This is a genomic window from Actinoallomurus liliacearum (genome assembly GCF_039542035.1).
GTDB classification, from domain to species: domain Bacteria; phylum Actinomycetota; class Actinomycetes; order Streptosporangiales; family Streptosporangiaceae; genus Actinoallomurus; species Actinoallomurus liliacearum.
Genome location: NZ_BAABHJ010000008.1, coordinates 1 through 57,147 on the forward strand (window position 1 = coordinate 1; position 57,147 = coordinate 57,147).

Consider the following 57,147-nt stretch of genomic DNA (forward strand, 5'->3'; position numbering starts at 1 on the left):
TGAAGAGAAAAACAATCCCGGCAAGAGTTATTCTTGCCAAAGGAATCCAAACCAACCATGATCAACCCCGAAGAGCCGACCACGATCAGCGAGGACCATAAAGGCACTGGCTTTTAGCACACTGTTGAGTTCTCAAGAAACGGACACACACCGTCCGAGACCCGACTTCCGCCGGACCCCGTCTGGGGCAACCCTTCTATCTTAGCGCCCCCGCTCCGTTTGTCAACCCCGATCCGTAGATCTTTATGGGACCGACACACACAGCCGGAACGCCCCCTCCAGACAGCAGCAACCCCGACCGGCAAACCGGCCGCAGCAGCACCATCCAGAAGTTCCCCACGGGCCGACCACCGCCTCAGCGATGTTCCGCATCCCGTCTCGGGGCGACCACACCATGCTACCCCGGCCCGAACAGCGTCCGGACCAGAACAACTCCGCGTGGATTTCCCCTTGGGCCGGCCGCCTTCCGGCGTCCCGCTCCCCTTGGGGCGAAGAGAACATTACGTCCGCCTAGAAACCCCGTCAAATCGCGCGGTCCGCCGGGAGAACTTCCGGGTAAGAGTCGCGCTGATCCCTCGCCATCGGCACGGGGCCCTCAACGTCGGCATTGACCTCAGATCGAGTTCGTCACCCGCCAAGCGGTGTCATGACCGAGGCGGTGTCCGTACCGGCCGCGTAGCGGGTTGAACGATCACCTGTCGTGGACGGTCTCGCGCCGTGGGCTCGTCACCCCGGCCGGTGCGGCGGTCGAGCCGCGGACGACCAGTTCTGGCGTCACCTCGACCACCGAACCGGCGATGCCGTCGGCGCCGGTGTCGACGAACAGTTGCCAGGCCCGCAGGCCGAGATCCTGTTTGTTGACCGTCACCGTGGTGAGCCGCGGGGAGACCAGGCGGCTGAGCGCGATGTCGTCGAAGCCGGTCAGCGAGATCTCCTCGGGCACCGAGACGCCGAGCTCGTCGAACCGCGCCAGCGCGCCGAGGGCGACGTAGTCACTGAACGCCATGATGGCCGTGGCGCCCGTCGCGAGGGCCGCGTCGGCGGCGGAATGCCCGTCGACACTGCTCGATCCGCACGGGATCTGAACGATCTCCAGGTCAGGTCCGCCGGCCGCCCGCAGGGCCCGTTGCCGGGCGCGTTCGGACCAGGCGCGTGCGGGGCCGCGCAAGTAGGCGACGCGGCGGTGGCCGAGTTCGCGCAGGTGACGGCAGATCGACGCGACGCCCGCCTCGAAGTCCACCGCCACCGCGGGGATCCGCGTGCCACGGCTGCGCCGGTTCACGCAGACCAGGCGAGGCACGGCGGCCGCCAGCTCGGTGAGCTCCCACTGGCTCATCCGCGGCGAGCACAGGACGATGCCGTCGGCCCACCGGGACAGCTCCAGCGCGGCGTCGCGTTCGGCCCCGGCCTTCTCGCCGGTGTCGGCGACGAGCGTGCGGAAGTCGGCGTGCTGGGCCGCGTTGGTGACGCCTTTGAGCACCTCCGCGAAGTACGGGTTGCTCAGATCAGGGACGACCACCCCGACCGCGGAGGTGGTGCCGCGGAGCAGTCCCTGTGCCGCCGGGTTCGGCCGATAGCCGAGCCGCGCGACGGCCGCGCGGACCCGTTGCTCCGGCTCCGCCGAGACGGGTTTGGAACCTGTGAGGACGCGGGACACCGTGGCGGGAGAAACGCCGGCCTCCCGTGCCACGTCGATGATCGTCGCCCGGGGCGGCCGTGCCCCCGTGCCGGTCTGCGCCGTGCCCATGGCGGCATTGCACCATACGTTCAGCCCGCCCGGCGCGGGGGCTCCGCCGTGAAAGACGGCGGAAGCGGGGTTGACGTCCCCGGACTCGCGTGCGACCTTCGGAAAAGGTTTTCCCTGGGTCCTTCCCCGACGTGCCGCCGACGCCCGGTCGGCGGCGCGACCCGCCCATCGCGGCCGGAGAAGGTCACCGACGCAGCAGGGAGGCGGGCATGCGTGGAGCACCGGCTCGATGGACGTCACTCGCGGCGGTGGCCGCGACCGCCGCGGCGATCGCCCGCGTCGCCCCGGCCGGCGCCGCCGCCATCACCGCCGACGCCGGACGCGCCGACGCCGGGCGGCGGGCCGCATCCGCCAGGCTCTCCCCCGTCGGCCTCCGCCAGGACCGGTGCGTCGACACGCCGTTGCGGCTCAGCGCGGACCGCCCGCTCCAGCCGGGGACCTCCGGCCGCATCGAGGTGCACCGCGCGGACGGCACCGTCGCCGACGCGATCGACCTGGCCGACCCGCGCTCGTACCACCGCACGATCGGGGACGCGGTGTCCGACACCGGGGTCCCGCACTCCTTCGCGTACCACCCGGTCCTCGTCGACGGGAACACCGCGACGATCACGCTGCATCACCGGCTCGACTACGGGCGGACGTACTACGTCACGGTCGACCCGGAGGCGTTCCCCGGCCTCCCCGGCATCCAGGACCCGGCGACCTGGCGGTTCCGCACCCGGGCCGCCCCGCCTCGTACGGGGGCCCGGCGGCTCACCGTCGCGGCGGACGGTCGGGGCGACTTCTGCACGGTCCAGGGAGCGATCGACTTCGTTCCGGAGGGCAACGAGCGGCCGGTGGCGATCGACGTCCGCCCCGGCACCTACCAGGAGATCGACTACGTCCGCGCCGACCGTCCGCACATCACGGTCCGGGGGGCCGGGCGGGGCCGGACCGTCGTCGAGTACGCCAACGACAACCGGCTGAACGGGGACACCGCGCTGGCCGGGTCCACCGATCCGGGCGACGTCTGCCCACGTCAGGCGCTGCCCGGCCACGACACGTACAACTGCTGGCGGGCGCTGTTCGGCGTCGAGGCCGCCGACTTCCGGCTGCAGGACATCACGCTGCGCAACACCACGCCGTACGGGGGTTCGCAAGCGGAGGCGTTCCGCGGCAACGCCGACCGGATCACTCTCCGGCGGGTCAGCCTGGAGAGCTTCCAGGACACCCTCCGCCTGCAGGGCCGCGGTTACGTCACCGACAGCCTGATCTCCGGCGACGTGGACTTCGTGTGGGGCACCGGCGCGGTGTTCGTCCGGCGCACCGAGCTGCGGTCCCTGCACGGCGGTTACGTCACCCAGGCGCGGAACGACGCGGCCCACCCCGGCTACGTGTTCGTCGACGATCGCCTCACCCGCGGGCCGGAGACGCCGGACGCGTCGGTGTACCTCGGACGGATCGACCCGACCGTGTACCCCGGCAGCCAGGTGGTCTTCGTCCGGACGGCGATGGACGCGCACATCCGGCCCGACGGCTGGCAGCTGAACAACGCCGACTGCGCGCAGGCGGCGCGGGTGCGGTTCTGGGAGTACGGCGGCACCGACCTGGCCGGGGCGCCCCTCGACACCGGCGCCCGGCTGCCGTGCTCGCGCTCGCTGACCGCCGCCGAGGCGGCCTGGTGGAGCGACCCCGCCCACGTCCTACGCGGGTGGCGGCCCCGATGACGCCGGCGGTCACGGCCGAGGCCGGGAGCCGCCGGCCCGCCCGATTCCAGATCCCGTACGCCCCCGGCGACGAGCGAAATCCAGGAGGAACGCACCCGTGATCCACCGCCGAACGCCCGCTCGGCTCCGCCGCCGCGTGCCGGTCCTGTTCTCCGGTCTCCTCCTGCTCACCCTGCTGCCCGTCGCCGCACCAGGCGCCCGGGCCGCCGTATCCGCCGAACCCGCCGAACCCGCCGTGGCCTGGCGGGTCGGCGCCGCGCCGTTCGGGCTCACCTTCCTCGACCACGGCCGGCCGGTCACCGCGGAGGCGGGCGGGGCGGTCGCCGGGCCGGGCGGCCGGCTGTCCTACCAGGTCGGCGGGTCCGCCACGAGCCAGGAGGGCGCGACCTATCACCGGCTGACCGACCTCGTATCCCGGCGCGACGTACCCGGCGGCACGGCCTACACGGTCGCGACCGACGAACCCGCGCGTACCGCGACCGTGACGGTCACGCGGACCGCGCAGGGCGTGCGGGTGCGCTGGTCGCTGCGCCCGTCGGGCGACGTCACCGCGGTGTTCGAGGCGCTGACGGCGGGCGGCGCGGAGCACTATCTCGGTGGCAGCTCCGCCGCGTACGTCGACCTGCGCGGGCACATCCGCGGCTGGAGCCCGGGCAAGGAGGGCAACGAGGCCGGCGACTACTGCCAGAACCAGGAGCAGTCCGCGAGCACCTTCTACCTCAGCTCCGGCGGGTACGGGCTGTGGGCCGACACCGACCACGTCGGCCGGTTCGCGTTCCCCGGCGCGACGCACGGAAGCGACGGCCCGACCTGCGCGAACACTCCCAAGCCGCCGAGCGGCGCGGCGCAGCCGTACCCCTGCCCGGTCGCGGCGACCGCGCGGCCGGACCGCGTGCAGATCTGCGTGAAGGACGCCGGACTGTCCTACGACGTGTACACCGGCTCGCCGGCGGCGGTGACCAGCGCGTACTACCGGACGGTGGGCCTGCCGAGCATGCCGCCGGCGAGCGAGTTCGCGCTCATGAAGTGGCGTGACGTCAACGCCGACCAGGCCCAGGTGCTGGACGACGTGGCGCAGCTGAAGAGGCTGGACATCCCGCTCGGCACCATCTGGATCGACAACCCGTGGGAGCGGCAGCCGGCCGGCAACACCCACCGGATCAACGGCAGCGCCTGCACCAACAGCGGCGAGTTCGACCCGACGTTCTTCCCGGACCCGCAGCGGATGATCGACGAGATCCACGCGCAGGGCGTCCGGTTCGGGCTGTGGGTGACCTCCCACGTCGTCAGCGCCCCGTCGTCCTCCCAGGGCGGCGGCTCGTGCGCGGGCATCAACGACGTCTGGGCGAAGAACGGCTGGCTCGTGCCGGGCACCAACTACATCGACTTCACGAACCCGGCCGCGCGCGAGCACTACGTGGACCAGCTCACCCGGATCTTCCGGATGGGCGTCGACCTGGCCAAGGAGGACCGCAGCGAGGAGTACCGGTTCGAGACGACGCCGTTCGCGGGCGGCCCGGGCGCGGGCCTGTACCTGCGCTACCCGGACCTGTACCAGTCCGCAGTCACCGAGGCGATGCGGCGGGCGCACGGGAACGACTTCGAAACCCTCGTACGGGCCGGGGTGCCCGGCACGGCGCAGCACACGCACGGCATGTGGGGCAGCGACGTGTTCGAGACGTTCGCCGGGCTGCGCACGTCGGTCCGGTACGGCACCAGCGAGTCGCTGACCGGCCACTTCGCCTGGGGCTCCGACACCGGCGGCATCGACCCCAAGGCGCCGGCGAACGCGACGAACAGCCCGACCCCGTCGCTGTTCACCCGCTGGGCGCAGTTCAGCGCGGTCAGTCCGGTCTTCGAGGTCGGCGGCGCCGGACTGAACGCGACGCCCTGGAAGTACGACCCCGACACGATCCGGCGCTTCCGCGACGCGGTGACCCTGCACTACGAGCTGTTCCCCTACCTGTACGGCCTGGCGCGGACCGCGTCGCGTACCGGCGTGCCGATCCTGCGGGCCGTCGGCTTCCAGTACCCCGGCGACGAGAACGCGTGGGCCCAGGACCAGGAGTTCATGGTCGGCCCGGACCTGCTGGCCGCGCCGGTCACCGCCGACCGGGCCGACGCCGACGGCGCGGCGGGCCGGCCGACGCCGGTCGACGTGTACCTGCCGGCCGGGCGCTGGGTGGACCTGTACAGCGGTCAGGTCGTCGACGGCGGACGCACGATCACGCGGGAGACGAGCCTGGACGAGTTCCCGCTGTACCTGCGGGCGGGCGCGTCGATCGGGTTCAACACCCGCGCCCTCGGCGGCTGGCGGACCGGCGAGCTGTCCCGGCCGGGCCTGAGCGGCTCGCTGTACGCGCCGGAGCCGGGCCACGCCGTAAGGCTGCGCGTGTCCGGCGCGACGGAGCAGCAGGCCGTCGTGCTGCTGCCCCAGGCGCCCCGTTCGGTCACCGTGGCCGGCCGTGCCCTGCCGCACGCGGCCGACACCGGGGCGCTGCGCACCGCGCGGGAGGGCTGGACCTTCACCTCCGGCCCGTTCGGCGGCGTCGTGCTGAAGCTGAGCCCCCACGGCCGCGCCGCGGACGTGACGATCCGTTGACGTCCGTGCCGTCACGGCCCGTCCCGCCGCGACGTCCCCGGACGACCGACCCCCTGGAGGAAGAATGAGCGGATCATGGCCTCGACGGCGATTCCTCGGAGCGAGTGGCGCCGTCCTCGGCGGCGGCCTGCTGGCGTCCGCCGTCGGCGCACCCGCGTTCGCCGACGCGGACCCCTGGCGGACCGCCGACCGGATCCGCCGCCGGGTGCGGGCGCCGCGCTTCCCGCACCACCGGTTCCGGATCACGGACTTCGGCGCGAAGAGCGACGGCACGACCGACTGCACGCGGGCGTTCGACGCGGCGATCAGCGCCTGCGCGCGGCGCGGCGGCGGCCGGGTCGTGGTCCCGCCCGGCCGCTACCTGACCGGGCCGATCAGGCTCCGCAGCCACGTCGACCTGCACGTCGACGCGGGCGCGACGATCCTGTTCGACACCGACCCGGCGCGGTACCTGCCCGCCGTCTACACGCGCTGGCAGGGTGTGGAGTGCTACAACTACGCGCCCCTCATCTACGCGTACGGCGCCCGGAACATCGCGGTCACCGGCACCGGCACGCTCGACGGGCAGGCGGGCAACACGGCGTGGTGGCCGTGGAAGGGCAGGCCGGAGTACGGCTGGAAGCCCGGCGACCCGCAGGAGGGCCCGGACTGGACGCTCCTGCAGCAGTGGGCCGACCAGGGCGTGCCCGTCCGCGACCGCGTCCTCGGCGCCGGGCACTACCTGCGCCCGAACTTCATCCAGCCGTACCACTGTGAGAACGTCCTCATCGAGGGCGTGACCATCGTGAACTCCCCGATGTGGGAGATCCATCCGGTGCTGTCACGGAACGTCCTCGTCCGCGACGTCACGGTGATCAGCCACGGGCCCAACAACGACGGCTGCGACCCCGAGTCCTCCACCGACGTCGTCATCACCGGCTGCACCTTCGACACCGGGGACGACTGCATCGCGATCAAGGCGGGACGCAACGCCGACGGCCGCCGCGTGAACACGCCCAGCCAGAACATCCTCGTCGAGGACTGTGAGTTCCGCGACGGCCACGGCGGCGTGACGATCGGCAGCGAGATGACCGGCGGCGTCGCCGGCGTCTACGCCCGGAACCTGCGGATGACCAGCCCGAACCTGAACAGCTGCCTGCGGCTGAAGAGCAACTCGATGCGGGGCGGCTACATCCACGACGTCCACCTGAAGGACGTCGAGGTCGGCCGGTTGTCCGTCGCCGCGATCCAGGTCGACTTCTACTACGACGAGGGTCCCGGCCACCCGTACAACCCAGACGTGAGCGGCATCCACGTCGAGAACCTGCACGTCGGCACCACGCAGTACGTGCTGGACATGCGCGGCTACCCGGACGCCCCGATCAAGGACGTCACGCTCGCGCACTGCCGGTTCGACACGGCGACGGCGGCGGACATCGTGGAGAACGTGGAAGGCCTCGTCCTCACCGACGTCACCGTGAACGGCTCCCCGGTCGGCGCGCGCGCCTGACCCGGCGCCGCGCCTACCCGCCGAGCCGGTCCCGGAGGTGGTCGCGGAGGACGACGGCCTGGTTGTGCTCGGTGTCGCGCGCGGAGTACAGCAGCGTCACGGGCCCCTTCTCGGCGGCCTCGAGCAACGGACGTTCGGCCTCGGGCCGTTCGTCGAGTTCCCGGCGGTACCGCTCGGCGAACTCGGCGAACCGCTCGGCCCGGTGCCCGAACCACTGCCGGAGGTCCGAGGAGGGCGCGACGTCGCGCAGCCAGCCGTCGATCTTCAGGTCGGCCTTCCGCACCCCACGCGGCCACATGCGGTCCACCAGGAAGACCGCGCCTTCCCCGTCCTCCGCCTCGTCATAGACGCGGCGGATCTCGATAGGCCCCATGCCAGGGCTCTACCCGTCCGGGGCGCACGGTGTCACGGGGACGACCGCGGGCGTCAGCGCCCCAGCCGACGCAGGAGCGTCGGACGCCGGCTCCTCAGCGCCCCATCCGGCGCAGGACGTCGGACGCCAGCTCCTTGACCTGACGGTCGCCCTGCTTCATCGCCGTGCGCAGGTGCCGCTCCGCGGCCGCCGTGTCGGTGTCGGCGAGGACCACGCCGGCGTAGCAGTGCCCGAGCGCCGCGACGTTCCGGTCCGGCGAGCCGGCGGCCGTCTCGAAGCAGGCGAACGCCTCGGGCACCCGGTTCGCGTCCATGTAGATGGTCCCGAGGTCGACCCCGGCCTTCGGGGCGAATTCCGGGTCTCCGGTGGCGTAGGCCGTCTCGAAGGCCTCCTGGGCACCCGGGACGTCCCCGCGCCGAGGAGGATCTCACCGAGGTGGAACGCGCCCCGGGGCGCCGCCGACGGGAGGCCGGACTCCATCGCCTCCCGGTAGAGCGGGATCGCGCCCTCGACGTCACCCGAGCGGTCGCGGATGAGCGCCAACTGGAGGGCCGCCTGGGGCACGACGTGCGCGACCCCGCACTCGAGCGCCACGGCCAGCACCTCGACCGCCTGCTCGTCGTCGCCGGCCGCGCTCAGCATCTCCGCCAGGGACAGCGCCGCCTGGCCCGCGCTCTTGCGCCGCGGCATGCCGATCGCCCGCTCGTACTCCACGGCCGCCTGCGCGTGCCTGCCCCGCGACTCGAGGATCACGCCGCGCAGGTAGGCGGCCTCCGCGAACACGTCGATGTCGGTGTTGCCGGCCAGGTCCTCGATCGCCGCCAGAGCCTTGCGGTGCTTGCCCCGCGAAAGCTCGATCCAGCCCAGTGCCAGCTGCCCCGCGGCCATGACCTTGGCGTTGGCGTCGGCGAACGCGGTCAGGGCCACGAGCCGGGCCGTGTGGTGGAAGCCGAGCGCGGCCAGCCCGCCGCTGAGGTCCAGCGCCAGGTCGAAGTCGAGCCCCAGCGCGTTCTGCTCGATCAGCGCCTCGACGCGAGCCGGCGAACGGATGAGTTCGGCCAGCTCCGCTTCCCGCTCGGCGTCCAGGATCGCCGCCACGAGAGCCTCATCCGGGTCCTCACCGGCCTGTTCCGAGGACATCGGCACCGCCCTTCCCATTGAACGCCGGAGACTGCAAGAAAGGTAGTTGATCAACCCCCCGGCCGCCCGGGTCCGTCACGACCCGTCCGTGGCGCCGGTGCTCACGCATGCGCCGGGGCCGCGAAGCGGACGGCCATGATGGGCAGGCCGGTGACGCCGAGCTCCCGTATCGGGCGGAGGCGGTTCAGCAGCGGGAACAGCGCGCCGTACAGGGGCCCGCGACCGCGCGGAGGACGCAGGTCGCGAAGCTCGGCGACGCCGTCGAGCGCCCGGATCCGGGCCTTCTCCGCCGCGTCCACGGCCCATGGCATCGGCGGCGCCTGGTAGCCCTGGGCCGTCGTCATCCGGCCCTCCAGGGTGCGGCGGCTGAACCACGGCGGCACTCCGTCGAAGATCATCGTGGCGCCCGGGAAGCGCTCCGCGCACCAGGCGAGGAGCCGGTGGACCTGATCGGGCTCGAAGTACATGAGCAGGCCCTGGGCCGACAGGAGCAGGCCGTTCGCGGGGTCCGCGTGCCGCGTCCACTCCTCTTCCAGCGCGGAACACGCCACCGTCCGCCGGCGGGGCGGGTCGTCGGGCAGCAGGCGCGCCCGCAGTTCGGCGGTCTCCGGCAGTTCGACGGTGAGCCAGCGGACCCGGCCGTTGTCGACCCGCCAGAACTGCGTCTCCAGGCCCTCGCCGAGCGCGACCACCTGACCGTCGGGATGCTCGTCGAGGAACCGCCGGACCTCCTGGTCGAAGCGGCGCGCGCGCAGGGCCTGCCACTGGCCCAGCCGTCCCGCGCCGAACCGGTCCGCGAACGGATAGTCGAGTGCGTCGACCAGCTCGACGGCCTTGGGATCGCGCAGGACCGCGTCCGGCCGCCCGGCCTCGGCCGCGCGCTGATAGAGGTTCCAGAGCAGCGTCTCCGGGACTCCGTCGAGCGCGACCTTCTCACGATCCGGCATCCCGCTCTCCTTCCGTACGGCGGGCCATCGGATGAGACGGTGCTGCGATCCCCGACGGTTCCGTGCGGCAGTCCGCGCATGAAAAAGAGGCCCGGAGAGTCGAACTCTCCGGGCCTCACTGGTAGCGGGGGCAGGATTTGAACCTGCGACCTCTGGGTTATGAGCCCAGCGAGCTACCGAGCTGCTCCACCCCGCGTCGGTGTGCTCATACGTTATGCGGACACGACGCCCCGCGCAAATCGATTCCGCGATCGGCCCGTCCCCCGGAGGAGGCGGCGAGGAGCCCTGGCCGGTCGGCACGGACCCGGCGGACCGCGTCGGGCGACGGAGCCGACGCCTCGACGACGGACTCGACGGTCACCATCACCGCGACCCGCGCGGCGGGTCCTGGTCTGCGGGCGGCCGACGTGATCACCTGCAAGATCACCACTCACAGCCCGCACTACTCCCACCATGCGCACGCGAAGAACCGCGACATCGTGAACGTCACCGCCGACATCAAGTGCACCAAGAAGGTCGCGGCCATCTCCATCCAGGTCGCGCTCTACAAGAACAACACCCTGTACACGAAGAGCGGCGTCAAGCGGAACGCCGGCAAGAATCACCTCAGCCAGAATGCCGCTCGCCGGTGCGTCAAGAAGCAGCACTACACCGGGGTCTCCGCCGGAACGGTCGTCTGCGCCCCGGCAGGTGGAATCGCGGGCCGTCGGCGTCGAGCCAGCCCCAGCCGTCCCACAGGCCGAAGTAGCAGTGCCCCGGCGTCGCGGTGTGCGCCGCGAGGATCTCGCAGAGGACCGGCAGCAGCCCGGCGGGGAACGACCCGGCCCACGGCCTCCTCGGGCCCGGCGATGTCCTTGAAGCGCGTACGGGAGTCGAGGGCCCGCCCGGAGCGTTCCGCGATCTCCCGCCAGCGCAGCGGCCGTCCGTCCGCGGCCTCCACGGGGTGCGGCAGCCGCGCGTACGCCGCGAACCCGTCGGGCAGCAGCGCGTGCACGCCGGAATCGAAGTCACCGGCCTCTGCCTCGATCCACGCGGCGGGCGCGACGTCGGTGAGGGGCCGCGGGCGAGAGACCATGGCTCAAGCCTCCGGCGCGGCCGGTGGATCGCGCAAGCGAATGAAACGAAAGAGGCCCAGAGGATGATCCTCTGGGCCTCTTCACCTGGTAGCGGGGGCAGGATTTGAACCTGCGACCTCTGGGTTATGAGCCCAGCGAGCTACCGAGCTGCTCCACCCCGCGGCGATGCCCCAACTCTATGGGGCACGTGGTGTGGTTGCAAATCGACGGCCTCACCGCGTCGGCCTCGGCGTCGGTGTGGGTGCTGCGGGCGGGGTGGTCGTGGGCGTCGGGCTCGGCGTCGCGGGTGTCGTCGGCGCCGGCCGCGCGTTGCTCTGTTTCTGCAGCCTGGCCAGCTCGTCCAGGGCCGCCTTCAGCCGTTTCTGCGCCTCGCCGTACCCGGCCCAGTCGTTGTTCTTCAGCGCGGTCTGGGCGTCGCCGTACGCGCGGTTCGCCGCGTCGATCGCGGCACGGATGTCCTCGTTGGCCTGCAGCGGCGGGCCGGCGCTCGCCGCCGCGCCGCCGCCGAGCACCTGGCCCAGCGCGTCCTGGAGGGTGGCGCCGAAGCCGATGTCGTCGCCGTACGAGACGAGGACCCGTTTCAACAGCGGGTAGGCGCCGCCTCCGGAGTTCGCCTGCAGGTAGATGGGTTCGACGTACAGGAATCCGCCGCCGAACGGCAGCGTCAGCAGGTTGCCGCTCACCGTCCTGGACCCGGGACCGCGCAGCAGGGTCAGCTGCTGGGACACGGTCGGGTTGTTCTCGAAGGTGTTCTGCACCTGCTCCGGCCCCGGGGTCACCTGGCTGCGCGGCACCTGGAGGATGCGGATCCGGCCGTAGGTGGGGCTCGTCGGCACGCTGTCGACGGCCATGAAGGCGGTCAGGTTGGTGACCTTGCCCTTCGGCGTGAACGTCGAGGTCAGCGAGAAGCCCGGGTCGTTCTGGCCGGGCATCTTGACGCTCAGGTAGTAGGGCGGCTCGACGGTGCCCTCGCCGGTCGGGTCATTGGGGATCTGCCAGAAGTCGCCGCCGCCGTAGAAGGCCTGCGGGTTCTGGACGTGGTAGCGGGCGAGGATCCGGCGCTGCACCTTGAACAGGTCCTCCGGGTACCGCAGGTGCGCCAGGAGGTCGTTCGGGATCGCCGACCGCGGGCGTACGGTGCCGGGGAACGCCTTCATCCACGTCTTGAGGACCGGGTCGCTTCCGTCCCAGGCGTAGAGGGTGACGGTGCCGTCATAGGCGTCGACCGTCGCCTTCACCGAGTTGCGCATGTAGTTGATGCGGTCTCCGGCCTGGGCCGCGACCGACACCCGGCTCTCGGTGTTGGTGTCCCGCGTGGCGTCGGCCAGGCTCGTACGCTCCGAGTACGGGTAGTTCGCCGCGGTGGTGTAGCCGTCGACGATCCACGTGATCCGCCCGCCGACGACCGCCGGGTAGGGATTGCCGTCGACCTTGAGCCAGGGCGCGACCTTCTGCACGCGCTCGCGCGGCGTGCGGTCGTACAGGATCCGGGATCTGGAGTTGATCGCCCCGGACAGCAGGAGGTTCTTCTCCTTGAACCGCAGGGCGTACAGGGTCCGGTCGAACAGCGAGCCGATCGGGACGCCACCCTTGCCGTCGTAGGCGGTGTTGGCCTGCCCGCTGGCGTTCTTGTCGTCCGGATAGTCGACCTCGCGTTGCGCCGTGCCGCCGACGATGGAGTAGCCGGGTGAGCGCTCGCCGAAGTAGACGCGCGGCTGGGCGATGTTCAGCGACCCGGTCGGGGGGATGTCCTTCTCGGTGAAGACCGGCGCGCCCTGGACGTCGACCTGGTTGCCCGGGGCGGCGACGAAGCCGTACCCGTGCGTGTAGACGAGATGGCTGTTGATCCAGTTGGTCTGGCCGGGCGGTGGGCCCTCGAGCTCCCGTACGGCGACGACGGTGTCCCGCAGGGCACCGGTGTCATCGGGGTACCGGTCGATGTCCAGCGGATTGGCGAACTTGTACCAGCCCTTGATCTGCTGGAGCTGCTGGTACGTCGGCGAGACGACGGCGGGGTCGAGCAGGCGCACGTTGGGGAGGGTGGAGGTCTCCTGCTTGGCCTGCTCCGGGGACAGCTTGGTGTTCGGCACGTAGTCGGTGACCTGGGCGCCCGCCACGCCGTACGCCTGGCGGGTGGCCGCGATGTTGCGGCCGATGTACCGGGACTCCTTGTCCACCTCGTTGGGTTTGACCTGGAAGGTCTGGATCAGCAGCGGGTAGACGCCGCCGATGAGGATCGCCGACAGCACGAGCAGGCCGAATGCCATCCCGGGCAGCATCGCGCCGCGCCGCACCAGCGTGGCGAAGAACATCAGCGCGCAGATCAGCGCGATCACCGCGAGGATGGTCTTGGCGGGCAGCACGGCGTTGACGTCGGTGTACGACGGGCCGGTGACGACCCCGCGCTGGGAGTCGACCAGGCCCCACCGGTCGAACCAGTACGCGACCGCCTTCAGGAGCACGAAGACGCCGAACAGCACGGACAGGTGCGCGCGCGCCGCCGACCCGACCCGCTCCCCCGGTCCCTGCAGCCGTAGTCCGCCGTACAGGTAGTGCACGATCAGCGCCGCGACGAAGGCCAGGATGACCGCCGCGAACAGGAAGCCGAGCACCAGCCGCAGCAGGGGGTAGGTGAAGACGAAGAACGAGATGTCCTTGTGGAACTGCGGGTCCTTGATGTGGAACGGCTGCCGGTTCACGAACGCGAGCCAGGTCCGCCACTGCCCGGCCGCCGAGGAGCCGGCCAGCAGGCCCGCCAGCGTCAGCACCCCGGCCACCAGAAGCCGGCGGTACGGGTCGACCGCGGCGCGGTAGCGGTCGAGCCCCTGCTGCTCGACCGACGCCGGCCGGTCCGGCGGGCGCAGGCGGTAGGCGAGGACGACGTTGGCGCCGAGGACGAGGATCATCAGCAGACCGGCGCACAGGAACAGCGTCACGCGCGTCGTGATCTGCTTGGTGTACACCGAGGAGAACCCGACGGAGCGGTACCACAGCACATCGGTCCATATCGCGGTGAACGCGAAGAAGACCGCGACCAGGATCGCCAGGATGACGATGACGCGCACCAGCAGCCGTGATCGGCCCACGCGGATCCGGCCGAAAGAGCCGGGGCTTCGGAAGGACACGGCCACTCCCCTTCGCCGGGTGTCTCTGAGGGCAACTTACCGACCCCTCCCCGGGTTCCCGCGACGGCCCGGACCACCTGTGGCCGAAAGGTGGCCGGCGACGATGAAAAGATGAGCCAATGACCCGATTGGAAGAGGTCGTCCGCGACCTCGAACGGCATGCGGCCGCCACCGGCTGGGACGCCCCGCCCCGGCTGTACGCCCTGGTGGCGGCCCCGGAGCTGAACCGCAACGAGCCGGAGCTCGCCCGGCAGCTCGGCATCCCGGACGAGCCCGACGGCATCGCCGCCCTCGAACAGCCGGACCTGCCGCTCGACCGGCCGATCGAGGACGTCCTGCACGGCATCGAATGGCCCGGCGAGGTCGCCGGCTGCGCGCTGATCCTCGAGCGGATCCTGCTGCCGGAGGGCGCCGAGGAGGAGGCGCCGGACGAGGACCCGGTGACCTGGGCCGCCCGGCACCCCGGCCGCGAGGACGTACGCCTCGTCGTGGGCGTGCTGCGCGACGGCTCCCATTACTCGGCCATGCGGCTGCGCGGTCACGACAGCGACGGCGCGGTGCTCACCGGCCCCGACCTCGTCCCCCACCTGACCGACGCGCTCGCCTCGACGCTCAGCTGACGGCGTCTCCGCCGGCTCGTTCGTTCGCGCCGACGGGGACGCTCCGCCGGCCCGGCAGGCGGAAACGCTCACCCGACCCGGGCCTGCGAGCTGCTCAGCCCGCCGGGCAGGCGGAGGTACTCAGGCGGCCGGGCAGGCGGGGACGCCGCCCTGGCCGGTCCGGATGGCGGTCAGGGCCTGCAGGGCGCCGTGCATGGTGTCCACCCGGACCAGCCGCAGGCCCTTGGGCTTGGAGGCGACGGCGTCGGCGCAGTTCTGCGTCGGGGTGAGGAAGATCGTGGCGCCCGCCTGCCGCGCGGCGACCATCTTCTGCTGGATCCCGCCGATCGGCCCGACCTGACCGTCCGGGGTGATCGTTCCGGTGCCCGCGATGAACCGGCCGCCGGTGATGTCCTCGGGCGTCAGCTTGTCGTAGATGCCGAGCGAGAACATCAGCCCGGCGCTGGGACCTCCTATGTCACCGACGCTGATCTTGACGGTGACGGGGAACTGGTACTTCTCCTTCAGGATCACGCCCACGATGGCCTTGCCGGCTCGGTCGCCCGTCTTGTCCGGCGAGACCACCGTCTTCACGGGAACCTGGGTGTCCTTGCCGTCCCGCTTGACGGTGAAGGTCACCGTGTCGCCGGGCTTGTGCGCGCCGACGGCCGCGGTGACGCCGGGCATGTCCTTGATCTGCTTGCCGTCGATCGCGGTGATCTGGTCGCCGGGCCGCAGCCGGCCGTCCGACGGGAGCCCCTTCTGCACGGAGTCGACCAGGACGGCGGTGGTCACCGGCTTGTGCAGCTCGTGCATCGCGGCGGCCGTGGCGGACTCCTGGGAGTTCGCCATCTCCTGGACGTTCTCCTGATCCACCTTCTTGCTGGAGACGTTCTTCGGGAAGATCGTCTCTTCGGGAACGACGGCGACGTCCGGGTCGAACCAGCCGCGCAGCGCGGTGAACAGGTCGATCCGGTTGCCCGGCCCCCCCTGGTAGGCGACCGTGACGAAGTTGAGGTGTCCCTCCGTGGGGTAGGTCTGCGCGCCGGTGATCTGGATCAGCGGCGCCTTGCCGAGCGCGCCCAGCGTGTCGGACGTCGGGCCGGGCCGGAGCGCGACGTACGGCACGGGCATGACTGCCGCGGCCAGGCCCAGTAGGAGGATCAGGAGGCTCGCGACGACCAGAGTGGCAGCACGGCGGGACATGCCCGGAAGCCTACGCGGTCGACCGAGGCCGCCGTCCCCGGGTCTTGCGGCGCGGCCGCTCCATGGCGTCACGGAACCGCTGGAAGTGTTCGATCTCCTCGAACGACCTCCGTACACGTGGCCTGCGTCCCCGCAGGGTCATCAGGGCCCCCGTCAGCAGGGCCACGGCCACCGGGATGGCCCACCACGCCAGAATGGACATGCGCGTCACCTCGGTACGAAGCGTTATACCCAGGGTAACCTGCATGCTCCGCCGCAGGTCAGTCTGTGCCCACCCATTCTTCGTCCCCGTCCGTGAAGCGCTGATGCTTCCAGATGGGAACCTCCGCCTTGAGGTCGTCGATCAACTTCCGGCAGGCCGCGAACGCCTCCGCGCGGTGCGGGCAGGCGGCGGCCACGACGACGGCCAGATCGCCGATCTCCAGATCGCCGACCCGGTGCGTCGCCGCGAGCGCGCGTACGGGGAACTCCGCGGCGACCTTCTCCAGGACCGTGCGCAGCGCCTCGACGGCGGTCGGATGCGCGGAGTACGACAGCCGCGCCACCGCGCGCCGATGATCCTCATCGCGCACGGTCCCGACGAACAGCGCCGTGCCGCCCGCACCGGGGTCGGTGACGGCGGCGAGCACCTCGTCCACGGAGAGCGCGGTGTCACGGATTTCGGCCAAGCGGATCACGTCCACGGGACGAACGGTACCCGCTGGCCGGAAGTCGCCCCTGGTCAGCATCGACGGGAGTTACGAGGCATAGGCGGGCCTGTCGGTCGCATCCGCGAGGTGTTCCGGCCATCGGCCATCGCACCCGCGAAGCCCGAAACCGCTCCCGCGCAACGGTCGTCTCGACCGCACCCCGCCGACGCGGCAACGGCCGGACCGAGGCCGCCGCGCGCCGCCGAGACCAGCTACGCCACTCGCGCCGGGCGCCGTTGAGACTAGCTGCGGCGCTTGCGCCGGGCGCGCCGCACGATCGCGGCGGTGCCGATGACGGCGACGGTCGCGCCCGCGGCGGTGGCCATCGTGGCCTCCTTCCGGGCCAGCCTGCGGCCGACCACGGCGTGCCGTCCGGAGACCTCCTCGAGCAGCGCGGCCAGCGCCTCGGCGTTGTCATGCGCCGGTTTCCAGCCGGCCTGGCGCAGCGTCGCGCAGTCCGCGACCCAGGGATAGACCACATAGTGCAGGTCGGTGGCCGGCGCCGGCGTCACGCCGATGCGGTGCAGCCGCTGCGCGGTGCCGAAGGTGATCGCGGCCGGGAGTTCGAAGCGCCGCCGCCCGGTGATCTGCTCGACCTCGTCCTGGTCCAGCCAGCCTTCGCTGCCGACCGCGATCCGGCCGGAGATCTCCCCGGTGATGGCGAGTTCGAGGGCGCTGACCAGGTCGTCGACGTGGCAGAACTGCCAGCGCGGCTCGCAGCCCTTGACCGTGAGCAGCCGCGGCGCCTCGAAGTGACGGGTCACCACCGTGTCGATCCCGGGGCCGACGAGGGCGGCGGGCCGCAGGACCGTGACGGTCATGCCGGGATGCGCCACCGGCGCCATCTTCGCGAGCTCCTCGATCTCCAGGAAGTCGCCGACGATGCCGTCGTCGGGCTCGGCCGCGAGCGGGGAGTCCTCCGGGATCGGCACCGGGTTGTCCGCCTGCGCGCCGTACACCATCGCGCTGGTCATGACGATCACCTTGCGGACCCGGACCGCCGCCGCCGCGGTGATGACGGTCTGCGCGCCGCGGACGTTGTACGCCCGCCGCTCCCGGTGATCGGTGTCCGGGGACAGGTCCATGTCGAGGTGGACGATCACGTCCACGTCGGAGATGCGGCTGGTGAGCTGCGGGTCGCGGACGTCGACCACGCGCCATGTGATCCCCGACACGTCCCCGCGGTGGTCGTCGAGGCCGACGACCTTCCTGATGTCCCCCGAGTCCGCCAGCCGGGCGACCAGGGCACGACCGATGCCGTCGGCCGCCCCCGTGACGGCGACGACCGGCCCCGTGCTACGCCGTGGGCGAACCTCTCGTGTACTCAAGTCGAGTGAGTCCTCCTAACGCACGCCCCCGGCCGTCGACCGGCTAACGTGAAGGTTGTGACCTATTCATCCTGCCTGAGGTCGAGCCTGTGAGCGACATCCCCTTCGGGTTCAACCGCCCGGACGAGCCCGGCGATGAGAACAAGCCCGGTAACCAGGGGCCTTTCGGCCCGGGCGGCATGCAGGATTTCGCCGCCATGCTCCATCAGTTCGCCGACATGCTGGCCGGCCAGTCCGCGAGCACCGGCCCGCTGAACTGGGACCTGGCCAAGGACGTCGCCCGGCACACCGTCGTCGAGCGCGGCGACCCCTCGGTGGTCGACGCCGAGCGGCGGGCGGTCGTCGAGGCGCTCCGGCTGGCCGACCTGTGGCTGGACGAGGCGACGACGCTCCCCGCGGGGATCCGTAACCCGCAGGCGTGGAGCCGGTCGGAGTGGATCGAGAACACCCTCCCCGTGTGGTCGAAGGTCTGCGACCCGATCGCGGCGCGGATGGTCGACTCCATGGGCGAGGCGATGCCCGAGGAGATGAAGGCCGTCGCCGGCCCCCTCGTCGGGATGATGCGGCAGATGTCGGGCGCGATGGTCGGCGGGCAGGCCGGGCAGGCGCTGGGCGCGCTGGCGCTGGAGGTCGTCGGCTCCGCCGACGTCGGGCTGCCGCTGGCGCCTGAGGGCGTCGGCGCGCTGCTGCCGGCCGGGGTGACCGCGTTCGGTGAGGGCCTGGAGGTCAGCGCCGACGAGGTGCGCGTCTACCTGGCGCTGCGCGAGGCCGCCCATCAGCGGCTGTTCGGGCATGTCCCGTGGCTGCGCGCCCACCTGCTCGGCGCGGTCGAGGACTACGCGCGCGGCATCACCGTGGACCTGTCCAAGATCGAGGAGGCCATCGCCGGGGCGGACCTGACCAACCCGGAGGCGCTGCAGGAGGCCCTCGGCGGGGAGCTGGCGCTCACGCCGGAGGAGACCCCGCAGCAGAAGGCCGCGCTGGCCCGGCTGGAGACCGCGCTGGCCCTGGTCGAGGGCTGGGTCGGCACCGTCGTCGCGGCCGCCGCCGACGGCCGGCTGCCGTCCGCGGTCAAGCTCGGCGAGGCGGTACGCCGCCGGCGCGCGACCGGTGGTCCCGCCGAGCGCACCTTCGCCACGCTGGTCGGCCTCGAACTCCGGCCCCGGCGGCTGCGGGAGGCCGCCGCGCTGTGGGCCGCCCTGGGCGAGGCGCGCGGCAACGAGGGACGCGACGCCGTCTGGGTGCACCCGGACCTGCTGCCCACCACCGACGACCTGGAGAACCCCGAGGCGTTCGTCGAGGGCACGGGCGTCGACCTGGACATCTCGCAGTTCACCGAGCCGAAGGACGAGTCCGGCGACGACGAGCCCGGCCCCCGCGACTGACCACGCCCCCGCATCAGACGGCGCCGGCGCGGCCGCGCCGGGTGAGGTGACGATGACACTGCACGCCGACGCCGTACGCGCGCTGTCGGACTGGACCGCGCCCGACGCCGCGCAGGACCTGCTGCGGCGCGACTTCCTCGCGCACCTGTCGGCGCACGAGAACGCCATGTTCCGCGAATGCGTGCCCGGTCACCTGACGGCCAGCGCGGTCGTCCTCGACCCGCCCGGAGAGCGGGTGCTGCTCACGCTGCATCCCAAGGCGGGCATGTGGCTGCAACTGGGCGGCCACTGCGAACCGCACGACGCCACGCTCGCGGGCGCGGCGCTGCGCGAGGCCACCGAGGAGTCCGGCATCGACGAGCTGCGTCTGCTGCCCGAGCCGCTCCACCTCGACCGGCACCGCGTCTGGTGCCACGGCGGGTCCTACCACCTGGACGTCCAGTACGTCGCCGTCGCCCCGGACGGCGCCCGAGAACGGATCAGCGAGGAGTCCGCGGACCTGCGCTGGTTCCCGCTCGACGGCCTCCCCGAGGACACCGACGAGGTCGTGCGCCGCCTGGTCGCCCGCGCCCGCCGACGACAGCCCGCTCCCTGAGCCCGCCGGAGGCAGGCCGGTCGCCGAGTCGACCGGCGGCAGGCCGCTCCCTGAGCCCACTGACGGCAGACCGGTCGCCGAGTCGGCCGGCGGAAGGCCGGTCGCCGCGCCCGCCGAGGCACGCCGGTCCTCCTGAGCGGTCCGGCGCTCAGGTGATCAGTACGAGCCCGGCCGAACCCGGAGTCCAGCGACTCTCGACCCTGCGGAGAGGGCGTGGCGGGACGCTCGGGGCGGGATCGCGACCGGAGGGCCCGCATGCGAGAAGACGACGTCCAGAGATCGGCGCTGCGAAGGCTGCTGCGCTCCCTCCACCTCGGCCTGGTCTACATGGGCGCCGGCACGTGGCCGTGCCCCGAGGTGTACGACGCCCTGCGGTCGAGCGCCGGCCGGGATCGGCGCCAGGCACCCGAGCGGATCACCGCGTACGACGATCTCCCGGACGAGGAACGCCGTCTCCTGCTGCGGCTCGAGGCCCAGTTCAAGCACGAGAACGAGAGGTAGATCCCGCGCGCGCCCGTACGCCGCGGAGATGGCTTGTGCCGAGGATTTCGGTGGTCGGTGCGACGGAAATCCGGGGCGCAGAGTGACGATCACGCTGCGGGCGACGCGGCAGGGGCGGGGCCGCATCAGCCGTGCGAAGATCTACCAAGACCCTCTCGAGCGGTGGTGGAGTCGTGACGCGCCTGGTCCTGTCCTCCAAGATCCTCGACGGTCTCGACTTCGGCGCGCCGTCGGCCGAGCGTGACATCGGGCGTGGCCTGGACAAGTGCTTCGTCGAGTCGGCCACGTACAACCGCGTCCACTCGGGCGCCAAGACCGTGCTCCTCGGCAACCGCGGATCCGGCAAGAGCGCCATCTTCCAGGTGCTTGCCAAGCGCGAGCGCACCGCGGGCAACCGCGTGATCGAGCTGTCCCCGGAGGACTACTCGTACGAGCTGCTCAGCTCCACGATGGCCGCCGAGAACGCCGGGTCCTGGGCGAAGCACGGCGCGTACGCCGCCGCCTGGAAGTACCTGCTCTACGTCATGGTCATGAAGGAGGTCGCCCGGAAGGGCATGCGGCTGGCGAAGGGCGGGGGCGCCGAGATCAGCGCGTACATCCGCAACAACCACGCCAACGTCCAGATGGGCCGGCTGTCCGTCCTGGTCTCGTACCTCAAGCGGCTGGAGAACATCAAGCTCGGCCCGATCGAGGCGGGTGCGAAGACCCGGGAGCTGGACCGGCTGTACAAGCTCGAGGAGATCCACTCCCTGCTGCCCGCCCTCCGGAAGGTCCTCGACCGGCAGCGCGTCACGATCGTCGTCGACGAGCTCGACCGGGGCTGGGACTCCTCCGAGGACGCCAAGGCGTTCGTGGCCGGGCTGTTCCAGGCGTGCGTGTCCGTCAACGCGCTGCACGGCAACCTGTCGGTGTACGTCTCGCTGCGGCGAGAGCTGTACGACGACATCCCGGCGCTGTACGAGGACGCGCAGAAGTACCGGGACCTGCTGGAGACGATCAGGTGGAGCGAGGGCTCCCTCCTCGAGCTCATCGCCAAGCGCATCCGGTACTCCGCGCGGGAGATGGGCTACGACGCCCAGGTTCTCGACCGCGCCGACGATCTGACGTGCTGGAACGCCGTGTTCGCGCCGGTCCCCGGTGGGCCCGTGGACGGTTCCTTCCGGTACGTGGTCGACCGCACCCTCTACCGGCCGCGCGAAATCATCGAGTTCTGCACGACCGTGCTCGAGGAGGCCCGGGACCGTGCCCCCGCCCTTCCGTTGCCGTTCGAGGCGGTCCGGTGGGCGGAGCGCGGCTACTCCGAGGAGCGGACCAAGGACATCGCCGCGGAGTACCGCTTCCAGTACCCCGGCCTGCTCGGCGTGTTCGAGGTGTTCCGCGGCCGGGACCACACGTTCGACCGGGAGGACCTCCAACTGCTCTGCCTGGAACTGGTGCTCGGCGAGATCCCGACGAACGGCACCTCCTCCTGGCTGCCCGTCCGTGACCCGGACGGCCTGATCGAGATTCTCTGGCAGACGGGCTTCCTCACCGCCCGGCCCATCGGGGAGGCCGATCCGGTGGGCGGCGGCCCGGGGGCGTTCATCGGCATGCACCAGGTGCAGCACCTGAACCTCGCAGCGGTCCAGCGGTTCCAGGTCCACCCGATGTTCCGCGCTTACCTGGGGATGCGCACCGAATAGGAGGACCATGTACGACATCGCGCAGCCGTACGGACCCCTGATCGAGACCACCCTGCGGGTGATCACCTGGAACGTCTGGGGCCGGTTCGGGCCCTGGGAGCGACGCGAAGGAGCGATCCGCGAGACCCTGGCCCGGCATGACGCGGACGTCGTCGCGCTGGTCGAGGCGTGGGGCGGGCAGGAGCAGCGGTTCGGGATGCCGCACCACGTCTTCGCCGGGGACGTCGTCAGCAACGGCGCGACCTCCGGAATCGCGGTGCTGTCGCGATGGCCGATCACGCGGCACGAGTGGGTGCGGCTGTCCGGCTCGGGAGACACCGGCGGCGACCTGCTGTTCACCGAGATCGAGGGTCCGCGCGGCCCGGTGCAGCTCTTCCTCGCCGCCCTCGCCTGGCGGCTGGAGCACAGCGCCGAGCGCCAGAAGCAGGTACGGGAGATCGCCTCCTACATCGCCGAGCGGCAGAGCCGGCGGCACCCGGCGATCCTGTGCGGCGACTTCAACGCCGACCCCGACAGCGACGAGATCCGGATACTGACCGGCAAGACCGAACCGGCGGCGCGGGACCTGGTGTTCTACGACGCCTGGGCCACGGCCGGGACGGGCGGACCGGGCCATACGTGGGCGAACACCAACTCCTGGGCGGTCCCCGTGCTGTGGCCGAACCGCCGGATCGACCACATCCTCTCCGCCTGGCCCCGCCGCGGCGGCACCGGCCACCCCGTCCACTGCGAGGTCATCGGCACCGACCCGATCGACGGCGTTCTGGCGTCGGACCACTACGGCGTCCTCGCCGACCTCCGCTACTGACCCCGGCGACCCGAGATCACTGGCGATCGGTGATCCAAGACGGCAGTAGACACCAGTGATCAGCGACTCTGGGCTCGCGGACACGCGACCGCGGGTGGGGCGTTCGGCCTGGCCTCGATGGCGGGCTGACGGAACGCTCGGTGAAGCGTCGCGCGGATGCGACGGAGTATGACATAACGCACGCTGCGTGGCTGCCTTCGCCGAGTGTTCGGTACGTGCCGGGCCGCTCACCCTCCGCGCGAAGGCTTGGGGAGACCATGTCACAGCCGGGCGGGCTGTCTCGTCTCGGGGTCGCAGAGACGGGTTCTGAGCCGGGAGGTGATGGTCATGCGGGTGTTCGTGGCGGGTGGCACGGGGGTTCTGGGGCGGCGGCTGGTGCCGCGGTTGGTGGCTCGCGGGCACCAGGTGACGGCCACGACGACGAGCGTGGCCAAACTGGATCTGCTGCGGCGGTTGGGCGCGGATGGCATCGTGATGGACGGGCTGGACGCGATGTCGGTCGGTGAGGCGGTGGCCAAGGCCCGGCCGGACGTGATCGTGCACCAGATGACCGCGATCTCCGTGGCGCACGCCGGCAAGCCGGACATGAAGCACATGGACCGGTGGTTCGCCGGCACCAACCGGTTGCGCACCGCGGGGACGGACCACCTGCTGGCCGCCGCCGAGGCGACCGGTGTGACCAACTTCATCGCGCAGGGCTACGCCGCCTGGAACGGTCTCCGCGAGGGCGGATGGGTGAAGACCGAGCAGGACGGGCTGGACCCGATGACGGGGACGCCGGCGGAACCGGGGATGGCGGCGCTCGGCCACGTCGAGGACGCGGTCGGCAAGGCGGGCGGCACCGTCCTGCGCTACGGCTGGTTCTACGGGCCGGGTGCCACCGAGGACCTGGTCGAGCCCGTGCGCAAGCGGCAGTTCCCGGTCGTCGGGAGCGGCGCCGGCCACTGCTCGTGGGTGCATCTGGACGACGCGGCGAGCGCCACGGTCCTGGCCGTGGAGCAGCAGGCCCACGGGGTGTTCAACATCGTCGACGACGAACCGGCCCCGGCCGCCGAGTGGCTTCCGTACCTGGCCGCGTCCGCGGGGGCGAAGCGGCCGATGCGGGTCCCCGCCTGGGTGGCCCGGCCACTGGCCGGGGACGTGGCGGTGACGATGATGATCGAGGGGCGCGGCTTCTCCAACGCCAAGGCCAAGCGGGAGCTCGGCTGGCAGCCGAGCTACCCCTCATGGCGGCGTGGCTTCGCGAAAGAGCTGGCATGACGCGCGCCGAGGAGTTCCAGGAACTGCGGCCGCTGCTGTTCTCGATCGCCTACCGCATCCTCGGCAGCGTGGGCGAGGCCGAGGACGCGGTCCAGGAGACCTGGCTGCGCTACGCGGCCTCCCCGACACAACCCACGTCGACCAAGTCCTTCCTGTCGGCCGTGGTCACCCGGATCTCGATCGACGTGCTGCGCTCGGCCCGGGTCCGGCGGGAGGAGTACACCGGGCCGTGGTTCCCCGAACCGCTGCTCAGCGACCCCTACCAGGACCCCGAGCGCTCGGCTGAGCTGGCCGACTCCGTGTCGATGGCGGCCCTGTTGCTGCTGGAGCGGCTCAGCCCGCTCGAACGCGCGGTCTTCGTACTGCGCGAGGTGTTCGGCTTCGACTTCCCGGAGATCGCCTCGGCGGTGGGCCGGTCGGAGGCGGCGTGCCGGCAACTCGTGGTGCGGGCGCGCCGCCATATGGACGCGGGCCGGCCCCGGTTCCAGGCCGATCGCAAGGAGCGCGAGCAGCTCGCCGAGCGGTTCTTCGTCGCCTTCGCCGAAGGCGACGTCGACGGACTGACCGAGTTGCTCGCCGCCGACGTTCGGATGATCGGCGACAGCGGCGGCAAGGCGCCCCGCTGGGGCACGGGCGTCTCCGGCGCCGCCAACGTGGCCCGGGTGCTCACCGCGCTCCTGGCGCCGTTCGTCCGGATCGGCGGCGTCGTGGAACCACACCAGGTGAACGGCCAGCCGGGCGCGATCTTCCGCGACCGGGACGGCAAGGTCGTCAACACCTGGACCCTCGACATCCTCGACGGACGCATCCAGACGATCCGTACGGTGGTCAACCCCGACAAGCTCGGACACGTGGGCCCGGTGGCCGACGCCTGGGCGGTCGTCCGCGAGACGACCCGGATTCGCCGGCTCACGGACTGAGAGCGGCGGCGGCGCTCCGGCCTCGGCGCGCCGCCGACCGGGAAGCCCCACCGCGGGCATTTACCGCATCGAACCCTCTTGGACAGGAACTTTGTCATGACCGAGGACACCGCGCACCAGCAGGTCGCACTGATCACCGGGGCTAACAAGGGCATCGGCCGCGCGACCGCCGAGCAGCTCGCCGCGCTGGGCATGACCGTCCTGGTCGGCGCCAGGGACCCGCGGCGCGGCGAGGAGGCCGCCACGGCCCTGCGCGCGGCGGGCGGCGACGCGCACGCGATCACCCTCGACGTCACCGACCCGGCCACCGTCCAGGAGGCCGCGCGGCTGATGGAGGAGCGCTTCGGCCACCTTGACGCGCTGGTCAACAACGCCGGCATCACCGGCTCCGGGCAGGTCGCGCCCGAAGACGCCCTCGATCAGGTCCCCAGCTCCGTCGACCTGGACATGGTCCGGGCGGTGTTCGAGACCAACCTCTTCGGGGTGATCACGGTGACCAACGCCATGCTCCCGCTCCTGCGGCGATCGCCGGCGCCGCGCATCGTCAACGTCAGCAGCGCCGCCGCATCGCTGGCCATCGCCGCCGACCCGGACAGCCCGCTGGCGGATCTGCCGACGTCTGCCGCGTACACCCCATCCAAGACCGCGCTGAACGCGCTGACCGTGCAGTACGCCAATGAGCTGCGCAAGGACGGCATCTTCGTCAACGCCGCCGCCCCCGGCTACGTCGACACCGACATGAACGACCACAAGGGCCACCTCACCCCCGCGCAGGGCGCCGCGATCGTGGTGCGCCTGGCCACGCTCAGCGCGGACGGCCCGACTGGCGGGTTCTACAGCGAGGGCGGCCCGCTGCCCTGGTAAGAGGCGACGTACGGCCGCCGAGCGGCCCTTCTGCCGCGCGGAGCACAAGAGGTGCAACGTGAACCCGCCGATCTCCTCGGCCGCCGGCTGCGGGCTGCGCCGGCCCTGACCGGCGCCCTGTGGTTCGCTGGGTTCGTGATCTCCACGACATCCATGCCTGGCGCGGTAGCCGTGCGTGCCGGGAGTCGGCGGCTCGGCGTGGCCCGGATCGGTCTTTTCGCCTGCCCGAGCGCCACGTCATGACCGGGCGCCCGGGTTCGCCGGCCTCCGCAGCGGCCCCCGCGCGGACGGCCCCGCCGCTCGACCCCGAACTGGGCGCCGCTCTGGCGGCCCTGGGCGACCTGTCGCGGGAACGGCTCACCCCGGAGAACCTCGCCGCCCAGCGGGAACGGGACGCCGCCGGCCGGCCCCGGCCCACCGAGGAGGAGCTACGGGCCGACGGCCGCTTCGCGGTCGAAAAGCTGAGCGTGCCCGGCGCCGAGGGGGGTCCGGACGTCACGCTGGTGTACGCGCGGCCCGCCGACGCCGCCGGGCCGCTGCCGGTGCTGTACTACATGCACGGCGGCGGGATGGTCATGGGTAACGCCTGGGCCGTCCTGCCGAAGATCCTCCGCGACTGGTCCGCCCCGCTTGGCCTGGCCGTCGTGTCCGTGGAGTACCGGCTGGCGCCGGAGACCCCCTACCCCGGGCCGCTGGAGGACTGCCACGCCGGACTCCTCTGGACCGTCGGCCACGCGGACGAGCTCGGCATCGACGGCGAGCACCTGATCATCGGGGGCAAGAGCGCCGGCGGCGGGCTCGCCGCGGCCCTGACCCTGCTCAACCGGGACCGGGGCGACGGACCGGCACCCATCGGGCAGCTCCTGCAGTGCCCGATGCTCGACGACCGCCTCGACACCCTCTCCGCCCACCAGATGGCCGGCGTCGGCCTGTGGGACAGGTCCTCGACCGCCGTCGCCTGGCAGGCCTACCTGGGCGACCGGTACGGCGCCCCGGACCTGCCGCCGTACGCCGCTCCTGCCCGCGCCACCGATCTGAGCGGGCTGCCGCCCACCTACATCGACGTCGGCTCGGCCGAGACCTTCCGCGACGAGAACGTCGCCTACGCCCACGCGATCTGGCGGGCCGGCGGCGACGCCGAGCTCCACGTCTGGCCAGGCGCCTTCCACGGCTTCGACTCCTTCGCCCCCGCCGCGGCCCTCACTCGCGAAGCCCGCCACGCCCGAACCCGGTGGCTCAGCCGCATACTCGGCCGCTAGGGGAGGCGAGAGGTCCAGTCGAGCAGGCGCAGCAGATCCTCGTCCCCACCGCTCGGTGAGGAGCGGGACGCTTCTCCGCCGCTTCCAGAGCCGGCGCGTACGGGCCTGGCGCCGGTCATGCGGGCGCTGGCGGCGATATTCGCGTCCGTCCGCGGCCGCCGCAGCCCTTCGTACGTTTCCAGCGCCGCGTCGATCGTGCCGGCGTCGCGCAGTGCCTTGGCCAGCACGACCGCGTCCTCCATCGCCATGGATGCGCCCTGACCGGTCGCGGGCGACGCGGCGTGGGCGGCGTCGCCGATGATCAGCATTCGGCGGGTGTGCCACGGTCCGACGGCCGGGAGGTCGTGGGCGTTGGTCGCCATGAGCCGGTCGCCGGTCGCCGCGACGATGTCCGCGGCGGGCGTGGCGTCCCGGCGAAGGAGCGGAAGGAGCTCCGCCCTCCATCGCACGGCCGTGCCCGCCGCGATCTCCTCGGCGGACAGTTCCGCACCCGTGACCCGGGCGAACCAGTAGGTCGTCCCGCCCGGCGACACGGCGTACCCGAACGCGGCCTCGCTCCCCCGCACCATCTCGAACGTTCCCGGCCGCTCCGCGCGCGGCGCCTCGGCGGCGTACCCGTAGAAGACGCGCTGACCCGCGTAACGTCGTGGAGCGGCGGCCGGATCGATCAGTCTCCGCAGGGTGGAGTTCAGCCCGTCCGCGCCGATCAGCAGATCGCAGCGGGCGGTGCCGCCGTCGCCGAACCGCGCGGTGACGCCGGTGGCGTCCTCGGCCGCGGCGACCAGCCGCTTCCCGTGCCGGATCGGGATCCCCCGGCGCAGCGCCTCGGACCGCAGCACCGCGCAGAGCTCCGCGCGGAGCAGGCAGCGGTAACGGGTCAGGGGATCGTCGTGCCCGCCCATCGGCCGGACGGCGATCTCGGCTCCCGTGTCGTCGGTCAGGCGCAGAGCGGTGAGCGGGAACCCGGCCTCGGCGACCGGCCGGGCGGCGTCGAGCTGCGCCAGTGCGACCATCCCGTTGCTCGCCAGCGTGAGGAACGCGCCGATGTCCGCGTCGGCGACCGGATGCGCCTCGTACACGGCGACCTCGAACCCGGCCTTGCCGAGCGCCAGCGCCGCCGTCAGCCCGCCGACGCCCCCGCCGGCGATCACGATCGATGTCATCCCGTATCTCCGTCCCCGCTCGACTACTCCCACACCGAACTGTCAGCGGCCCATGTCATCCTTTGCGCAGCCGAGCGATCGAGCAAGAGGTGCCATGAAAGAGCCCCCGGTTCGCCGTCTCCCGAAGAACGACTCGCTCCATCCCGTCCTCCGTTACCTTGCTCTCGCTCTCGGCGCCCTGATCGCCGGGGGCGCCTGCGCCGGCCTTCTCTACCTGCTGGTCCGATTCGTCGCCGCGTACTGGCCGTGGATCGTCACCGTGGCCGCGATCGCGCTGGTCCTGCTGGTCGCCGGGCTCGTCACGACCGCCGTGCGGCGGCACCAGGCCAGGATGCGCGAGGAGCAGCTGCGCGCGATCGCGAACCTCAATCGTGTCGATGTCATGACCGGGGCCCAGTTCGAGGATCTCGTCGCCAGACTGCTCGAGCGGGACGGCTACCGCTCGGTCCAGGTCGTCGGCCGGGCCGGTGACCGCGGCGTCGACGTGACCGCGTTCTCCCCCGACGGGCGCCGGGTCGCGGTGCAGTGCAAACGCCAGAAGAAGACCGTCGGCTCGGACCGGATCCGCAACCTGATCGGCGCCGTGCACGGCGGTTACGCCGGTCACGTCGGCGTGCTGGTCACCTCGAGCACCTTCACGAGGCCCGCGCTGGCGGAGGCCGATGGCAGGCTCGTCCTCGTCGACCGGAACGACCTCGTCCGCTGGATGGACGGCGAGGGCCTGATCCTCTGACCTCCGGTGGAGATCAGACGACGAGGCCCTGGCCGGTGATCAGCGGGAGGTCGAGGGCGGTGAGGAGGCCCGGGGCGGCCTGGACGACGGTGGGGACGGCGTTGACGAGGCGCATCGCGGTGGCCTTGAGGCCGGCCGTGTTGTGGTCGCCGTCGGTGCCGAGGAGTTGCAGGTCGACGGTGTAGTTCGGCTCGCCGCGCACCTCGACGCGGTAGCAGCCCTTGCCCGCAGGCTGCGGCCAGTCGGGGGCCAGGTCGTCGCGCAGCCGGGTGACGTGTTCCAGCACGATGACCGGACGACCGCCGCGCATCCCGCGCAGCTCGAAGCGCAGCGCGGCGGCGGTGCCCTTCTCGATCCGGCCGGCGTCGACGTCGAACGCCTCCGGGGCGGGCAGGCGGGTGTACCACTCCTCCAGGCCGTCCAGCTCGACGTCGAGGCCGGCGGCGAGCTGGCGGACGACGCTGCCCCAGGCGAGGGACAGCACGCCCGGCTGGAGCAGCATCGGCACGTCGTCCATCGGACGGCCGAAGCCCATGATGTCGAAGAGCACGGTGGCCTGGTCGTACGTCGCGTAGTTGAGGATCTCCAGGCAGCGCACCTCGGTGATGCGCTCGCTGATGCTCGTGACGGTCAGCGGCAGCCAGTCGTTGGCGAAGCCGGGGTCGACGCCGTTCACCCAGATCGAGACGCCGCCGTCGAGGGCGGCCTGCCGGATCGGCGAACCCATGGCCTCGTCGGGGAACTGCAGGAAGACGGGGCTGGACGAGACGACGTTGACGCCCGCGCGGAGAATGCGCTGCAGGTCGTCGAGGGCCTCGGCGAGCCGTACGTCGGCCATGGACGTGTAGACGACGCAGTCGGGCCGGAGGGCGAGGACGGCGTCGGCGTCGTTCGTGGCGGTCACGCCGAGCGCGCCGATCCCGGCCAGCTCTCCGGCGTTCTTGCCCACTTTGGCCGGGTTGGAGACCCAGACTCCCGCAAGTTCCAGGTCGGGGCGTGCGGTGATGCCGATCAGCGCGTTACGGCCGACGTTCCCGGTGCCCCACAGCACCACGCGATACGTCATGCGGGCCTCTCTGGTCGAAGGCGGACCGGAAGCACGGCAAGATCGTAAACAGCGCTAGAACAAGTTACAAGGGAGGACCGTCGGTACGCCGCCGCCGCCGTCGGCCCGGGGCCGGGCCGATGGCGGTCACGTGGTCAGCCGCAGGCGACCAGGCCGCTCGTGTAGCTCCCGCTGACCCCGCTGCTGGTCGTGATGTCACCCGAGACCTGCACGCACCGGTCCGGGGCGTACCGGTAGACCGGCCAACGCCGCGCGCCTCTGCACGGCGTGCGGCGATCACCGGCGATCGATTCTACGAGCGGACGACCAGAAAGATCATTAACATCCGGCCGAAGCCGGGCGGATGATGAGGACACGCTCGCTTGATCACGGCTCCGGCCGTGCCGGGAGATCACAGGTCGGGCAGACCGAGGTCCAGGGTCGGCTGGTCGGTGCCGCCGTCGACCTCGAGGACGCGGCCGGTGACGAACGCGCCCGCGGGCGAGGCGAGATAGAGCACGGCCGCGGCGATGTCCTCCGGGTCGCCGATGCGACCGAGCGGGGTGTTGTTCTCCACGGCCGTCCGCAGCTCGTCGTTGCCGGTCACGATCTCCAGTGCGGACGTGGCGACCGCGCCGGCGGCGATCGCGTTGACGCGGATCCGCGGCGCCAGGTCGCGCGCCGCCATCCGGGTGTAGTGCGCCAGCGCCGCCTTGACCGTGCCGTACGCCAGGAAGCCGCGGCCGGTGACGCGGCCCATCACCGAGGAGATGTTGACGACGGCGCCCTCGGTCATGTGCGGCACGGCCGCGCGGGTCAGGGCGTGCGCGATGCCGACGTTGAAGTGGAACGCCTCGGCCAGGAACTCGTCGGTCGTGTCGAGGAACGCCCGCGGCAGGGTGCCGCCGACGTTGTTCACCACCACGTCGATCCGGCCGAACGCCTCGGCCGCCGCCGCGGCCAGCCCGGCGGCGGCCGTCAGGTCGGTGAGGTCGGCGGCCACGACGACCGCCCGCCGCCCGGCGTCCTCGATCTCGCGGGCGACCTTGCGGAGCTGGTCCTCGCTGCGGGCGGAGACGAGCACGTCGGCGCCGGCCTGGGCGAGCGCGACCGCGGTCGCGGCTCCGATCCCGCGTCCGGCGCCCGTCACGATCGCGGCCCGGTCGGTCAGTCGGAAACGATCGAGGATCACGACGCGAGCCTAAGCAGAACTAGAACCCGTTTCAATACCGAAAATCTTGCCGTGACGGCATCTTTTCCTCTTCGGCAAGATCCGTTACGGTGACCTCATGGTCGATGGCGAAGGGGCTCCCCTGGGGCTGCGGGAACGGAAGAAGCGGGAGACGCGTGCGGCGTTGAGCTGGGCGACGATCCGCCTGAGCGTCGAGCGCGGCTGGGACGCGGTGACGATCGAGGACATCACCGCCGAGGCGAACGTCTCGGTCCGCACCTTCCGCAACTACTTCTCCAGCAAGGCCGAGGCGTTCACCGCCTGGCACCTGGACCGGATGCTGCGCGTCGCGGACGACCTGCGGGCCCGCCCTGCGGACGAGCCGCTGCGCGAGGCGATCACCCAGGTGGTCCGGGCGCGGTTCACTCCGGAGGGCGGCGAGGGCGGGCAGCCGCCCAGCCGGGAGTGGGTCGGCGGCATCCGTCTCATGCTCACCGAGCCCGACGTGCAGGGCGAGTTCCTCAAGGCCAACATGATCATCCAAGGGGAGCTGGCCAAGGCGATCGCCGAGCGGACCGGCACGGACGCGGACCGCGACGTCTATCCGGCCCTCGTCGCCGGCGTGACCGGCACGGCCGCCACGGTCGCCATCGACCACTGGCTGCGCGCCGACTCCTCCGTCCCGGTCGCCCGGTTGATGAACGAGGTGTTCGACCGGCTCTGGGCCGGCCTGCCCGTCCCCTGACCCCCTCCCTTCGACAGCCCGCGCCGCCGCGAAGCGCCGGTGGCCGCCGGGCCATCCCGTCATGCCCTTCGACAGGAGAACTCTGATGATCAACGACGTCGTCATCGCCGGTGCCGGCCCGAACGGCCTGATGCTGGCGTGCGAGCTCGGCCTCGCCGGACTGCGCCCGATCGTGCTGGAGCGGCTGCCGCAGCCGAGCACGGAGCCCCGCGCGAACGGCCTGGTCGGCCAGGTCGTGCGCGCGCTCGACCGCCGTGGCCTGTACGAGCGCCTCAGCGAGAGCAAGGAACCGCCGGCGCCCGTCCCCGGATACGTCTTCGGCGCCCTCCCCCTGGACCTGAGCCCTCTGGAGGACAACCCGATCCACCTGCTCCCGGTGCCTCAGGTCCGCATCGCGCAGGTCCTCGCGGAGCGCGCGGTCGAGCTCGGCGCGGAGATCCGGTACGGCCACGGCCTCGTCGACATCGAGCAGGACGACGAGGCCGTCACCGCCACGGTCGCGGGGCCGGACGGCTCCTACCGGCTCCGCGCCCGGTACCTGGTCGGCGCGGACGGCGGACGCAGCGTGACGCGGAAGCTGTCCGGCATCGAGTTCCCCGGCGTGAGCAGGGACGACAGCGTCTCCCGTACCGTGACCGCCTACCCGCCCGCCGCGTGGGTGGACCCGGCGACCGGGACCCTGGACGTCCCCGGCTACGGGGTCATCCCGCCCTTCCTGCACCACCGCACCGAGCGCGGGCTCTTCGTCTTCGCGCCGTTCCCCGGCCGGGAGCCGCTGGTCACCACGCTGGAGTGGGAGAAGCCCGAGGCCGAGACCGACCCCATGACGCTGGAGGAGATGCGGGAGAGCATCCAGCGGGTGCTCGGCGTCGACATGCCGCTCGAGCCGCCGAAGGGCGACGGGCCCCCCATGCTGCGCCGGTTGACCGGCGGGAACACGCGCGTGGCCGAGCGGTTCCGCGACCGGCGGGTGCTCCTGGTCGGCGACGCGGCCCACGTGCACTCCGCGATCGGCGGGCCGGGGCTCAACCTCGGTCTGCAGGACACCGTGAACCTCGGCTGGAAGCTCGCCGCCGAGCTCCGCGGGCAGGCCCCGACGGGGCTGCTCGACACGTACGAGACCGAGCGGCGGCCCGCCGCCGAGCGCGTCGTCATGCACACACAGGCGCAGTCCACTCTAATCGCCCCCGGCAGTGCGGTCACCGCGCTACGCGAGCTGTTCGGCGAGCTGCTCCGCGACCCGGCCAACGTGAAGCGCATCGCGGAGATGATGGCCGGCGCGGACCTCCGCTACGACATGGGCGTACGCGACGCGCACCCCCTCGTCGGACGGTGGGCGCCGGACCTGACGCTGCGCACGGCCACGAGGACGGTGCGGCTGGCGGAGCTGGCCCGATCCGGGCGGCCCATGCTGCTGGACCTGACCGAGGACGCCTCCCTCGGGCAGGCGGTGTCCGCCGACCGGATCGACCTCGTCACCGCGCGCGCGGACGGTCCCGAGCCGCCGGCCACCGCCCTGCTCCTGCGGCCGGACTGCTACGTCGCCTGGGCGTCGGCCGCCGCCCGCCCGGACGCCGCCGAACTGGACGGGCTGCGCGCGGCCGTACGGCGCTGGTTCGGCTGATCAGTACGGCGAGCCGTCCGCGGTCAGCTCGGTCAGGTGCTCGACGAGCAGGTCGCGGAAGACGCGGAACTCGCGGAGGTCCGGCCCGAACACCTCGGTGATCCCCAGGAGCGCGTCGACCACCTCGTCCGGCCGGCCCGCCCGGGAGACGGCCATGCGCAGGTGGTCGGCGAGCGGGTCGTCGAGCTCCTTCGCGGTCCAGACGTGCCGCATCCACGCCGCGACGGCCAGCGCGGCCCAGCGGGGCTCGGCGCCGGCCGCGAGGCGGTCGCGGACGACGCCGAGCAGCCGCTGCGGGAGCTTCTGCGAGCCGTCCATCGCGATCTGCGCGGTCCGGTGCCTCAGCGCCGGGTTGGCGAACCGGGTGAGCAGCGACGCCTTGTACTCCTCCAGGTCGAAGCCGGCCGGCACGGTGAGCGTCGGGGTGGCGTCCTCGTCCATGTAGCGGCGCACGGCGTCGCCCAGCGCGTCCACCGCCTCGGCGGCGTACTCGAACCGCGAGCCGAGGTAGGCCAGCATCGAGTGGGAGCCGTTGAGCAGCCGGAGCTTCATCAGCTCGTACGGCGCGACGTCGCCGGTGAAGATCGCGCCGGCCTTGTCCCAGGCGGGACGGCCCGCCGCGAAGGAGTCCTCGATCACCCACTGCGTGAACGGCTCGGTCACGACGACGCCGTGGTCGCGGACGCCGAGCAGGCGCTCGGCCTCGTCCAGGTCCGCAGGCGTGGTCGCGGGCACGATCCGGTCGACCATCGTCGCCGGGAACGCCGTGGCACAGGTGATCTTCACGCCCGCGCGCTCGGCGTACTCCTCGACCATGCCGCGCAGCGTCGCGCCGTTGGCGGTCAGGTTGTCGCAGCACAGGACGGTCACCGGCGCCTCCCGCCGGGACAGGCCCCGGACGAGCCGGCCGAGCACCGTGCGCGGCTCGCGGCCGGTGAGGTCGAGGCAGACCTCCGGGTCGTCCATCCGCAGCCGCCCGGTCGCCGGGTCGTGCCGGTAGCCCTTCTCCGTAACGGTCAGCGAGACGATCCGCACGGCCGAATCGGCGATGCGCTCGGCGGTCGCGTCGCCGGTGCGCACCTCCCGTACCGCGCCGATGATCCGCGCCGACACGCCCTCGGATCCGCGTTCGAGCACGCTGTACAGCCCGTCCTGCGGAGCCAGTTGGTCGACCACGGTCGCGCTGCGCTGGGTGATCCCGCAGATCCCCCAGCCGTCACCGGCGTCCTCGGTGTAGACCGCCTGGTGCGCCCGGTGGAACGCGCCGATGCCCAGGTGCACGATCCCCACCGACGACGGCACCGGCCGCGGCCGGGTCGTCAGGGACAGCCGCATGGTGTCCTCCCATTGATGCGTGTTCACATGACCGCCCCGATCTGCCAGGGCGCGAAGTCGTCGTCGCCGAAGCCGAGCTCCTCGCCCGCCGTCCTGCGGCCCGAGGCGACCTCCAGCACCAGCCGGAACAGCCGTTCGCCGGTCACCGAGCCGTCGGACAGGTCGAGGTCCAGGTCCTCGGCCGGCGCCCGGTACGCCGCGCCGGTCGCGGCCAGGTTCAGGCCGGGCGCCGGGCGGCAGCCGTCGGCCGGCCCGCCGCCGGTCGTGCAGCACATGACGGTCGCGCCGCCCGCCACCTGCCCGGTCGCGGAGACCTCGGGCCGCCCCGGCGTGTCCATGAAGACGAGCCCGCGCTCGGTGACGGGCTCGGCGTACTCGTGGACCGCGGTCAGCGGCGACGTGCCGCCCTTGGCGACCGCCTGCTCCGGCGCGGCCGGGGAGATCCCGGCGTACCTGTCCCACCAGCGGACCCGTTCGACGAGCCGCTCACCGACCTCCGGAGAGACGGCGCGGCCCGCGAGCAGGTGCTCCGCGCCGTACAGCTGCGGCGTCCCGGCCAGGATCGCGGTCCCGCCGTGCCGTACGAGCAGGTCGACCGCCGCGCCGAGCACCGCGTTCCCGGGGCCGCCCGTGCCGGTGCCGGCCAGGCCGAGGACGAGTTCGGCGGCCGGCACCGGGACGCGCTCGACGCGGTTCGCCTCCGGCAGCAGGTCGCGGATCAGCTCGACACCGCGTCGTACGGTCGCCGCCGTGCCGCCCATCTCCTGGATCGTCATCGTCGGCGTGCCCTCGGGCAGGTCGAACCCGGTGAGCTGGGCGACCTCGCAGCCGAGGCCGACCACGAGCAGGGCGGCGAAGTTCGGGTGCCGCGCGTAGCCGTTCAAGGTGCGCCGCAGCAGCCGGATGCCGTCGCCGTCGGCGGCCATCCCGCACCCGGTGCCGTGCGTGAGCGCCACGACGCCGTCCACGTTCGGGAACTCCTCCGCGAGGGCCGCCGACCGGCTCGCGATCATCTTCGCGACCGTCGCGGAGCAGTTCACCGACGTGAGGATGCCGATGTGGTTGCGGGTGCCGACCCGGCCGTCCGGGCGGACGATCCCCTGGAAGGACGCTCCCTCCCCCGGGTCTGCGGCATCCGCACGCCGAGCATCCATGCGATCAGCCGTTCTGCACCCAGGCGTGCTCGGGGTCGAGGTACGGGATCATCTGCCGGCCCTGCCCCGCCATGACCCACAGGTAGCAGAGCCGGTACCCGGGTGCCGCGACGACCGGGTGGTAGCCGGCCGGGATCGCCGCCACGTCGCCGTCGCGGACGGTGAAGCACTCCTCGCCCTCGCCGTCGTACCGGATCTGCACACCGAAGCCGTTCTCCGGCTCCACCTTGAACAGGTAGACCTCCTCGAGCTTGACCTCGCGGGGCGGCTCGTGGGTGTCGTGCTTGTGCGGCGGGTAGCTGGACCAGTTCCCCGGCGGGTTGATCGTCTCACCGAGCAGCAGCCGGCCGGCGGAGTCGCCGGGGCCGAGGATCGTCCGGACCGTACGGGACCAGTTACCCTCGCCGCGCTCGGCGATCTCCTGGTCGCCCGGGCCGATGATCCGCGCCTCGCCCGGCGTGCCGTCGCCCAGCGGCGCGGTCGCGATGACGATCTGCGCCGGTCCGCCGGTCGCCCGGAACGTCAGCGGGTGTCCCGGTGGGGCGTACACCGTGTGGCCGGGACCGTCGAACACACCGCTGCGGCCGCCGGCCGTGCCCAGCCCGTCCACGTCGACGACGCCCGAGAGGACGACCGCGGCGACCTCCTCGTCGCGGTTCAGCTCCAGGGTCTCGCCCTCGGCCAGGTCGGCCAGGCCGAGGCCGATCAGCTCGGTGTCCTTGCCCGGGGTCAGCAGGGTCTTCAATCTCTCTCCTTGATCTGGGTGACCAGCTGGGTGGGGTTGACGAAGCGCAGTGCCGCGACGAGCAGCACCAGCATGGACAGGGTGTAGATGACCGCCATCGCGTCGATCTCCTGCTGCGCGCGGATGCCCGCGGCCGAGACCGAGTAGTACAGCGCGACGACGAGGGTCTGGCTGTCCGCCCCGGCGGTGAGGAACGTCAGCTCGAACATGCCCACCGTACGCACGAGCACGAGGATCGCGGCGGCCAGCATGCCGGGGATCAGCAGCGGGCCGAGGATCCGCGTGAAGATGACCCGGGTCTTGGCGCCACACATGCGGGCGGCCGCCTCGATCTTCGGGTCGATCTGCTCGATGAACGGCGTCATGACGAGGATGACGAACGGCACCGCCGGCACGAGGTTGGCCAGGATGACGCCGCTCAGTTTCCCGGCCAGATGGAACTTGTAGAGCACGGTGGCCAGCGGCACGCCGTACGTGATCGGCGGAATGAGGATCGGCAGCAGGAACGCCACCATCAGCACCCGCTTGCCGGGGAAGTTCCGGCGGGCCAGCGCGTACGCGGCCGGGACGCCGACCAGGACGGAGACCACCACGACGGCGAGCGCGACCTCCAGCGTCACGGTGAGGACGCCGCCGAGGTCGAACTCCCGCCACGTCGCGCCGTACCAGTGGGTCGTCCAGCCCTTCGGCAGCCAGCCGCCGAACCACTTCCGGCCGAAGGAGTCGACGACGACCGCGCCGACGACGCCGAGCAGGATGAGCAGGAAGAAGACGACGGAGCCCCACACGATCCAGGCTCCGGGCCGCAGCGCGATCCGCCGCGGCGTCCTCTCCTCGGCCGCGGGCGGCGCTTCCATGACAGCGGTCATCCCTTGCCTCCCGTCGCTCCGCGGTACAGGCGGGCGCGCCAGCCGAGGACGAGGCCGATCACGATCAGCTCGACGGCGCCCATGATCATCGCGATGGCCGAGGCCATGGAGTAGTCGTACTGCTCGAAGGCGGCGTGGAACGCGGCGATCGAGATCACCCGTGTCTGCCGCGCGGGCTCCCCGACCATGATCGCCGAGGGGAACACCGAGAAGGCCAGCACGAACGACAGGCAGAACGTGATGGCCAGGCCCGGCGCCAGCAGCGGCAGCGTGATGTGCCGGAACCGCTGGAACCAGCCCGCCCCGAGCGTCGAGGCGGCCCGTTCCAGCGTCGGGTCGATCCCGGTCAGGTACGACAGGGTCAGCAGGAAGGCGAACGGAAACCCGGTGATGACCAGCGAGAAGACGACGCCCCAGTAGTTGTGGGTGAGGCGCACCGGGTGGTCGACGATCCCGAGGTCCAGCAGGATCCGGTTCAGCCAGCCCGTCGGCCCCATGAAGGCCAGCAGGCCCTCCGCCGTCAGCACCGTGCCGAGCGTGATCGGCACCACGAGGATCGTGGTGATGGTCCGCTTGCCGCGGAACCTCCCGCGCATCCGGTACGCGATCGGCACCGAGGCCAGCACGTTGAACAGCGCGGCCGGCAGGCCGATCTTCAGCGTCGTCCAGATCGTGTCGCGCAGGTACGGATCGGCGAAGAACAGCCGGTAGTCCGCGAACGGCCCGGTGCCATACTTGTTCGCCGCGTCCGAGCCGGCCTGCGGCTGGAACGACAACTGCAGGCCGTACACGAACGGGTAGATGAACAGCGCGACCACGAACACGACCGCGGGCAGCAGGAGCAGCAGCGTACGGTCGAGGCCGCGTTCGGCGAGCCGGTGCCGCAGCGAGATCCGCGGCGACGCGACGGCCGGCGCCGCCACCTACGCCACCTCCTCGGGCGCCGCCGGGCTCTCCGCGGCGAACACCAGCACCCGCTCCGGCGGCACCGACACCGTGACCCGGTCGCCGGGCGCGAGGCGCGTCCCGGCCCGCAGGTGCAGATCGACGCCGTCGTCGGTACGGGCCTGGATCGCCTGCTCGCGGCCCTGGTACTCCACGACCTCGACGGTGACCTCGGTGGCGTTCGGGCCGTCGCCGACGGTGAAGTCCTCGGGCCGGATCGCGGCGACCGCCCGCTCACCGAGGTCGTCACGCCGTACGCCGGTGAGCCCGCCGCCGAACCCGTCCAGCACGACGGTCTTCTCGTTGACCTGCGAGACGGGCAGCTCCAGCTCGTTGCGGTAGCCCATGAAGCCGGCGACGAACCGGTTGGCCGGCTCGGTGTAGACCTCCTCGGGCGAGCCGATCTGCTGCACCGTGCCCTTACGGAGCAGGACGAGGCGGTCGGCCAGGGAAAGCGCTTCCTCCTGGTCGTGCGTGACGTAGATGGTGGTCAGTCCCAGCGTCTGGTGGATGCGCTTGATCTCGGTGCGCATCTCCAGCCGCAGTTTCGCGTCGAGGTTCGACAGGGGCTCGTCCATCAGGACCAGCGGCGGTTCGAGGACGATCGCGCGGGCGATCGCGACCCGCTGCTGCTGGCCGCCGGACAGCTGCCCCGGGAACTTGTCCGCGTGCTCCTCCAACTGGACGAGTCCGAGGGCCTCGTCCACCCGGCGCCGCGCGTCGGCCTTGGGGACCTTGGCCATGCGCAGGCCAAAGCCGATGTTCGAGCGCACCGACATGTGCGGGAACAGCGCGTAGTTCTGGAACACCATGCCGAAGCCGCGCTGCTCCGGCTGCAGGGTGTCGATCCTCCGGTCGTCCAGGGTGATCGTGCCGCCGGTCAGCGGCAGCAGCCCGGCCAGGCAGTTCAGCGCGGTGGACTTGCCGCAGCCGGACGGGCCGAGCAGCGCGACGAACTCCCCGCCCGTGATCGTCAGGTCGAGCCCGTCCAGGGCCCGTACGCCCCCGAACGCGCGGCTCACCTGGTCGAGCCGCAGTTCCGAGATCTTGGTCGACGGCCGGCTCACTTGTGCACCTTGCCGCCGCCGACGGTCCGGTCCCACTGGTCGAACGCGGTGACCTGCTGCTTGGCGGGCAGGGACGTCTCCTTGGGGAACTGGACGATCCACTTGTCGTACTCCGGGCGCCCGAACTGCTGGATGACCTGCTGCGACTTGGCCGGGGCCATGGAGACGGTCACGCCGTTCACCGCCGGGCCGGGGTAGAAGTAGCCGGTGTCGTACGCCTTGGCCTGCTGCTGCGGGGTGAGCATCCACTTCATGAGCTGGATGTCCGCGGAGATCACGTCGGCGGACACGCCGCTCGGGATCGTGGCGTACTGCGCGTCCGTCACCCAGTGCATGCCCTTGAGGTAGGTGACCTTGTCACCGGCCGGCACCTGGCCGAGCGCGCGCGGGTTGATGTCCCAGCCGGTGGTGGTGGCGATCATGTCGACCGACCCGTTGGCCAGGTTGGTCATCGTCTCGGAGGTCTTCGAGGGGTAGTAGTCGACGTACTTGCCGAGCTCCGACAGGTAGTTCCAGGTCTTGGTCCAGCCGCCCTGCGGGTCCTTGGGGTTCGAGTCACCGAGGAGGTACGGCAGGCCCATCAGGAACGTACGGCCGGGGCCGGAGTTGGCGGGCCGGGCGTACTGGAACTTCTTCGGGTGCGCCTTCGCCCAGGCGAGCAGTTCGTCAGCGGTCGTCGGCGGGTTGGGCACCTTCTGCGGGTTGTACTCGATGAGCGGGCCGGACGGGTAGTACACGAGCTCGACGCCGTGCCCCTGCGCCAGCTCCTGCATCTTCGCGGCCGGCTCCAGGTAGTTCGGGTTCCCGATGCGGCCGGAGTAGTCGTCGGTCTTGACCCACAGGTTCTGGTCGACGCCCGCGGACAGGCCGTCGGTCCCGGTGAGGACGAGGCCGATCTGCACCTGACCGGCGCTCTGCTGCGCCTTGATCTTGCCGGGCAGCTCCGGGGCGGTGGCCTTCGTGTAGGTGACCTTCTTGATCACCTTGGGGTGCGTCTTGACGAACTCGTCGATCATTCCCTGGGTGAGCTGCAGGTTGCCCGCGACGTCGATGATGTTGAGGGTCACCGGGTTCTTCGGGTTGTCGGGCACCTTGTCCGGCGTGACCGCCTTGGCCCCGCCCCCCGAGTTCGGCGAACCGCACGCGCTCACCGTGAGGACGAACGCCGTCGCGAGGCACCATTTCTTACCGCGCATGAGGGATCTTCCTTCCGATCACGACCGGGCGGGGACCGTGGTCGAGGCCCGCACGATCAACTGGCAATCGAGTTCCCGGCGGAGATCCCCCGCGTCGGCGCCGGAGACGGTCAGGAGGTTCACGAGCAGGTCGACGGCCGCGCGGCCGGCCCGCTCGTTCTGCATGGCGACGGTGGTCAGCGGCGGGGTGGCCATGCCCGCCATCGGGATGTCGTCGAAGCCGACGACGCTCATCTCCTCGGGTACCGCGACGCCCCGATCGGCCAGCCGGGACATCACCCCCAGCGCCAGCAGGTCGTTGAAGGCGATGATCGCGGTGACGCCCTCGGCGATCACCAGGTCGGCCGCGTGCGGCCCGGCCTCGAAGCGCGGGGCGAACGGCCCCAGCTCCACGATCTCCATGTCGTGCCGGGCGGCCTGGCGCAGGCCGCGCCGTCGCTCCCGGTTGGACCAGGACGCCTTCGGGCCGTTGAGGAACGCGACCCGGCGGTGTCCGAGCGCGGCGAGGTGGTCGATGGCCTGGCGCATGCCGCCCGCCGCCCCCATCAGCACCGCCGGGTTGTCGCGCACCTGGCGGTTGATGAAGACCAGCGAGGTCGTCCCGACCACGCGATCGAGTTGGTTCTGGGTCATCCGCGACGAGCAGAGGATGACGCCGTCGACCTGCTTGGCCATGGCCTGGACGAGGGCCATCTCCTCGGTGGCGTTCTCGTCGCAGTCCGCGAGGAAGACGGCGTAGTCCGCCTCGCGGGCCCTGGCCTGCACGCCCTTCAGCACGGTGGGGAAGAACGGGTTGGACAGGTCGGGGACGATCACGCCGAAGTTCCCGGTCTTTCCGGTGATCAGTCCACGGGCGGCGCGGTTCGGGCGGTACCCGAGCCGTTCCGCGGTCTGCAGCACGTGCTGCCGGGTCTCCTCCTTGACCAGGTCCGGAACGGTGAACGCCCGGGACACGGTCGACACCGAGACTCCCGCCTCGCGGGCTACGTCCTGGATGGTCACCGGCACCGCGGCTCCTCAAGGGTCGGCCTGGATGCATGAAACTATGCAAACGTTTGCAGAGCCGGTCAATGTAACGCGTGAGACATAAGGGTGTAACCCGCCCCGTGACCTGCTCGGTAACCCGCTCAGTTACCCGTGAGCAGGGCTCGGGTGTTTTCCCAGCCCTCCAGGCCGGGGTCGAGGAGCGAGACGTCGGCGGGCGCGCGCAGCCGATGCCAGCCCGGCGCGGAGCGTACGGCGCCGGGGGTGCCGGCGGCCTTGCGCAGCCGGGCGGGGGCGTTCGGGGTGTCCAGGTCGATCCCGGACAGCCAGGCGGGCGCGGGGAGCCGGGCCGCGAGCGCGACCAGCCCGCCGCCGGCCGCCGGGCAGACGGCGACCTGCCCGCTGCCGAGGGCGCGGAAGAGCTTGCCGAGGAGCAGGGCCGGCAGGTCCGGCGCGTCGGGCGCGACGACGGCGGCGTGCTCGGCGCCCAACTCGTGCAGGGCGTGCAGCAACGCGTCGAGTCCGGTCACCCGCAGCACGGGCGTGCCCGGCCAGGTGACGGCCTCGGCGTCGGGGTCGGGGGCGGGCAGCGCGAGCACCGGCGTGACGAACTCCAGCCCGGCCACCACCTCGTAGGTGTCCTCGAGCAGGGCGAGCCGGTATTCGTCGGGATCGGTGCCGGGCGGGGCCGCCGTGTCCGTCCCGGCCAGGACGGCGGCGTACCGGCGCGTCACCGCGCGCAGTCCCCGTCCAGCAACGGCGCTCCATCCAGCAACGGCGCTCCGTCCAGCAGCGGATCGCCGTCCCGGCCCGGCAGGTCGTCGGTGCCGAGAGGCCGCTCGCGCGGCTGATCGCCGTCCGTCAGCGGAAGCCCGGCGGTCGCGGCCACACCCTCAAGATAGCCGCGGGCCCGCTCCGTCCGGGGATAGCGGTTGACCAGCTCCCAGAACGGCGGCCCGTGCCCGGGAACGAGCAGATGGGTGAGCTCGTGCAGGAGAACGTAGTCGACGACCCAGCCTGGCATCCCGCGCAACTGCGTGGACAGCCGGATCGTGCCGTCGTCGGGAGTGCACGAGCCCCAGCGGCTGCGCTGGTTGGTCACCCAGCGGACACTGGCCGGCGCGGCCCGGCCGTCGAGGTAGCGTCGCGACAGCTCCCGCGCCCGGTCGTGCAGCGCGTCGTCGCTCGGGCGCCTGCGCTGCTCGCGAGCGGCCAGCCGCTTGAGGACCGTGTCGATCCACTCGCGCTCTTCGGCGGCGCTCAGCCCGGCGGGGACCATCACCACTGTCTTGTCGCCGTCTCGGCGGGCGGTGACCGTCCGCCGACGCCGGGCGCTGCGACGCACCTCTATCTCGCCTGTGGGGGGCACGGTAAGCACCGTATCGAAAACTTTGATTTCTCCACAGGGGGTGAGTCGCGTTTTCGCTGGTAGAGACGGCGCAATTTCGAACATCCCCAGGGCTGTCCACACGCTTTGCGCAGGTTTTCCACAGGCTCGGCATGCCCTGTGGGCCTACGGTGGACGAACGGCGGTCGGGCTCGCCCGGCGACCCCGACCACCGGGCGAGACGTGAGATAGCACACACCCGCCCGTTTGCACTGGTCGTCCGGCTAACGCACGATGGAGGGAGCGGGCGGCCCCAGATGCTCCCCCGGCCGGATGTGGAACCAACGGCGCGCCTCGCCGAGAATGAGGTGACCGTGCGGAACCGGCAGGCACGGCCGCCTCGCGGATGCGCTGAGAGCAGGTACTCAATGAGCGATCTCCCCCGCCGCGCTGTGACGCGGACCGCCAAGCTGGCCTCCCTCCCCATCGGCTTCGCCGGGCGCACCGCCCTCGGTGTCGGCAAGCGCACCTTCGGCAGGCCCGCCGAGCTCGTCGCGACCGAGATCCAGCAGCGCACCGCCGAGCAGCTCTTCAAGGTGCTCGGCGAGCTCAAGGGCGGCGCGATGAAGGTCGGCCAGATGCTGTCGATCTTCGAGGCGGCGCTGCCACCCGAGATCGCCGGCCCGTACCGCGCCACGCTCACCCGCCTCCAGGAGGCCGCCCCGCCGCTGCCCGCGGCGACGGTGCACAAGGTGCTGGCCGAGGCACTCGGCCCGGACTGGCGCGACGACTTCGCCGAGTTCGACGACCGGCCGGCCGCGGCGGCCTCGATCGGCCAGGTCCACAAGGCCGTCTGGCACGACGGCCGCACCGTGGCCGTCAAGGTGCAGTACCCCGGGGCGGGCAAGGCGCTGCTGAGCGACTTCAACCAGCTGGCCCGGCTGAGCAAGCTGTTCGCGGTGCTCACGCCGGGTCTGGACGTCAAGACGATGCTGGCCGAGCTGAGGCGCCGGATCGCCGAGGAGCTCGACTACACGATCGAGGCGGAGTCGCAGGCGGCCTTCGCCGAGGCGTACGCCGACGACCCCGACTTCGTCATCCCCGACGTCGTCGCCCAGTCCGGGCACGTGCTCGTCACCGAATGGATCGACGGCACCCCGCTGTCGGCCATCATCAGCGACGGCACCCAGGAGGAGCGCGACCACGCGGGCCTGCTCTACTGCCGGTTCCTGTTCTCCGGGCCGGCGCGCTGCGGGCTGCTGCACGCCGATCCGCACCCCGGCAACTTCCGGCTGCTCGACGACGGGCGGCTCGGCGTCATCGACTTCGGCGCCGTCGACCGGCTGCCCGGTGGTTTCCACCGGCGCATCGGCATTCTGATGCGGATCGGGACGATGGGCGACATCGACCAGATCATGAAGGCGCTGCGCGAGGAGGACTTCATCCGCGAGGGCGTCGAGGTCGACCCGGACTCGCTGCACGCCTTCATCGGCCCGATCGCCGAACCGCTCGTCGAGGAGACGTTCAAGTTCAGCCGGGAGTGGCTGCGCCAAGAGGCCGCCCGGGTCACCGACCTGCGTCCCACGAACGTCGTCCGGCAGCTCAACCTGCCGCCGTCGTACGTGCTGATCCACCGCGTGGTGGCGGCCGGCACCGGCGTGCTGTGCCAGCTCGAGGCCGAGGGCCGCTTCCGCGACGAGGCGCTGACGTGGGTGCCCGGGTTCGCCGAGGACGACGACCCGGACTTCACCGACGACTTTCCCGACGATCTCGCCGACGATGAGAACGACGACGAGATCGCGAGCTGACGGCGCCGCCTACCAGTAGACGGGATCCAGCCGGCCCTCGATGGACCGGATGTTCTCCCGGCTGCAGCGGTCGCACAGGTAGACCGGGCCCCGCTCGGTGATCTCGGTCATCCAGCCCAGCGGTGCCTCAGCGGTGGCTCCACACGACGAACAGCTGACCATCCCCGCGCCCCCTCCATCCGGCTCCCTCACAGCATCCCCGATCGTCGACACGCGCGGAAGCCGAACGCGCCGTCCGAGAGCCACGCCACATCGTCCACGCGCAGGCGACGGGCCCCCGGCCGTGTGGTGCCGGGGGCCCGTTTCCTTCGGGAGGCGCGTCGGCTGTCGCGTCAGCGCGTGGTCAGTAGGCGCCGGAGGCGGACCGCGGTCACCTCGGCGTCGCGCCGGGCCCGCCGCATGGCGCGGACCTGGGCGGCGTCGCGGCGGCTCGCGGCCACCCGCTCGGCGTCCCGTATTCGTTCCTGGGACAGTTCAATGCTGAGCAAGCTCATCTTCTGCTCGTTCTCCATGTCGATGGGAAGTTCCGGTCGGTGCGTCATGCCGCCACCACGTCGGCGTTCTTGCGCGGGCGACCCCGCGGCCGCTTCCGGGGGACGACGACGCCCCGTACGAACAGCTCTCCGCCCCAGACGCCCCAGGGCTCCCGGCGCTCCTTGGCCCCGGCGAGGCAGGTGCGCCGGATCGGGCACTCGGCGCACAGCGCCTTGGCCAGCTCGACGTCCTGCGGTGACTCGGCGAAGAACAGCTCAGGCTCGGTCCGGCAGGGAAGATCCAGGTTCTCGCTGATCGCGGTCAGCGCGAGTTCCACGGTCTTTACCCCTCTCTTGATGTGGTCTCGTTGGCTCGGACGGTCTGGCCAAACAAAAAGGCCGCGGTTCCCGGGTCGGGATCCGCGGCCTGGAGGCCTGCTCGGAGCTATTGCTCCGGTGGTCTCCAGGGGTACGGACCCACTCCGGCGCGCTTGTTAGCAGCGCCCTTGACCTGGGCATTCGTCTGGGTGGCCGGGAACATCCCAAGGACATGCCACGCCTGCAGATCGATGCCGCCGGGTCGCACACGTCCGCCTTCGACGGACGCATACCGGGACTCGAGGCTCGACAGCGACGCGGGGACAACGGTGGAGCCGCTCAGGGACACCATCGCCGGACGCGCGCAGGCGGCGGCCCAGGTCGTAAGAATCAGCGTTTTCCTCACCGGACTGCCACCTCCACTCATCCGATCGAGGCTCCGCGGAGCGGAGCCGTTCAAGTGCTCGCGAGAAGCGTACGATCGCCCGCAGGATCGGGGCAACGTATTTTCTACCTGCGACTTCTTATTTTTTCTCACACCGTCTTCGCGGCCACGCCGCGTTGCCGGACGGCCTCGTAGAGGAAGACCGTCGCCGCGGACGCGGCGTTGAGCGAACTCGCCGCCCCCACGATCGGGATCCGGACGATCGCGTCACACGCCGCGTTCCAGGCACCGCTCATCCCACGCGTCTCGTTGCCGATGACGAGCAGCACCGGACCCCGCAGGTCATGGTCGCCGACGTCCACGGTGCCGGACTCGTCCGTCCCCACGATGGCCAGCCCGTTCTCCCGCGCCCAGTCGACCACCTGGCGGGGGGCCGCCGCCCGTACGACCGGCAGGGCGAACAGCGACCCGGTGCTGGCGCGCACGGACTTGGGGTCGTACGGGTCGGCGGCGTGGCCGGTCACGATGACCCCGGAGGCCCCGAAGGCGTCGGCCGAGCGGACGACGGTGCCGATGTTGCCCGGCTCGGCGGCCCGGTCGAAGACGATCACGGGCCCGTCGGGGGTGATCCGCCCCAGGTCGTCGGGTGGCAGCGCCGCGACGGCCACCAGCTCGGCGTCCTCCTTGCCGGCCAGCTCGTCCAGCAACTCCGGCGCCATCTCGACCCGCTCGGCCGTCGTCTCGTCCAGCACGCCCTGCGCCCAGGACGACAGCCGCCGCCCCTGCGCGTACAGCAGGGTACGAATCGGCCGCCCGTGCTCGACGGCGAGCGTGATCGGCCGCACGCCCTGCACCAGGAACTCCCCTGAGCGCTGGCGCTTCGTCCGGTTGGTGAGCAGCGCCGCCCACTGCTGGAAGCGCGCGTTCCGCGTAGTGATCCGCATCAGCCAGAACCGTACGCCACACCGGCACCGAACCGGCCCCCCACCTCCGCTCCCGGGAGACGGCTTCCGCGACCGGTCATGCCGACGTCTCCGGCAGGTGGGAGGTGGCCTCGCGCAGGGCCGCTCGGCCCTCGCGGAGCAGGGCGACGGCGCGGGGCAGGTCCTTCACCCGTTCGGCCAGCAGATCCAGGGCCAGGGCCAGGGCCACCGAACGCGCGGGGACGCCGCGCGCGGTGAGGATGTCGCCGATCCAGGCGATGAAACGCGTGAACAGCTCGGGATCATCCAGATAGAGGGCGACGCTCAGGAAGTCCACGATGTGGGCGAGGTCCTCGGCGGTGCGCTCCCGCTGCTGCTCGTCGTATTCGGCCATCGCCGGGAACCGCTGCCGCAGCGCGCCGAGGACCGCTGCGACGTGCCGGTGGGCGTCGTGGGTGAGGCTTGTGTACTCCCGGTCGGCCAGGTGCGGCAGGTCGTTCACCGACCGCTGGGGAGGCTGCCGGCCGAACCGCCGAGCCACGATCTCGGTGAGGAGGCCGGCCGCGGCACGCGCGTCGGGGGCCCAACCGTCGGCGCCGAGCCGGTCGGCGTAGCAGCCGCCGGGGCCGAAGGCCGCGCCACCGACGATGACGGGGAAGCCCGCGGCCTGGCACGCGGCGATCGTGGCGTGCGCGGTGGGCAGGCGGGTGGGGATCGAGGAGGACAGGGCCAGCGCGTCGGGTCCCGTCCGGTGCAGATGGTCGATCAAGTGCGGGAGGGGTATCTGGCAGCCGAGGAAGTCGACCTGCCAGTCCCGCAACCGGAGGGTCTCCGCCAGCAGGCGGGCGGGCAGGGCGTGCCACTCCCCGTCGACGCAGGTCACCGTGACCCGGCCCGGAGACGGCCGATGGGACCCGGACACACGGTGGGCCACCGCGGTGACGACATGGTCGTCGATGGCCGTCGCGGCGTGCTCCTGGGCGACGCTCATCCGGTTCGCGGCCCATTCGGCGCCGACCCTGGCCTGTACCGGCGCGACCACGTCCAGCAGCGCCGACTCGGCGTCCAGGCCGGCGTCCAGTGCCGACAGTACGGCCTGGACGGCGGCGTCCTCGTCGCCCTTCCGCACGGCATCCCACAGCCGGGCGGAGAGGGTCCCCGTGTCCGGGCGGTTCGAAGCGGTCGTCATCGGTCTCCTCGCCTCGTGAGTGGCGTTCCGGTCACGGGCTCCGGGTGTACGGCGCGCTGATCGCCACGATGGCCATGTCGTCGTGGTCGCGGTTGCCGGCCCACTGCGCCGCGAGCATCTGCACGTGCTCCACGATGGCCGCGGCGGGCATCCCCTCGCATTCGGAGAGCACGTCCATCAGCCGCCGCTCGCCGAACATGGCGTCGCCGAGCGGGCCACCGCGGGCCTCGGTGATGCCGTCGGTGTACAACACGCAGGTCTCGCCCGGCGCGAGTTCGGCCTGGACGGTGATCGCCTCGATCTCGGGGAACGCCCCGATCAGGAGGCCCTGGGTAGCGGCCTCCTCGACGACGCCGCCGGAGCGCACGATCAACGGCGGTGGATGCCCCGCGCTGGTCAGCCTCAGTCGTACGCGATCACCGGCCCGCACCGCGGACGCCAGCACGACGGTGGCGAACCGGCTCGATTCCGTTTCCAGCAGAGCGCCGTTGAGCAGGGACAGCATCCGCAGGTGGTCTCCGGCCATGGGCAGCAGCGCACGCAACGTGGTACGGATCTTCCCGGTGGTGACCGCCGCCTCCAGCCCCTTGCCGCACACGTCGCCGAGGGCGACGAGGGACTCGGCCGTCTCATCCGCGCCGGGATGGACCTCGTAGAAGTCACCGCCCACGAGCTCGCTGCGTACCGACGCGCGGTACCGTCCGGCGAAGTCCACGCCGTGGACGCGGTGCAGCCGGGGCGGCAGCAGGTCGCGCATGAGGATCGTGGTGATCCCGGCCTGCTCGGCGTACATGCCGGCCGCCGACAGCGCCGCGCCGGCCCGCGCCGCGAACAGCCGGGCGAACCTGTCCTCGTTCTCGCCGAACACCGGCCGGTCACCACGGCACAGCAGGATGAGCGCGCCGGCCGGAGCGCACACGCCGGGCAGCGGTGTCACGACCGCCGTGCCGACCGGCCCGCGAAAACCCTCGGGAACGGCCCACGACGGCAGCTCGCACGGGTCGATCCAGCGAGAGGGGACCGGCGGAAAGTGCCGCAGCGCCTCGTTCAGCCCGGGCACCTCGGCGAGGACGACCGGCGCGGTGAGACGGGACACCTCGCCCCCGTGGGCCGCCAGGACCAGCGGCGGGCGGCGCCCCTCGGCGTGCACGACGAGTACCGCGGCGTCGGCCAGGTACTCGGCCGCCAGCCGTGCCGTGGCCTCCGTGCACCGGTCGACGTTCAACGTCGACAGCAGGGCGTTGGCCGCCTCCGCCAGGAGCGCCATGCTCTCCCGTTCCGCCGCCAGTTCGCCCTCGGCCCGCCGCCGAGCAGCCTCGGCCCGCCGCCGGTCGGTCTCGTCGACCAGCCACCACATCACGTTCCCGTCCGGGGCGGGGGCCGGGTACGCCGTGAGGCTGCGTTGACCCGCCTCACCCCGCACGGGCCCGGTATCGGCGCCGGACGCGTACGCGTCGCGGTGGGCCTCCGCCAGCCATCCGGGCATCGTCGCCGCGAGGCTCGTCCCCGGCTCCGCACGTGGGAACAGCCGGATGGCGGCCTGGTTCAGTCCCACCACCCGGCCGTCGGCGTCGGCCAGTACGACCGGGTACGGGGCCGCGCCCCACGTGGCCTCCGTCACCCGCCCGTGGCCCCGTCGTCCCGCAGAGGTAGCGCCAGGAACGTCCACGCCGTCGGACCCGCGGATCCCGCGAGCCCCACCACCTTCCCGATCCAGGACGTGGCCGGAAACACCTCGCCCAACGTGAGGCATGACCAGCGATGTTGGTTCATCCCCTGTCGCCACGCTAGCCGCCCCCTGGGTGCCCGGTCCACGCTTCTCTCAGGAGCTCCCGCCGCGGTCGCCGGCCGCCGGACGGCCCAGCCGCGCCGGACCGCCCGGCCACCGCTGAAAGGCCCTGAAACAGGCGTTGACGCTTTCCCGATGACGGCTTGGCTTCCCCGATACCGGAAGCCGAACGTTGTTCGACAGGTAGGACGGCTCGCAGTCGGGCCGGTGCCCCAGCCGCCCCGCCGCCGCTCCGGCGGCCCGTGCGGAACGCGCGGTGACCATGTTCGTCTCCAGTCGCCACATGGGTAGGGCCCGGCTGACGCCGGGCCCTTGGTTGGAGCACTCGATGAGTGTGAGCTGAGCCGGCACTGTGTGCCGACGGTGTTGTTCAGGCCCGCGCCGCTGTTCCGCGTGCGATCAGCGCGGCGGCCACCGGCGCCATGAGAGCACGACGGTGCCCACCACTGAGGCCAGGGACGCGAGTCCGCCGATGATCAGGGTCGAACGTGGCCCGAAGATCTCGGCCAGCCAGCCGATCAGGGGATAGCCGATCGGGGCGCTGGCGGCGATCACCAGCAGGTACAGGCCCATCACTCTGCCGCGCATCCCCTCCGGAACACTCAGCTGCGTGAGCGAGTAGGCCGTTGTGCTGAACGTCGTCAACGCCATGCCCATCGGCAGCTGCATGGCCACGAACGCCCAATAGTCCGGCACCAGTCCGGTCGCGGTCTCGAGTGGCCCGAAGACTGCCGCTGCGGCCAGCATGACCCGCATACTCGGCTGACTCCGGCGCGCGGAGAGCAGCGAGCCGACCAGTCCGCCGACGGCCATCACCGCCGAGACAAGGCCGAATGACGAGGCTCCGGTATGGAAGACCTCTCGGCTCATCAGGGCATCGGTCACCGCGAAGTTCATGCCGAACGCGGAGACGAACAGCACGATGGTCATCAGCATCACCAGGTCGCGGCGCTCCCGGACGTAGCGCAAGCCCTCGCGCAACTGGCCTTTTGCCCGTGGCACCGGATCCTTGACGTACAGCTCATCCTCACGCATGAGGTAGAGCCCGAGTTCCATGGCGCCGAACGACGCGGCATTGATGAGGAAAACCGGACCAGTGCCGACGGCGGCGATCAGTACGCCGGCGACGGCCGGGCCGAGAATCTTCGTCGTGTTGAATAACGCGCTGGTCAGGCCGATGGCGCTGGACACGTCACGGGGTCCCGCCACCTCGACCGCGAATGCCATCCGGGCCGGGCTGTCCACCGTTATGGCCAGGCCGACACCGAACGCCAGAGCGTACACATCCCACACGCTGGCGGAGCCGGTGACGGCGAGCAGGCCGAGCACCAGCGCGAGCGCGCCCATCACCGCCTGGCTGATCATGAGAACGCGCCGCTTGCGGTACCGGTCGGCCAGGACGCTGCCGTACAGGCTGAACAGCAGCGTCGGCAGTAGCTGCAGGCCGGCCGTGATGCCGAGCGCGGCGCTGCTGCCGTGCGTCAGGTCCAGCACCAGCCAGTCCTGGGCGGTTAACTGCATCCAGCTGCCGAGACTGGAGACGCCCTGACCTGCCGTGAGCAGCCGGTAGTTGCGGTTCCGCAGCGAGCGGAACGGGTTCAGATCCTGCTGAGCCGCTTCGGGATCGCCGCCTGGCGGGCCCCCTCTTACGGAGTCGGCTCCGCCCGTGCCCGAAATATCGGACATTGTTGTTCCTCTCGGTTGTATGGTCCTGCCGTGGCGCTCCTTTGAACGCCACGGCAATGACCGTCGGCGCAACCCGGCACATGGCAGGCCCCGAAGAGGACAGGTCGAAGTGGCCCTGGTCACAGAAGTCAGCGGGCTGGTGGCAGCCTCGCCCAGACGGTCGGCCACGGGGGTAGGCGTCCTCCCGAACGTGTCCCCGGCCCCGAACCGGCGCGGCCGTGCGTCTGGCGCACGGACCCGAGTGGTGGGCCCGCTCTGCCGCGCATGAGCGAACCGGTCAGCAGGGAGGCGATGGCGTCGACCTCATCCTCGGTCGCGCGCGGGTAGGCAGCCCGAACCTGAGCTGCGCGACGAGGCGGCGACGGCCGGTCTCGCCGACCGATGCCCGCACTTCCCGGCGCCCGGCCGGAGGCGGGCTCGTGGACAGCCGGTCGCGTGGCCGCGGTCAGGAGTCGGTGACGCGGATGAGGCCTTCCTGGACGACGGAGACGACGAGTTCGCCGGACCGGGTGAAGACCTGGCCGCGGGCCAGGCCGCGGGCGCCGGAGGCGTTCGGGGTGTCCTGGGCGTACAGCAACCACTCGTCGGCGCGGAACGGGCGGTGGAACCACATCGCGTGGTCGAGGCTGGCGCCCATCGTCCGGCGGTCGCCCCAGGCGAGGCCGTGGTTGAGCAGGACGGTGTCCAGCAGGGTCATGTCCGAGGCGTACGTCATCAGGCAGACGTGCAGCAGCGGATCGGCGGGCAGCTCGCCGGCGACGCGCAGCCAGACCAGCGACTCCGGGCCGACCAGCTCGGGGTCGCGGGCGGCCTCCCAGGTCAGCGGGGTGACGTGCCGCAGGTCGATCGGCCGGTTGCGCATGAACTCGTTGTCCAGCTTGCCGAACAGCCGCTCCATCCGCTCCTGGAACGTCGGCAGCTCCTCCGGGCCCGGTACCTCGGGCATCGGCGCCTGGTGCGACGGGCCGTCCTCGGCGATCTGGAAGGACGCCGAGAGGGTGAAGATGACCTTGCCGTGCTGGATGGCGGAGACGCGGCGGGTGGTGAACGACCTGCCGTCGCGGACCCGGTCGACGGTGTAGACGAGCGGCACGCTCGGGTCGCCGGGCCGGATGAAGTACGCGTGCAGCGAGTGCACCCCACGGTCCTCGGGAACGGTACGACCGGCGGCGACCAGCGCCTGGCCGGCGACCTGGCCGCCGAACACCCGCTGCTGGCGCTCCTCCGGGCTGCGCCCGCGGAAGATGTCGGCCTCGATCTGCTCCAGGTCGAGCAGGTCGAGCAGCTCCTTCAGCGCGGCGTTCATCGCTTCCCTACTCCTCAGGCTTGCGGCGTCTCCCCCCGGCACAGGGCGAGCACGGCCGAACCGTATCGCTCCAGCTTGACGCTGCCGACACCGGGGATCGCGGCCAGCTCCGCCTCCGAGACGGGGGCGCGCTCGGCGATGGCCTGCAGGGTGGCGTCGGTGAAGACGACGTAGGCCGGGACCTTCTGCTCCTTGGACGCCGCCACACGCCAGTCCTTCATACGGGCCAGCAGATCCTCATCGTAGTCGGCCGGGCAGCTCTCACAGCGGCCCAGCTTGCGCTCGATCGCGGCGGTCAGCGGCCGTCCGCAGACCCGGCACGGCTGCGGTCCGGAGGAGACGGGCCGGCGCTTCGACCGGTCGACGCGGGGCGGACCCGAGCTCTGCGGCGCGAGACCGTCGAGGAACCGCGACCGGCGGCGGCCCTTGCGGCCGCCCGGGGACCGGGCGAGCGCCCAGGACAGGGCGAGGTGCTCGCGGGCCCGCGTCACGCCGACGTACAGCAGCCGGCGCTCCTCCTCGATCTGCTCCGGGCTCTTCTCCGCGTAGATGATCGGCAGCGTGCCCTCGACCAGGCCGGCGAGGAACACCGCGTCCCACTCCAGGCCCTTCGCGGTGTGCAGCGTGGCCAGCGTCACGCCCTCGAGCGCGGGGGCGTGCTGGGCGTTCGCGCGCTCCTCGATCTCGGTGACGAACTCGCGCAGGCCCGCGCCCGGCCGGTCGGCGGCGACGTCCTCGGCGAGCTGGGCCAGGGCGGCCAGGGACTCCCAGCGCTCGCGGGCGGCGCCGCGCCCCTCCGGCGGCCGGTCGGTGAGCCCGGCGGCGGCCAGGACGTCGCGCACGGACCGCACGAGCGGCTCGCCGTCGTCGGCGGACCGGGCGGCGCCGCGCAGGAGCACGACCGCCTGACGCACCTCCGCGCGCTCGAAGAACCGCTCCGCGCCCTTCACGACGTACGGCACGCCGGCGTCGGCGAACGCCTGCTCGTACGGCTCCGACTGGGCGTTGATGCGGAACAGCACCGCGATCTCCCGGGCGGGCACGCCCTCCTCGATCAGCGCCCGCGCCCGCTTGGCGACGGCCTCGGCCTCCGCGACCTCGTCGGCGTACTCGTGAAAGGTCGGCTCGGGGCCGCCGGGCCGCTGCGCGACCAGCTCCAGGCGGTGCTTGCGCGCCTCGCCCCTCGCCTGCGCCAGCACGCCGTTGGCCAGGTGCACCACCTGCGGGGTCGACCGGTAGTCGCGGACCAGCTTGACGACCTTGGCATCGGGGTGCTCGACCGTGAACCGCAGGAGGTACGCGGGGCTCGCGCCGGTGAAGGAGTAGATCGTCTGGTTCGGGTCGCCGACCACGCAGATCTCGTCGCGGTCACCGAGCCAGACGTCGAGCAGGAGCTTCTGCAGGGGGTTGACGTCCTGGAACTCGTCGACGACGAAGTAGCGGTACTGGTCGCGCACCTGGTTCGCGACCTCCTGATGCTCGGTGAGCATCGCGGCGGTCAGCTCCAGCATGCCCTCGAAGTCGAGCAGGTTGCGCTCGCGGCGGAGCTCCTCGTACGCCTCGTAGATCCGGGCGAGGTCGGACGCGTCGGCCGGCGGGGTACGCCCGGCCTTGGCGGCCGAGGCCGGGTAGTCCTCCGGGCGGGTCTGGGTGACCTTGGCCCACTCGATCTCGGCCGCGGCGTCGCGCAGCTCCGTACGGCCGAGGGACAGACGGCAGACCCGTGCCGCCTCCGCGACCAGGCCGAACTTCGACTCGATGAGCGTGGGAGGCTCCCCGCCGATCACCTTCGGCCAGAAGTAGGACAGCTGCTTCAGCGCCGCCGAGTGGAAGGTACGGGCCTGCACGCCGGGCGCGCCGAGCTGCCGCAGCCGCCCGCGCAGCTCACCGGCGGCCCGGGTGGTGAACGTCACCGCCAGCACCCGCTGGGGCGCGATGACGCCCGTCAGCACGGCGTACGCGATCCGGTGGGTGATCGCCCGCGTCTTGCCGGTGCCCGCACCGGCCAGCACGCACACCGGGCCCCGGGTCGCCTCGGCGACCGCGCGCTGGTCCGGGTCGAGCCCGGCGAGGATCTGCTCGGCCTCCATCGCCCCTCCCTTACCTCCTTTCCATCCTCCCAGGCCCGGTCGCCCGCCGTCGCCCGTGTGCGACGCTCGGGGGGAATGCCGATCGTTGATCGGACGTTGGGACAGTCGACCTGAGCGCCGCCCCCAGACGGAGGAGAGCCATGACCGCGCCCGCGACGGGTGAGCTGACCATGTACACCACGACCTGGTGCGGCTTCTGCCGCCGGCTCAAGACCCAGCTGGCCCGTGAGGGCATCCACATGGTCGAGGTGGACATCGAGCGGGACTCGGCCGCCGCCGAGTTCGTCATGAGCGTCAACGGCGGCAACCAGACCGTGCCGACCGTCGTGTTCCCCGATGGTACGGCCGTCACCAACCCGTCGGCCAAAGAGGTCAAGGCACGCCTCGCCGCGATCTGAGTGAGGAAGCCGACGCCGCCGGCCCGGACGGTCTCCCGTCAGGGCCGGCGGCGCTTCACGTCCGGTCCAGGAGCCGCAGGAGCGTTCCGCCGAGGACGAGCTCGCGCACCTCTCCCGGTCCGGTGACACGCTCGACGGTGGTGCGGGCCACCACGGGATCGCCGTACGGCGCGTCCGAGCCGAACAGCGTCCGCTCCGGCAACTCCTGGACGGCCAGCCGCACCGCGAAGATGAGGTGCGCGGTGGACAGCTCCAGGTAGATGTTCGGCGTCTCCCGCGCCAGCTCGACGGCGGTCATCCAGTTCAGGCCGCCGAGCTGACTCACGATCAACGGCACCGAGGGGTGCCGTGCCGCCAGCGTGGCCAGCGTGCGCAGGTCCTCGGCGGTCGTCGGGGCGAAGCCGTGCACGACGACGGGCAGGTCGCCGTGGTCGTGCGCCGCCTTCAGCACCGGCTCGATCCCGGCGGCCCCGCCGGGAGGCGGTGTGAGCTCCCCGATGCCGTGCAGCCCACGCCCCACGATGTCCCGCTCGACCGCCGCGGCGATCTCGTCGTCGGAGAGGTTCAGGCGCACGGAGCCGAACCCGATGAACCGGTCCGGGTGGGCGGCCAGCGCGTCGTCCAGTTCGCGCCACGCGGCGGCGTACCCGTCGTCGCCGGTGGCGCGCCCGTCCAGCGCCCGGTCCAGCACGCTCATCTCCCGCCGGAGCCCTTCCAGGTCGGCGGCCCGTTCGGGGTGCGGCCGGGTGGGGAAGAGGACCGCGCGGTCCACCCCCGCGTCGTCCAGGAGACGAAGGTGGTCCGCGACCGGGTCGTGGACGTGGCCGTGCGCATCGATGATCACTGTGGGCTCCTCGTGTCGGCGGCCGCCGGAATGCGGCCGGCGGGCCCACTGTTGCCCCCTGACACAGTTGGAAGGTCAAGACGGGAGGGCCCACGGCGTGCTCATCGGGGAGCTGGCCGCCCGGACGGAGACCAGCGAACGCCTGCTCCGCTACTACGAGCGGGTCGGGCTGCTGCGCCCGGAGCGCGAGCCGAACGGGTACCGGGTGTACGACGACGGCGCCGTGGAGACGGTCGCGCGGGTGCGGGCGCTCCTGGCGGCGGGGCTGCCGACCCGCGTCATCCGGCAGGTCCTCCCCTGCACGAGCGCCGAGAGCACCGTCGCCCCATGCCCCGGTGTGCTCGACGCGCTCCGGGCCCAACTGGACGCCCTCGACCGGCGGTCCGCGCAGATCGCCACCGCGCGGGAGCTGCTCCGGCGGACGATCGCGGCGACCGAGACCTCGCTCGACGCCTCAGGCGGAACGCTCGGAGAACGCCGGGATCCGGCGGAGATCTGAGGCTTCCGTCCCGTGTCGCCGACACGTTGACCGAG

51 protein-coding genes and 2 tRNA genes are annotated in these 57,147 nt (G+C 71.9%); 19 read left to right on the plus strand and 34 right to left on the minus strand.

Features of this window, described 5'->3' with window-relative positions:
- Positions 1–691 precede the first annotated feature (691 nt).
- A complete protein-coding gene (locus tag ABD978_RS14690) occupies positions 692–1,747 on the minus strand; it encodes a LacI family DNA-binding transcriptional regulator (RefSeq protein ID WP_345353904.1) in 1,056 nt (351 codons plus the stop codon).
- Positions 1,748–1,956: 209 nt separating this feature from the next.
- Here ABD978_RS14690 and ABD978_RS14695 point away from each other — a divergent pair, with 209 nt between their 5' ends.
- The 3 genes from ABD978_RS14695 to ABD978_RS14705 all read left to right on the plus strand — a co-directional run bounded on the left by ABD978_RS14695 (position 1,957) and on the right by ABD978_RS14705 (position 7,544).
- Complete coding sequence (locus ABD978_RS14695; RefSeq protein ID WP_345353905.1) at positions 1,957–3,453, plus strand: pectinesterase family protein; 1,497 nt, start codon at positions 1,957–1,959, stop codon at positions 3,451–3,453.
- Positions 3,454–3,550: 97 nt separating this feature from the next.
- Positions 3,551–6,055: a glycoside hydrolase family 31 protein gene (locus ABD978_RS14700; protein ID WP_345353906.1), complete on the plus strand. Its 2,505-nt coding sequence runs from the start codon at positions 3,551–3,553 to the stop codon at positions 6,053–6,055.
- A 64-nt stretch (positions 6,056–6,119) separates the two neighbouring features.
- Positions 6,120–7,544: a glycoside hydrolase family 28 protein gene (locus ABD978_RS14705; RefSeq protein ID WP_345353907.1), complete on the plus strand. Its 1,425-nt coding sequence runs from the start codon at positions 6,120–6,122 to the stop codon at positions 7,542–7,544.
- 13 nt (positions 7,545–7,557) lie between these two features.
- Here the strand turns inward: ABD978_RS14705 and ABD978_RS14710 are convergent, their stop codons facing one another.
- The 7 genes from ABD978_RS14710 to ABD978_RS14740 form a co-directional block, all read right to left on the minus strand.
- Positions 7,558–7,917 (minus strand): DUF488 domain-containing protein, encoded by a 360-nt coding sequence (locus ABD978_RS14710; RefSeq protein ID WP_345353908.1) that lies wholly within the window; start codon positions 7,915–7,917, stop codon positions 7,558–7,560.
- Between the two features lie 156 nt (positions 7,918–8,073).
- A complete protein-coding gene (locus ABD978_RS14715; RefSeq protein WP_345353909.1) occupies positions 8,074–9,057 on the minus strand; it encodes a tetratricopeptide repeat protein in 984 nt (327 codons plus the stop codon).
- A 101-nt stretch (positions 9,058–9,158) separates the two neighbouring features.
- Positions 9,159–10,004, minus strand: a complete 846-nt coding sequence (locus ABD978_RS14720) for a class I SAM-dependent methyltransferase (protein WP_345353910.1) — start codon at positions 10,002–10,004, stop codon at positions 9,159–9,161.
- A 119-nt stretch (positions 10,005–10,123) separates the two neighbouring features.
- A tRNA-Met gene (locus ABD978_RS14725) sits at positions 10,124–10,200 on the minus strand.
- Positions 10,201–10,650: 450 nt separating this feature from the next.
- On the minus strand, positions 10,651–11,079 hold the full coding sequence (locus ABD978_RS14730; protein ID WP_345353911.1) for a hypothetical protein: 429 nt from the start codon (positions 11,077–11,079) through the stop codon (positions 10,651–10,653).
- An 86-nt stretch (positions 11,080–11,165) separates the two neighbouring features.
- Positions 11,166–11,242 (minus strand) — tRNA-Met (locus tag ABD978_RS14735).
- A 50-nt stretch (positions 11,243–11,292) separates the two neighbouring features.
- Entirely contained in the window at positions 11,293–14,205 is a 2,913-nt protein-coding gene (locus ABD978_RS14740; protein WP_345353912.1) for a UPF0182 family membrane protein, read from the minus strand.
- A 119-nt stretch (positions 14,206–14,324) separates the two neighbouring features.
- Between ABD978_RS14740 and ABD978_RS14745 the strand changes: the two genes are divergently transcribed.
- Positions 14,325–14,825 (plus strand): PPA1309 family protein, encoded by a 501-nt coding sequence (locus ABD978_RS14745; RefSeq protein ID WP_345353913.1) that lies wholly within the window; start codon positions 14,325–14,327, stop codon positions 14,823–14,825.
- 120 nt (positions 14,826–14,945) lie between these two features.
- On the opposite strand, the gene ABD978_RS14750 is transcribed toward ABD978_RS14745, so the two are convergent.
- From ABD978_RS14750 to ABD978_RS14765, 4 genes are all read right to left on the minus strand, one after another.
- A complete protein-coding gene (locus tag ABD978_RS14750) occupies positions 14,946–16,010 on the minus strand; it encodes a YlbL family protein (RefSeq protein ID WP_345353914.1) in 1,065 nt (354 codons plus the stop codon).
- Between the two features lie 10 nt (positions 16,011–16,020).
- A complete protein-coding gene (locus tag ABD978_RS14755) occupies positions 16,021–16,212 on the minus strand; it encodes a hypothetical protein (RefSeq protein ID WP_345353915.1) in 192 nt (63 codons plus the stop codon).
- Between the two features lie 58 nt (positions 16,213–16,270).
- A complete protein-coding gene (locus tag ABD978_RS14760; RefSeq protein ID WP_345353916.1) occupies positions 16,271–16,693 on the minus strand; it encodes a molybdenum cofactor biosynthesis protein MoaE in 423 nt (140 codons plus the stop codon).
- Between the two features lie 248 nt (positions 16,694–16,941).
- Positions 16,942–18,027 (minus strand): NAD-dependent epimerase/dehydratase family protein, encoded by a 1,086-nt coding sequence (locus ABD978_RS14765; RefSeq protein ID WP_345353917.1) that lies wholly within the window; start codon positions 18,025–18,027, stop codon positions 16,942–16,944.
- An 89-nt stretch (positions 18,028–18,116) separates the two neighbouring features.
- Here ABD978_RS14765 and ABD978_RS14770 point away from each other — a divergent pair, with 89 nt between their 5' ends.
- The 9 genes from ABD978_RS14770 to ABD978_RS14810 all read left to right on the plus strand — a co-directional run bounded on the left by ABD978_RS14770 (position 18,117) and on the right by ABD978_RS14810 (position 27,301).
- Positions 18,117–19,412, plus strand: a complete 1,296-nt coding sequence (locus ABD978_RS14770; RefSeq protein WP_345353918.1) for a zinc-dependent metalloprotease — start codon at positions 18,117–18,119, stop codon at positions 19,410–19,412.
- Between the two features lie 52 nt (positions 19,413–19,464).
- The gene (locus ABD978_RS14775; protein WP_345353919.1) at positions 19,465–20,007 is read left to right on the plus strand and encodes an NUDIX hydrolase; all 543 of its coding nucleotides are present in this window, start codon (positions 19,465–19,467) and stop codon (positions 20,005–20,007) included.
- A 255-nt stretch (positions 20,008–20,262) separates the two neighbouring features.
- Entirely contained in the window at positions 20,263–20,508 is a 246-nt protein-coding gene (locus ABD978_RS14780; protein ID WP_345353920.1) for a hypothetical protein, read from the plus strand.
- Positions 20,509–20,681: 173 nt separating this feature from the next.
- Positions 20,682–22,190: a P-loop ATPase, Sll1717 family gene (locus ABD978_RS14785; protein ID WP_345353921.1), complete on the plus strand. Its 1,509-nt coding sequence runs from the start codon at positions 20,682–20,684 to the stop codon at positions 22,188–22,190.
- Between the two features lie 7 nt (positions 22,191–22,197).
- Positions 22,198–22,998, plus strand: a complete 801-nt coding sequence (locus ABD978_RS14790; protein ID WP_345353922.1) for an endonuclease/exonuclease/phosphatase family protein — start codon at positions 22,198–22,200, stop codon at positions 22,996–22,998.
- Between the two features lie 327 nt (positions 22,999–23,325).
- Entirely contained in the window at positions 23,326–24,258 is a 933-nt protein-coding gene (locus ABD978_RS14795) for an NAD-dependent epimerase/dehydratase family protein (RefSeq protein WP_345353923.1), read from the plus strand.
- A complete protein-coding gene (locus ABD978_RS14800; protein ID WP_345353924.1) occupies positions 24,255–25,178 on the plus strand; it encodes an RNA polymerase sigma-70 factor in 924 nt (307 codons plus the stop codon). The genes ABD978_RS14795 and ABD978_RS14800 overlap by 4 nt, the downstream gene beginning before the upstream one ends.
- Positions 25,179–25,274: 96 nt before the next feature.
- Entirely contained in the window at positions 25,275–26,042 is a 768-nt protein-coding gene (locus ABD978_RS14805) for an SDR family oxidoreductase (RefSeq protein WP_345353925.1), read from the plus strand.
- 239 nt (positions 26,043–26,281) lie between these two features.
- Complete coding sequence (locus tag ABD978_RS14810; protein ID WP_345353926.1) at positions 26,282–27,301, plus strand: alpha/beta hydrolase; 1,020 nt, start codon at positions 26,282–26,284, stop codon at positions 27,299–27,301.
- Here the strand turns inward: ABD978_RS14810 and ABD978_RS14815 are convergent.
- Complete coding sequence (locus tag ABD978_RS14815; protein ID WP_345353927.1) at positions 27,298–28,464, minus strand: FAD-dependent monooxygenase; 1,167 nt, start codon at positions 28,462–28,464, stop codon at positions 27,298–27,300. The genes ABD978_RS14810 and ABD978_RS14815 overlap by 4 nt on opposite strands.
- 94 nt (positions 28,465–28,558) lie before the next feature.
- Between ABD978_RS14815 and ABD978_RS14820 the strand changes: the two genes are divergently transcribed.
- Positions 28,559–29,197 (plus strand): restriction endonuclease, encoded by a 639-nt coding sequence (locus tag ABD978_RS14820; protein ID WP_345353928.1) that lies wholly within the window; start codon positions 28,559–28,561, stop codon positions 29,195–29,197.
- 13 nt (positions 29,198–29,210) lie between these two features.
- Here the strand turns inward: ABD978_RS14820 and ABD978_RS14825 are convergent, their stop codons facing one another.
- Entirely contained in the window at positions 29,211–30,263 is a 1,053-nt protein-coding gene (locus ABD978_RS14825) for an NAD(P)H-dependent amine dehydrogenase family protein (protein ID WP_345353929.1), read from the minus strand.
- A gap of 391 nt (positions 30,264–30,654) precedes the next feature.
- Positions 30,655–31,434, minus strand: coding sequence for an SDR family oxidoreductase (locus tag ABD978_RS14830; protein WP_345353930.1), 780 nt, complete (start codon positions 31,432–31,434; stop codon positions 30,655–30,657).
- A gap of 97 nt (positions 31,435–31,531) precedes the next feature.
- On the opposite strand from ABD978_RS14830, the gene ABD978_RS14835 reads away from it, so the two are divergent.
- Both ABD978_RS14835 and ABD978_RS14840 read left to right on the plus strand, forming a co-directional pair.
- Complete coding sequence (locus tag ABD978_RS14835) at positions 31,532–32,158, plus strand: TetR/AcrR family transcriptional regulator (RefSeq protein WP_345353931.1); 627 nt, start codon at positions 31,532–31,534, stop codon at positions 32,156–32,158.
- An 85-nt stretch (positions 32,159–32,243) separates the two neighbouring features.
- Positions 32,244–33,782, plus strand: coding sequence for an FAD-dependent monooxygenase (locus tag ABD978_RS14840; protein ID WP_345353932.1), 1,539 nt, complete (start codon positions 32,244–32,246; stop codon positions 33,780–33,782).
- On the opposite strand, the gene ABD978_RS14845 is transcribed toward ABD978_RS14840, so the two are convergent.
- The 10 genes from ABD978_RS14845 to ABD978_RS14890 form a co-directional block, all read right to left on the minus strand.
- On the minus strand, positions 33,783–35,117 hold the full coding sequence (locus tag ABD978_RS14845; RefSeq protein ID WP_345353933.1) for a mannitol dehydrogenase family protein: 1,335 nt from the start codon (positions 35,115–35,117) through the stop codon (positions 33,783–33,785). It abuts the gene before it with no gap.
- A gap of 23 nt (positions 35,118–35,140) precedes the next feature.
- Complete coding sequence (locus ABD978_RS14850; protein ID WP_345353934.1) at positions 35,141–36,271, minus strand: UxaA family hydrolase; 1,131 nt, start codon at positions 36,269–36,271, stop codon at positions 35,141–35,143.
- Between the two features lie 4 nt (positions 36,272–36,275).
- Positions 36,276–37,016, minus strand: coding sequence for a 5-deoxy-glucuronate isomerase (locus tag ABD978_RS14855; protein ID WP_345353935.1), 741 nt, complete (start codon positions 37,014–37,016; stop codon positions 36,276–36,278).
- Positions 37,013–37,885, minus strand: a complete 873-nt coding sequence (locus ABD978_RS14860) for an ABC transporter permease (protein WP_345353936.1) — start codon at positions 37,883–37,885, stop codon at positions 37,013–37,015. The genes ABD978_RS14855 and ABD978_RS14860 overlap by 4 nt, the downstream gene beginning before the upstream one ends.
- A complete protein-coding gene (locus ABD978_RS14865; protein ID WP_345353937.1) occupies positions 37,882–38,808 on the minus strand; it encodes an ABC transporter permease in 927 nt (308 codons plus the stop codon). The genes ABD978_RS14860 and ABD978_RS14865 overlap by 4 nt, the downstream gene beginning before the upstream one ends.
- The gene (locus tag ABD978_RS14870; protein ID WP_345353938.1) at positions 38,809–39,897 is read right to left on the minus strand and encodes an ABC transporter ATP-binding protein; all 1,089 of its coding nucleotides are present in this window, start codon (positions 39,895–39,897) and stop codon (positions 38,809–38,811) included.
- Positions 39,894–41,093: an extracellular solute-binding protein gene (locus tag ABD978_RS14875; protein ID WP_345353939.1), complete on the minus strand. Its 1,200-nt coding sequence runs from the start codon at positions 41,091–41,093 to the stop codon at positions 39,894–39,896. The genes ABD978_RS14870 and ABD978_RS14875 overlap by 4 nt, the downstream gene beginning before the upstream one ends.
- A gap of 18 nt (positions 41,094–41,111) precedes the next feature.
- Complete coding sequence (locus ABD978_RS14880) at positions 41,112–42,101, minus strand: LacI family DNA-binding transcriptional regulator (protein ID WP_345353940.1); 990 nt, start codon at positions 42,099–42,101, stop codon at positions 41,112–41,114.
- Between the two features lie 119 nt (positions 42,102–42,220).
- Positions 42,221–42,811, minus strand: a complete 591-nt coding sequence (locus tag ABD978_RS14885; protein WP_345353941.1) for a glycosyltransferase family protein — start codon at positions 42,809–42,811, stop codon at positions 42,221–42,223.
- Complete coding sequence (locus ABD978_RS14890; RefSeq protein ID WP_425550731.1) at positions 42,808–43,356, minus strand: M48 metallopeptidase family protein; 549 nt, start codon at positions 43,354–43,356, stop codon at positions 42,808–42,810. The genes ABD978_RS14885 and ABD978_RS14890 overlap by 4 nt, the downstream gene beginning before the upstream one ends.
- Positions 43,357–43,832: 476 nt before the next feature.
- On the opposite strand from ABD978_RS14890, the gene ABD978_RS14895 reads away from it, so the two are divergent.
- Positions 43,833–45,212 carry an ABC1 kinase family protein gene (locus ABD978_RS14895; RefSeq protein WP_345353943.1) on the plus strand — a complete coding sequence of 460 codons (1,380 nt, stop codon included), beginning with the start codon at positions 43,833–43,835 and terminating at the stop codon, positions 45,210–45,212.
- A 332-nt stretch (positions 45,213–45,544) separates the two neighbouring features.
- On the opposite strand, the gene ABD978_RS14900 is transcribed toward ABD978_RS14895, so the two are convergent.
- The 8 genes from ABD978_RS14900 to ABD978_RS14935 all read right to left on the minus strand — a co-directional run bounded on the left by ABD978_RS14900 (position 45,545) and on the right by ABD978_RS14935 (position 55,371).
- Positions 45,545–45,754 (minus strand): hypothetical protein, encoded by a 210-nt coding sequence (locus tag ABD978_RS14900; RefSeq protein WP_345353944.1) that lies wholly within the window; start codon positions 45,752–45,754, stop codon positions 45,545–45,547.
- Complete coding sequence (locus ABD978_RS14905) at positions 45,751–46,023, minus strand: WhiB family transcriptional regulator (protein WP_345353945.1); 273 nt, start codon at positions 46,021–46,023, stop codon at positions 45,751–45,753. The genes ABD978_RS14900 and ABD978_RS14905 overlap by 4 nt, the downstream gene beginning before the upstream one ends.
- Before the next feature lie 514 nt (positions 46,024–46,537).
- Positions 46,538–47,332 carry a TrmH family RNA methyltransferase gene (locus ABD978_RS14910; protein WP_345353946.1) on the minus strand — a complete coding sequence of 265 codons (795 nt, stop codon included), beginning with the start codon at positions 47,330–47,332 and terminating at the stop codon, positions 46,538–46,540.
- Positions 47,333–47,408: 76 nt separating this feature from the next.
- Complete coding sequence (locus ABD978_RS14915) at positions 47,409–48,500, minus strand: cobalamin B12-binding domain-containing protein (protein WP_345353947.1); 1,092 nt, start codon at positions 48,498–48,500, stop codon at positions 47,409–47,411.
- A 31-nt stretch (positions 48,501–48,531) separates the two neighbouring features.
- Complete coding sequence (locus ABD978_RS14920) at positions 48,532–50,121, minus strand: PP2C family protein-serine/threonine phosphatase (RefSeq protein WP_345353948.1); 1,590 nt, start codon at positions 50,119–50,121, stop codon at positions 48,532–48,534.
- 567 nt (positions 50,122–50,688) lie between these two features.
- Positions 50,689–51,975 (minus strand): MFS transporter, encoded by a 1,287-nt coding sequence (locus ABD978_RS14925; RefSeq protein WP_345353949.1) that lies wholly within the window; start codon positions 51,973–51,975, stop codon positions 50,689–50,691.
- A gap of 445 nt (positions 51,976–52,420) precedes the next feature.
- The gene (gene tesB, locus ABD978_RS14930) at positions 52,421–53,281 is read right to left on the minus strand and encodes an acyl-CoA thioesterase II (protein ID WP_345353950.1); all 861 of its coding nucleotides are present in this window, start codon (positions 53,279–53,281) and stop codon (positions 52,421–52,423) included.
- Between the two features lie 14 nt (positions 53,282–53,295).
- Positions 53,296–55,371, minus strand: a complete 2,076-nt coding sequence (locus ABD978_RS14935) for an ATP-dependent DNA helicase UvrD2 (protein WP_345353951.1) — start codon at positions 55,369–55,371, stop codon at positions 53,296–53,298.
- A 140-nt stretch (positions 55,372–55,511) separates the two neighbouring features.
- Here ABD978_RS14935 and ABD978_RS14940 point away from each other — a divergent pair, with 140 nt between their 5' ends.
- Positions 55,512–55,769, plus strand: a complete 258-nt coding sequence (locus ABD978_RS14940; protein WP_345353952.1) for a mycoredoxin — start codon at positions 55,512–55,514, stop codon at positions 55,767–55,769.
- Between the two features lie 55 nt (positions 55,770–55,824).
- On the opposite strand, the gene ABD978_RS14945 is transcribed toward ABD978_RS14940, so the two are convergent.
- A complete protein-coding gene (locus ABD978_RS14945) occupies positions 55,825–56,613 on the minus strand; it encodes an amidohydrolase family protein (protein ID WP_345353953.1) in 789 nt (262 codons plus the stop codon).
- Between the two features lie 97 nt (positions 56,614–56,710).
- On the opposite strand from ABD978_RS14945, the gene ABD978_RS14950 reads away from it, so the two are divergent.
- Complete coding sequence (locus ABD978_RS14950) at positions 56,711–57,112, plus strand: MerR family transcriptional regulator (protein WP_345353954.1); 402 nt, start codon at positions 56,711–56,713, stop codon at positions 57,110–57,112.
- The last annotated feature ends 35 nt before the right edge of the window (positions 57,113–57,147 follow it).

Coding starts and splice junctions, on each gene's coding strand:
- ABD978_RS14745 (WP_345353913.1), top strand. CDS start 14,325: ATGACCCGATTGGAAGAGGTCGTCCGCGACCTCGAACGGCATGCGGCC.
- ABD978_RS14840 (WP_345353932.1), top strand. CDS start 32,244: ATGATCAACGACGTCGTCATCGCCGGTGCCGGCCCGAACGGCCTGATG.
- ABD978_RS14705 (WP_345353907.1), top strand. CDS start 6,120: ATGAGCGGATCATGGCCTCGACGGCGATTCCTCGGAGCGAGTGGCGCC.
- ABD978_RS14695 (WP_345353905.1), top strand. CDS start 1,957: ATGCGTGGAGCACCGGCTCGATGGACGTCACTCGCGGCGGTGGCCGCG.
- ABD978_RS14925 (WP_345353949.1), bottom strand. CDS start 51,975: ATGTCCGATATTTCGGGCACGGGCGGAGCCGACTCCGTAAGAGGGGGC.
- ABD978_RS14915 (WP_345353947.1), bottom strand. CDS start 48,500: ATGACGACCGCTTCGAACCGCCCGGACACGGGGACCCTCTCCGCCCGG.
- ABD978_RS14935 (WP_345353951.1), bottom strand. CDS start 55,371: ATGGAGGCCGAGCAGATCCTCGCCGGGCTCGACCCGGACCAGCGCGCG.
- ABD978_RS14730 (WP_345353911.1), bottom strand. CDS start 11,079: ATGGTCTCTCGCCCGCGGCCCCTCACCGACGTCGCGCCCGCCGCGTGG.
- ABD978_RS14860 (WP_345353936.1), bottom strand. CDS start 37,885: ATGACCGCTGTCATGGAAGCGCCGCCCGCGGCCGAGGAGAGGACGCCG.
- ABD978_RS14850 (WP_345353934.1), bottom strand. CDS start 36,271: ATGGATGCTCGGCGTGCGGATGCCGCAGACCCGGGGGAGGGAGCGTCC.
- ABD978_RS14910 (WP_345353946.1), bottom strand. CDS start 47,332: ATGCGGATCACTACGCGGAACGCGCGCTTCCAGCAGTGGGCGGCGCTG.
- ABD978_RS14795 (WP_345353923.1), top strand. CDS start 23,326: ATGCGGGTGTTCGTGGCGGGTGGCACGGGGGTTCTGGGGCGGCGGCTG.
- ABD978_RS14720 (WP_345353910.1), bottom strand. CDS start 10,004: ATGCCGGATCGTGAGAAGGTCGCGCTCGACGGAGTCCCGGAGACGCTG.
- ABD978_RS14715 (WP_345353909.1), bottom strand. CDS start 9,057: ATGTCCTCGGAACAGGCCGGTGAGGACCCGGATGAGGCTCTCGTGGCG.
- tesB (WP_345353950.1), bottom strand. CDS start 53,281: ATGAACGCCGCGCTGAAGGAGCTGCTCGACCTGCTCGACCTGGAGCAG.
- ABD978_RS14690 (WP_345353904.1), bottom strand. CDS start 1,747: ATGGGCACGGCGCAGACCGGCACGGGGGCACGGCCGCCCCGGGCGACG.
- ABD978_RS14890 (WP_425550731.1), bottom strand. CDS start 43,356: ATGGTCCCCGCCGGGCTGAGCGCCGCCGAAGAGCGCGAGTGGATCGAC.
- ABD978_RS14800 (WP_345353924.1), top strand. CDS start 24,255: ATGACGCGCGCCGAGGAGTTCCAGGAACTGCGGCCGCTGCTGTTCTCG.
- ABD978_RS14710 (WP_345353908.1), bottom strand. CDS start 7,917: ATGGGGCCTATCGAGATCCGCCGCGTCTATGACGAGGCGGAGGACGGG.
- ABD978_RS14820 (WP_345353928.1), top strand. CDS start 28,559: ATGAAAGAGCCCCCGGTTCGCCGTCTCCCGAAGAACGACTCGCTCCAT.
- ABD978_RS14775 (WP_345353919.1), top strand. CDS start 19,465: ATGACACTGCACGCCGACGCCGTACGCGCGCTGTCGGACTGGACCGCG.
- ABD978_RS14825 (WP_345353929.1), bottom strand. CDS start 30,263: ATGACGTATCGCGTGGTGCTGTGGGGCACCGGGAACGTCGGCCGTAAC.
- ABD978_RS14815 (WP_345353927.1), bottom strand. CDS start 28,464: ATGACATCGATCGTGATCGCCGGCGGGGGCGTCGGCGGGCTGACGGCG.
- ABD978_RS14790 (WP_345353922.1), top strand. CDS start 22,198: ATGTACGACATCGCGCAGCCGTACGGACCCCTGATCGAGACCACCCTG.
- ABD978_RS14810 (WP_345353926.1), top strand. CDS start 26,282: ATGACCGGGCGCCCGGGTTCGCCGGCCTCCGCAGCGGCCCCCGCGCGG.
- ABD978_RS14845 (WP_345353933.1), bottom strand. CDS start 35,117: ATGCGGCTGTCCCTGACGACCCGGCCGCGGCCGGTGCCGTCGTCGGTG.
- ABD978_RS14780 (WP_345353920.1), top strand. CDS start 20,263: ATGCGAGAAGACGACGTCCAGAGATCGGCGCTGCGAAGGCTGCTGCGC.
- ABD978_RS14900 (WP_345353944.1), bottom strand. CDS start 45,754: ATGACGCACCGACCGGAACTTCCCATCGACATGGAGAACGAGCAGAAG.
- ABD978_RS14895 (WP_345353943.1), top strand. CDS start 43,833: ATGAGCGATCTCCCCCGCCGCGCTGTGACGCGGACCGCCAAGCTGGCC.
- ABD978_RS14755 (WP_345353915.1), bottom strand. CDS start 16,212: ATGTCCATTCTGGCGTGGTGGGCCATCCCGGTGGCCGTGGCCCTGCTG.
- ABD978_RS14940 (WP_345353952.1), top strand. CDS start 55,512: ATGACCGCGCCCGCGACGGGTGAGCTGACCATGTACACCACGACCTGG.
- ABD978_RS14835 (WP_345353931.1), top strand. CDS start 31,532: ATGGTCGATGGCGAAGGGGCTCCCCTGGGGCTGCGGGAACGGAAGAAG.
- ABD978_RS14805 (WP_345353925.1), top strand. CDS start 25,275: ATGACCGAGGACACCGCGCACCAGCAGGTCGCACTGATCACCGGGGCT.
- ABD978_RS14750 (WP_345353914.1), bottom strand. CDS start 16,010: ATGTCCCGCCGTGCTGCCACTCTGGTCGTCGCGAGCCTCCTGATCCTC.
- ABD978_RS14875 (WP_345353939.1), bottom strand. CDS start 41,093: ATGCGCGGTAAGAAATGGTGCCTCGCGACGGCGTTCGTCCTCACGGTG.